The 56,635-nt window shown below is 41.1% G+C and carries 54 protein-coding genes and 13 pseudogenes (1 of these 67 cut by a window edge); 38 read left to right on the forward strand and 29 right to left on the reverse strand.

The genetic code is table 11. The annotated features are described in order from the left end of the window. The first annotated feature begins 356 nt into the window (after positions 1-356). The gene (locus tag ABLB98_RS14865; protein ID WP_000059658.1) at positions 357-1,556 is read left to right on the forward strand and encodes an integrase arm-type DNA-binding domain-containing protein; all 1,200 of its coding nucleotides are present in this window, start codon (positions 357-359) and stop codon (positions 1,554-1,556) included. A gap of 33 nt (positions 1,557-1,589) precedes the next feature. Beyond that, positions 1,590-1,811, forward strand: a complete 222-nt coding sequence (locus ABLB98_RS14870; RefSeq protein WP_001986288.1) for a hypothetical protein — start codon at positions 1,590-1,592, stop codon at positions 1,809-1,811. 253 nt (positions 1,812-2,064) lie between these two features. Here the strand turns inward: ABLB98_RS14870 and ABLB98_RS14875 are convergent, their stop codons facing one another. Further along, complete coding sequence (locus ABLB98_RS14875) at positions 2,065-2,316, reverse strand: hypothetical protein (protein ID WP_004758991.1); 252 nt, start codon at positions 2,314-2,316, stop codon at positions 2,065-2,067. Between the two features lie 194 nt (positions 2,317-2,510). Here ABLB98_RS14875 and ABLB98_RS14880 point away from each other — a divergent pair, with 194 nt between their 5' ends. The 4 genes and pseudogenes from ABLB98_RS14880 (at position 2,511) to ABLB98_RS14895 (ending at position 5,707) form a co-directional block, all read left to right on the forward strand. Further along, positions 2,511-2,732 carry a helix-turn-helix transcriptional regulator gene (locus tag ABLB98_RS14880; RefSeq protein ID WP_004658364.1) on the forward strand — a complete coding sequence of 74 codons (222 nt, stop codon included), beginning with the start codon at positions 2,511-2,513 and terminating at the stop codon, positions 2,730-2,732. Between the two features lie 283 nt (positions 2,733-3,015). Next, positions 3,016-4,159: pseudogene (locus tag ABLB98_RS14885) on the forward strand (IS3-like element ISAba14 family transposase). Positions 4,160-4,291: 132 nt separating this feature from the next. Then, entirely contained in the window at positions 4,292-5,152 is an 861-nt protein-coding gene (gene aac(3)-IId, locus ABLB98_RS14890; protein ID WP_000557454.1) for an aminoglycoside N-acetyltransferase AAC(3)-IId, read from the forward strand. Positions 5,153-5,164: 12 nt separating this feature from the next. Further along, positions 5,165-5,707, forward strand: a complete 543-nt coding sequence (locus ABLB98_RS14895; protein ID WP_000587837.1) for an AAA family ATPase — start codon at positions 5,165-5,167, stop codon at positions 5,705-5,707. Positions 5,708-6,188: 481 nt separating this feature from the next. Here the strand turns inward: ABLB98_RS14895 and ABLB98_RS14900 are convergent, their stop codons facing one another. Then, positions 6,189-6,380: a hypothetical protein gene (locus ABLB98_RS14900; RefSeq protein ID WP_000951934.1), complete on the reverse strand. Its 192-nt coding sequence runs from the start codon at positions 6,378-6,380 to the stop codon at positions 6,189-6,191. A gap of 23 nt (positions 6,381-6,403) precedes the next feature. Here ABLB98_RS14900 and ABLB98_RS14905 point away from each other — a divergent pair, with 23 nt between their 5' ends. From ABLB98_RS14905 to ABLB98_RS14920, 4 genes and pseudogenes are all read left to right on the forward strand, one after another. Then, the gene (locus ABLB98_RS14905) at positions 6,404-6,631 is read left to right on the forward strand and encodes a hypothetical protein (protein ID WP_000248278.1); all 228 of its coding nucleotides are present in this window, start codon (positions 6,404-6,406) and stop codon (positions 6,629-6,631) included. A gap of 50 nt (positions 6,632-6,681) precedes the next feature. Then, positions 6,682-7,818: a DUF3883 domain-containing protein gene (locus ABLB98_RS14910; RefSeq protein WP_000080860.1), complete on the forward strand. Its 1,137-nt coding sequence runs from the start codon at positions 6,682-6,684 to the stop codon at positions 7,816-7,818. A 114-nt stretch (positions 7,819-7,932) separates the two neighbouring features. Next, positions 7,933-9,304 (forward strand): annotated as a pseudogene (locus ABLB98_RS14915) (IS1182-like element ISCfr1 family transposase). Between the two features lie 1,113 nt (positions 9,305-10,417). Continuing rightward, a pseudogene (locus tag ABLB98_RS14920) lies at positions 10,418-11,404 on the forward strand (site-specific integrase); the annotation flags it as partial. On the opposite strand, the gene ABLB98_RS14925 reads toward ABLB98_RS14920, so the two are convergent. From ABLB98_RS14925 to ABLB98_RS14935, 3 genes and pseudogenes are all read right to left on the reverse strand, one after another. Beyond that, on the reverse strand, positions 11,367-11,843 hold the full coding sequence (locus tag ABLB98_RS14925; protein WP_074163966.1) for an AraC family ligand binding domain-containing protein: 477 nt from the start codon (positions 11,841-11,843) through the stop codon (positions 11,367-11,369). The pseudogene ABLB98_RS14920 and the gene ABLB98_RS14925 overlap by 38 nt on opposite strands. 173 nt (positions 11,844-12,016) lie before the next feature. Continuing rightward, positions 12,017-12,723: pseudogene (locus ABLB98_RS14930) on the reverse strand (IS1 family transposase). A 90-nt stretch (positions 12,724-12,813) separates the two neighbouring features. After that, entirely contained in the window at positions 12,814-13,656 is an 843-nt protein-coding gene (locus tag ABLB98_RS14935) for a carbapenem-hydrolyzing class D beta-lactamase OXA-58 (RefSeq protein WP_002002480.1), read from the reverse strand. An 80-nt stretch (positions 13,657-13,736) separates the two neighbouring features. Between ABLB98_RS14935 and ABLB98_RS14940 the strand changes: the two are divergent. The 3 genes and pseudogenes from ABLB98_RS14940 to adeS form a co-directional block, all read left to right on the forward strand. Continuing rightward, positions 13,737-14,105 (forward strand): annotated as a pseudogene (locus tag ABLB98_RS14940) (IS1-like element ISAba3 family transposase); the annotation flags it as partial. Between the two features lie 270 nt (positions 14,106-14,375). Further along, positions 14,376-15,104, forward strand: coding sequence for an efflux system response regulator transcription factor AdeR (adeR, locus tag ABLB98_RS14945; protein WP_032073130.1), 729 nt, complete (start codon positions 14,376-14,378; stop codon positions 15,102-15,104). Then, positions 15,094-16,200 (forward strand): two-component sensor histidine kinase AdeS, encoded by a 1,107-nt coding sequence (adeS, locus tag ABLB98_RS14950; RefSeq protein ID WP_032073131.1) that lies wholly within the window; start codon positions 15,094-15,096, stop codon positions 16,198-16,200. Before adeR ends, adeS begins: the two co-directional genes overlap by 11 nt. Positions 16,201-16,303: 103 nt before the next feature. On the opposite strand, the gene ABLB98_RS14955 is transcribed toward adeS, so the two are convergent. The 3 genes from ABLB98_RS14955 to ABLB98_RS14965 form a co-directional block, all read right to left on the reverse strand. Further along, a complete protein-coding gene (locus tag ABLB98_RS14955; protein WP_032073148.1) occupies positions 16,304-17,818 on the reverse strand; it encodes an MFS transporter in 1,515 nt (504 codons plus the stop codon). Positions 17,819-17,931: 113 nt separating this feature from the next. Further along, on the reverse strand, positions 17,932-21,033 hold the full coding sequence (locus ABLB98_RS14960) for a multidrug efflux RND transporter permease subunit (protein WP_032073149.1): 3,102 nt from the start codon (positions 21,031-21,033) through the stop codon (positions 17,932-17,934). Further along, on the reverse strand, positions 21,033-22,196 hold the full coding sequence (locus ABLB98_RS14965; RefSeq protein ID WP_032073150.1) for an efflux RND transporter periplasmic adaptor subunit: 1,164 nt from the start codon (positions 22,194-22,196) through the stop codon (positions 21,033-21,035). Before ABLB98_RS14965 ends, ABLB98_RS14960 begins: the two co-directional genes overlap by 1 nt. Before the next feature lie 438 nt (positions 22,197-22,634). On the opposite strand from ABLB98_RS14965, the gene ABLB98_RS14970 reads away from it, so the two are divergent. Beyond that, complete coding sequence (locus tag ABLB98_RS14970) at positions 22,635-23,231, forward strand: LysE family translocator (protein ID WP_074163998.1); 597 nt, start codon at positions 22,635-22,637, stop codon at positions 23,229-23,231. A 27-nt stretch (positions 23,232-23,258) separates the two neighbouring features. On the opposite strand, the gene ABLB98_RS14975 is transcribed toward ABLB98_RS14970, so the two are convergent. Continuing rightward, positions 23,259-24,077 carry an AraC family transcriptional regulator gene (locus ABLB98_RS14975; protein WP_032073151.1) on the reverse strand — a complete coding sequence of 273 codons (819 nt, stop codon included), beginning with the start codon at positions 24,075-24,077 and terminating at the stop codon, positions 23,259-23,261. A gap of 251 nt (positions 24,078-24,328) precedes the next feature. Further along, positions 24,329-24,892 (reverse strand): recombinase family protein, encoded by a 564-nt coding sequence (locus ABLB98_RS14980; protein ID WP_032073152.1) that lies wholly within the window; start codon positions 24,890-24,892, stop codon positions 24,329-24,331. 58 nt (positions 24,893-24,950) lie between these two features. Between ABLB98_RS14980 and ABLB98_RS14985 the strand changes: the two genes are divergently transcribed. The 3 genes from ABLB98_RS14985 to ABLB98_RS14995 all read left to right on the forward strand — a co-directional run bounded on the left by ABLB98_RS14985 (position 24,951) and on the right by ABLB98_RS14995 (position 27,369). Beyond that, positions 24,951-25,655: an IS6-like element IS1008 family transposase gene (locus ABLB98_RS14985; RefSeq protein ID WP_001067790.1), complete on the forward strand. Its 705-nt coding sequence runs from the start codon at positions 24,951-24,953 to the stop codon at positions 25,653-25,655. A 74-nt stretch (positions 25,656-25,729) separates the two neighbouring features. Beyond that, the gene (gene aph(3'')-Ib / locus ABLB98_RS14990; RefSeq protein ID WP_001082319.1) at positions 25,730-26,533 is read left to right on the forward strand and encodes an aminoglycoside O-phosphotransferase APH(3'')-Ib; all 804 of its coding nucleotides are present in this window, start codon (positions 25,730-25,732) and stop codon (positions 26,531-26,533) included. Beyond that, the gene (locus tag ABLB98_RS14995) at positions 26,533-27,369 is read left to right on the forward strand and encodes an aminoglycoside O-phosphotransferase APH(6)-Id (protein WP_000480968.1); all 837 of its coding nucleotides are present in this window, start codon (positions 26,533-26,535) and stop codon (positions 27,367-27,369) included. Before aph(3'')-Ib ends, ABLB98_RS14995 begins: the two co-directional genes overlap by 1 nt. Before the next feature lie 199 nt (positions 27,370-27,568). Here the strand turns inward: ABLB98_RS14995 and ABLB98_RS15000 are convergent, their stop codons facing one another. Both ABLB98_RS15000 and ABLB98_RS15005 read right to left on the reverse strand, forming a co-directional pair. After that, positions 27,569-28,033 (reverse strand): KfrB domain-containing protein, encoded by a 465-nt coding sequence (locus ABLB98_RS15000; protein WP_042088840.1) that lies wholly within the window; start codon positions 28,031-28,033, stop codon positions 27,569-27,571. Positions 28,034-28,085: 52 nt separating this feature from the next. Then, positions 28,086-28,484, reverse strand: coding sequence for a TrbI/VirB10 family protein (locus tag ABLB98_RS15005; protein WP_200462922.1), 399 nt, complete (start codon positions 28,482-28,484; stop codon positions 28,086-28,088). Between the two features lie 38 nt (positions 28,485-28,522). On the opposite strand from ABLB98_RS15005, the gene ABLB98_RS15010 reads away from it, so the two are divergent. Next, entirely contained in the window at positions 28,523-29,227 is a 705-nt protein-coding gene (locus ABLB98_RS15010) for an IS6-like element IS1008 family transposase (RefSeq protein WP_001067790.1), read from the forward strand. A 78-nt stretch (positions 29,228-29,305) separates the two neighbouring features. Here the strand turns inward: ABLB98_RS15010 and ABLB98_RS15015 are convergent. Continuing rightward, a pseudogene (locus ABLB98_RS15015) lies at positions 29,306-29,653 on the reverse strand (IS4 family transposase); the annotation flags it as partial. Between the two features lie 89 nt (positions 29,654-29,742). Between ABLB98_RS15015 and sul2 the strand changes: the two are divergent. Both sul2 and glmM read left to right on the forward strand, forming a co-directional pair. Then, complete coding sequence (gene sul2 / locus ABLB98_RS15020) at positions 29,743-30,558, forward strand: sulfonamide-resistant dihydropteroate synthase Sul2 (protein ID WP_001043260.1); 816 nt, start codon at positions 29,743-29,745, stop codon at positions 30,556-30,558. 86 nt (positions 30,559-30,644) lie between these two features. Continuing rightward, positions 30,645-30,887, forward strand: a pseudogene (gene glmM, locus ABLB98_RS15025) (phosphoglucosamine mutase); the annotation flags it as partial. Positions 30,888-31,122: 235 nt separating this feature from the next. On the opposite strand, the pseudogene ABLB98_RS15030 reads toward glmM, so the two are convergent. After that, positions 31,123-31,953: pseudogene (locus tag ABLB98_RS15030) on the reverse strand (IS91-like element ISVsa3 family transposase); the annotation flags it as partial. 63 nt (positions 31,954-32,016) lie between these two features. On the opposite strand from ABLB98_RS15030, the gene ABLB98_RS15035 reads away from it, so the two are divergent. Next, positions 32,017-32,721 (forward strand): IS6-like element IS1006 family transposase, encoded by a 705-nt coding sequence (locus ABLB98_RS15035; RefSeq protein ID WP_001067784.1) that lies wholly within the window; start codon positions 32,017-32,019, stop codon positions 32,719-32,721. Between the two features lie 127 nt (positions 32,722-32,848). Here ABLB98_RS15035 and ABLB98_RS15040 read toward each other — a convergent pair whose 3' ends face one another. Next, complete coding sequence (locus tag ABLB98_RS15040; protein WP_032073153.1) at positions 32,849-33,187, reverse strand: hypothetical protein; 339 nt, start codon at positions 33,185-33,187, stop codon at positions 32,849-32,851. Positions 33,188-33,245: 58 nt separating this feature from the next. Between ABLB98_RS15040 and ABLB98_RS15045 the strand changes: the two genes are divergently transcribed. From ABLB98_RS15045 to ABLB98_RS15055, 3 genes are all read left to right on the forward strand, one after another. After that, on the forward strand, positions 33,246-34,016 hold the full coding sequence (locus tag ABLB98_RS15045) for a hypothetical protein (protein WP_032073134.1): 771 nt from the start codon (positions 33,246-33,248) through the stop codon (positions 34,014-34,016). Positions 34,017-34,256: 240 nt separating this feature from the next. Beyond that, positions 34,257-34,544 carry a BrnT family toxin gene (locus ABLB98_RS15050; protein ID WP_000438825.1) on the forward strand — a complete coding sequence of 96 codons (288 nt, stop codon included), beginning with the start codon at positions 34,257-34,259 and terminating at the stop codon, positions 34,542-34,544. Next, positions 34,531-34,845, forward strand: a complete 315-nt coding sequence (locus ABLB98_RS15055) for a BrnA antitoxin family protein (RefSeq protein WP_004728120.1) — start codon at positions 34,531-34,533, stop codon at positions 34,843-34,845. The genes ABLB98_RS15050 and ABLB98_RS15055 overlap by 14 nt, the downstream gene beginning before the upstream one ends. A gap of 88 nt (positions 34,846-34,933) precedes the next feature. On the opposite strand, the gene ABLB98_RS15060 is transcribed toward ABLB98_RS15055, so the two are convergent. Next, positions 34,934-35,464 carry a hypothetical protein gene (locus ABLB98_RS15060; RefSeq protein WP_000172759.1) on the reverse strand — a complete coding sequence of 177 codons (531 nt, stop codon included), beginning with the start codon at positions 35,462-35,464 and terminating at the stop codon, positions 34,934-34,936. Positions 35,465-35,612: 148 nt separating this feature from the next. On the opposite strand from ABLB98_RS15060, the gene ABLB98_RS15065 reads away from it, so the two are divergent. Beyond that, entirely contained in the window at positions 35,613-35,915 is a 303-nt protein-coding gene (locus ABLB98_RS15065; RefSeq protein ID WP_000286964.1) for a type II toxin-antitoxin system RelE/ParE family toxin, read from the forward strand. Beyond that, positions 35,916-36,197, forward strand: a complete 282-nt coding sequence (locus ABLB98_RS15070) for an addiction module antidote protein (RefSeq protein ID WP_000985609.1) — start codon at positions 35,916-35,918, stop codon at positions 36,195-36,197. A gap of 79 nt (positions 36,198-36,276) precedes the next feature. On the opposite strand, the gene ABLB98_RS15075 is transcribed toward ABLB98_RS15070, so the two are convergent. After that, the gene (locus tag ABLB98_RS15075) at positions 36,277-36,696 is read right to left on the reverse strand and encodes an SMI1/KNR4 family protein (protein WP_001180106.1); all 420 of its coding nucleotides are present in this window, start codon (positions 36,694-36,696) and stop codon (positions 36,277-36,279) included. Between the two features lie 177 nt (positions 36,697-36,873). On the opposite strand from ABLB98_RS15075, the pseudogene ABLB98_RS15080 reads away from it, so the two are divergent. From ABLB98_RS15080 to ABLB98_RS15095, 4 genes and pseudogenes are all read left to right on the forward strand, one after another. Beyond that, a pseudogene (locus tag ABLB98_RS15080) lies at positions 36,874-37,419 on the forward strand (helix-turn-helix domain-containing protein); the annotation flags it as partial. 78 nt (positions 37,420-37,497) lie between these two features. Next, positions 37,498-38,135: pseudogene (locus ABLB98_RS15085) on the forward strand (IS3 family transposase); the annotation flags it as partial. Positions 38,136-38,491: 356 nt separating this feature from the next. Then, entirely contained in the window at positions 38,492-39,496 is a 1,005-nt protein-coding gene (locus ABLB98_RS15090; protein ID WP_023187986.1) for a cation diffusion facilitator family transporter, read from the forward strand. Positions 39,497-39,536: 40 nt separating this feature from the next. After that, positions 39,537-41,225: a hypothetical protein gene (locus tag ABLB98_RS15095; protein WP_023187987.1), complete on the forward strand. Its 1,689-nt coding sequence runs from the start codon at positions 39,537-39,539 to the stop codon at positions 41,223-41,225. Positions 41,226-41,449: 224 nt separating this feature from the next. Here the strand turns inward: ABLB98_RS15095 and ABLB98_RS15100 are convergent, their stop codons facing one another. Further along, on the reverse strand, positions 41,450-41,719 hold the full coding sequence (locus ABLB98_RS15100) for a helix-turn-helix transcriptional regulator (RefSeq protein WP_086222489.1): 270 nt from the start codon (positions 41,717-41,719) through the stop codon (positions 41,450-41,452). A gap of 165 nt (positions 41,720-41,884) precedes the next feature. On the opposite strand from ABLB98_RS15100, the gene ABLB98_RS15105 reads away from it, so the two are divergent. Then, positions 41,885-44,371: a heavy metal translocating P-type ATPase gene (locus tag ABLB98_RS15105; protein ID WP_023187989.1), complete on the forward strand. Its 2,487-nt coding sequence runs from the start codon at positions 41,885-41,887 to the stop codon at positions 44,369-44,371. A 10-nt stretch (positions 44,372-44,381) separates the two neighbouring features. Then, positions 44,382-44,840, forward strand: a complete 459-nt coding sequence (gene cueR, locus ABLB98_RS15110; RefSeq protein WP_061403561.1) for a Cu(I)-responsive transcriptional regulator — start codon at positions 44,382-44,384, stop codon at positions 44,838-44,840. Between the two features lie 212 nt (positions 44,841-45,052). On the opposite strand, the gene ABLB98_RS15115 is transcribed toward cueR, so the two are convergent. The 3 genes from ABLB98_RS15115 to ABLB98_RS15125 form a co-directional block, all read right to left on the reverse strand. Then, positions 45,053-45,241, reverse strand: a complete 189-nt coding sequence (locus ABLB98_RS15115; RefSeq protein ID WP_000394310.1) for a heavy-metal-associated domain-containing protein — start codon at positions 45,239-45,241, stop codon at positions 45,053-45,055. 80 nt (positions 45,242-45,321) lie between these two features. Continuing rightward, positions 45,322-45,660: an ISC system 2Fe-2S type ferredoxin gene (fdx, locus tag ABLB98_RS15120; protein WP_001124186.1), complete on the reverse strand. Its 339-nt coding sequence runs from the start codon at positions 45,658-45,660 to the stop codon at positions 45,322-45,324. Positions 45,661-45,750: 90 nt separating this feature from the next. Further along, the gene (locus tag ABLB98_RS15125; protein WP_000680279.1) at positions 45,751-46,431 is read right to left on the reverse strand and encodes a DUF305 domain-containing protein; all 681 of its coding nucleotides are present in this window, start codon (positions 46,429-46,431) and stop codon (positions 45,751-45,753) included. A gap of 344 nt (positions 46,432-46,775) precedes the next feature. Between ABLB98_RS15125 and ABLB98_RS15130 the strand changes: the two are divergent. Continuing rightward, positions 46,776-47,555 (forward strand): annotated as a pseudogene (locus ABLB98_RS15130) (ISNCY family transposase); the annotation flags it as partial. An 86-nt stretch (positions 47,556-47,641) separates the two neighbouring features. On the opposite strand, the gene ABLB98_RS15135 reads toward ABLB98_RS15130, so the two are convergent. Further along, positions 47,642-48,346, reverse strand: coding sequence for an IS6 family transposase (locus ABLB98_RS15135; RefSeq protein WP_005028420.1), 705 nt, complete (start codon positions 48,344-48,346; stop codon positions 47,642-47,644). Between the two features lie 52 nt (positions 48,347-48,398). On the opposite strand from ABLB98_RS15135, the pseudogene ABLB98_RS15140 reads away from it, so the two are divergent. Then, positions 48,399-48,614: pseudogene (locus ABLB98_RS15140) on the forward strand (helix-turn-helix domain-containing protein); the annotation flags it as partial. Between the two features lie 190 nt (positions 48,615-48,804). Here ABLB98_RS15140 and ABLB98_RS15145 read toward each other — a convergent pair. The 5 genes from ABLB98_RS15145 to ABLB98_RS15165 form a co-directional block, all read right to left on the reverse strand. Further along, positions 48,805-49,689, reverse strand: a complete 885-nt coding sequence (locus ABLB98_RS15145; protein ID WP_000155092.1) for an Mph(E) family macrolide 2'-phosphotransferase — start codon at positions 49,687-49,689, stop codon at positions 48,805-48,807. A gap of 55 nt (positions 49,690-49,744) precedes the next feature. Beyond that, complete coding sequence (gene msr(E), locus ABLB98_RS15150; RefSeq protein ID WP_000052512.1) at positions 49,745-51,220, reverse strand: ABC-F type ribosomal protection protein Msr(E); 1,476 nt, start codon at positions 51,218-51,220, stop codon at positions 49,745-49,747. A gap of 492 nt (positions 51,221-51,712) precedes the next feature. Beyond that, positions 51,713-51,985, reverse strand: a complete 273-nt coding sequence (nadS, locus tag ABLB98_RS15155) for a NadS family protein (protein WP_000369781.1) — start codon at positions 51,983-51,985, stop codon at positions 51,713-51,715. Then, on the reverse strand, positions 51,978-52,298 hold the full coding sequence (locus ABLB98_RS15160; RefSeq protein ID WP_000897307.1) for a type II toxin-antitoxin system RelE/ParE family toxin: 321 nt from the start codon (positions 52,296-52,298) through the stop codon (positions 51,978-51,980). Before ABLB98_RS15160 ends, nadS begins: the two co-directional genes overlap by 8 nt. A 123-nt stretch (positions 52,299-52,421) precedes the next feature. Then, entirely contained in the window at positions 52,422-53,747 is a 1,326-nt protein-coding gene (locus ABLB98_RS15165) for an ISNCY family transposase (RefSeq protein WP_369028943.1), read from the reverse strand. 318 nt (positions 53,748-54,065) lie between these two features. Between ABLB98_RS15165 and ABLB98_RS15170 the strand changes: the two genes are divergently transcribed. From ABLB98_RS15170 to ABLB98_RS15185, 4 genes are all read left to right on the forward strand, one after another. Further along, positions 54,066-55,022, forward strand: a complete 957-nt coding sequence (locus ABLB98_RS15170; RefSeq protein ID WP_087537486.1) for an Abi family protein — start codon at positions 54,066-54,068, stop codon at positions 55,020-55,022. Between the two features lie 62 nt (positions 55,023-55,084). After that, positions 55,085-55,489 (forward strand): GIY-YIG nuclease family protein, encoded by a 405-nt coding sequence (locus ABLB98_RS15175; protein ID WP_087537485.1) that lies wholly within the window; start codon positions 55,085-55,087, stop codon positions 55,487-55,489. A 16-nt stretch (positions 55,490-55,505) separates the two neighbouring features. After that, positions 55,506-55,814: a hypothetical protein gene (locus ABLB98_RS15180; RefSeq protein WP_087537484.1), complete on the forward strand. Its 309-nt coding sequence runs from the start codon at positions 55,506-55,508 to the stop codon at positions 55,812-55,814. A gap of 12 nt (positions 55,815-55,826) precedes the next feature. After that, a complete protein-coding gene (locus tag ABLB98_RS15185) occupies positions 55,827-56,054 on the forward strand; it encodes a hypothetical protein (protein WP_162620819.1) in 228 nt (75 codons plus the stop codon). On the opposite strand, the pseudogene ABLB98_RS15190 reads toward ABLB98_RS15185, so the two are convergent. Both ABLB98_RS15190 and ltrA read right to left on the reverse strand, forming a co-directional pair. Next, a pseudogene (locus ABLB98_RS15190) lies at positions 56,051-56,278 on the reverse strand (transposase domain-containing protein); the annotation flags it as partial. The gene ABLB98_RS15185 and the pseudogene ABLB98_RS15190 sit on opposite strands and share 4 nt — an antisense overlap. Before the next feature lie 104 nt (positions 56,279-56,382). Further along, positions 56,383-56,635 carry the 3' portion of a group II intron reverse transcriptase/maturase gene (gene ltrA, locus ABLB98_RS15195; protein WP_087537482.1) on the reverse strand. Its footprint extends 1,409 nt past the window's final position, so 253 of the gene's 1,662 nt are visible here — the last part of the coding sequence; the start codon falls outside the window, past its right edge; its stop codon occupies positions 56,383-56,385.

Here is a 56,635-nt window from a genome sequence, read left to right on the forward strand (position 1 = left end):
TTTAATTAAGTTAAAAGACTGCTATATAGCGGTCTTTTTTGTTTTTGAGCTCTACAAATTTTAATGAGTACATATAGTTACTTTTATAAAAATGATAATAAAGGGTAGAGGAGGTCATCTAAGAATTTAAAGCACAAGACTTATTTAACATTGATGACAGAAAAAGTGAGTTGTTGGGAACTTAAAGAAGAGGTGGTACTTATAATGGTTACTAAAATACAAATACTTAAAATATTAAATATATAAAACAATATATTACAAATATATATGATGCGTAACATACGCATCATATATATTTTCTTCTATTTTGATATAATGGATCTCGTCAATCCGCTGATAGGTTTCATTTAAATTTCATGAGTCTTACTGAAATTAAAGTTCGCCAAGCTCATTGCAAGGAAAAAACTTGTTTTTTATCCGATGAAGATGGACTTAGCCTGAAGATTGAGCCGACTGGAAGAAAATCTTGGTGCTATCGCTATACAGATCCACAAACAAAAAAACGTCGCCGCATTCAGTTGGGGCTTTATCCTGATTTATCGCTGAAAAAGGCACGACAAGTCAAAGATGACTTTAAAGACAATAATTATTGTTTTGAGCATGATACTGTCTCTAATGTCATCACCTTTCGTAAGGTAGGGGAGGAGTGGCTGCAGTTCAAACTGAAAAATGCATTTAATGATTCACCCCGCTGCGGTGTACTACAGTTAGCAGAAAGATGTTTACAGCAAGATATTTATCCAGACCTTCAGGATTTACCTTTTCAAAACATCAAGCGTTATGACCTGGTTTCAGTAATCAAAAAAATAGAGGGACGCCAAGTAAAAGAACCTGTCAAGAAAGCTTGTAGTTATTTGAACCAAATTTATGACTACGCTGTAGCGATGGGTTATTGTGAATTCAACATCGCGCATGGTTTAAATAAAATCGCCATTAACAGTAAAATCAAGAAGAATTATCCGTATTTGAAAGCGGAGGATATATCAGATTTTAAGAAAAATTTATTAAAATTGGATGCCCATCCGATTATTAAAAAAGCACTGCTGTTCAAATTACATACTGGCGTGCGAGGGGCTGAATTGTTATTGGCTGAGCCTCATCATTTTGATTTAAATGAAAAAATCTGGAAAATACCTGCCTTGCATATTAAACAGTTTCGACGAAAAGTCATATTAGGCCATGAGATTCCCGACTTCTTAGTTCCACTTTCAGATCAGGCTTTAGATATTTTAAAAGACGTCATGCAATGGTCATACGGTGAAAAGTACATTTTTGCTAGCCCACGGAAACATAATCAACCGATTCATTTTAATACATTAAATATGGCTATACGTAAGATGGGCTATGGAAAACATCAATTATCCTCTCATGGACTACGTTCCACTTTTAGTACCATTTTGAATGACTCAGGTTTGTTCCAGGATAACTGGATTGAGGCACAACTTTCACATATTGATAAGAACCGTACCCGTGCCAGCTATAATCACGCTGACTATTTAGCCCAGCGGACTGAAATGATGCAGTGGTGGGGTGATTATTTAAGTACTGCTAAGTGAAAATCGTACTTTTATACATAGACTTAAAACATTATGGGGTTTCAAATGGATAGTAAACAATATACTTGCCGTGTTACATGGTCAGCAGAATATAATGAGTATGTTGGGTTGTGTGCTGAGTTTCCATCATTGTCTTGGCTTGATGCGGATCAGTCTAAAGCATTCTCAGGAATAGAGGAGCTCGTTGCTGATGTTGTCGCTGATATGATTAGCAATAATGAAAAAGTTCCTACACCACTCTCCGGGAAAATATAGTAGGCAGTTTGTTGTCCTTGTTCTCAGTGGTTCAACAAAAACTAGCCCTCGAAGCCGCAGAACGTGGCGTGGACATAAATTGTTTAGTATCAGTAAAAAGAGCGATGTAATTTTAGTACGAGTGAGTGATAGAGCAGGAACCTATGCTTCATATATTCAGTAAATGGTATGTTTTTGAATTAATAGGTATTTTTAAATAAAGCTTTCTTTGATTTAGTGCTTTTTATTTAAAAAATTAATTTTTAAATACAACTTAGGCTAATTGATAAACACTATCTGGAAAGATTAAAAGAAAATATTTTTTAATTTCTGCTAATTCATTTAAGGCAGGTTCCCTTTCAAGCAGTTGAAATGTCCAAATAAGTACAGCCTGATGATTATCATAGCAAGTATTTACTCCAAGAAAATTAGCCATTCCATAACTTCTATTGATGTTCATTTCTTTAATTAATTGATTTCCTAAGTCACGAGCTTGCTGGCTGATCAATAACTCATTTGTTAACACGGCGGTCATCTCCACAAAATAATCTAATGCAGGTTCAATCCTTATACTTAAAAAGTTATAATTTAGTTGAAATGGATAAAATATACTTTCTATAAGTTTTAATAACCTGCTGTAGGTTAATTTTAGCAAAGTATTACTCAGTCAACAACTTCAAATAACCCACAGCAAGTTATTTTTTGTAAATTAATTTAAATATGATTACTTGTAAGTTATCTAGCCTCATGGGCGATAGAAAAATTTTAAAATTAAGTGAAGTGGTGCATGCAACAGGTATCAATCGCAACACGCTCACAAGTATGTATTATGACCGTGCTGTACGTATTGAATTACCAGTCGCCGATAAGTTGTGTAAGTACTTTAACTGTACGATGAATGATTTGTTTGAGTTTAAGGAAGAAGTTGAAGAAAAAGATTAACTTAATACTTCGTTTGATAAGTTTTTCGAAGAAAAAGACTAGCCAATACTTAGTTTGATAAGTTTTCCCTACAGGTCTAATACTGAATTTTATAAAGCTTCATCGAAAACATATATTTACTTTATTATTTATATAAAGGAATCAATCGAATGATAGAGGTATTTTTCTTATACCTTAATTAATCTGAATCGCGGATAAGAAATTAACAGAGATGGATCCGGAAATTTGAACAACTGCTATAAGTGATATTCTGCTCCTCAAATGATGTTATAAACATCAATATATGGAGTATTTTATGGCACGTAGACCAAGAAGAAATCATTCAAATGATTTTAAAGCTAAGGTAGCACTTGCTGCGATTAAAGCAGAAAAAACACTTGCTGAATTGAGTTCTGAGTTTGATGTTCATCAAAACCAAATTATTGACTGGAAAAATCAATTAATCTCAGCTTCCTCGCAAGCTTTCGATCAATCAAAAGCTCCATCAGAACCCCCATTGATCTTAAAAAGTTACATGCAAAAATCGGTGAGCAGGCATTAGAAATTGATTTTTTAGAAGGTGTGTTGAAGAAACTGGGCCGCTTCAACCACAAAAGTTAATCGACGACTCACTTCAGATTTCAGTATCTAAGCAAGCTAAGCTGCTGAAAGTCTCCCGTGGTTGTTATTATTATCGCCCAAAACCTGTTAGCTCATCAGATCTGAAACTGATGCGGTGTATTGATGAATTACATATGCAATATCCTTTTGCAGGCAGCCGTATGATGCGTGATTTGTTGAATCGTCAAGGGCATCATATAGGACGACGTCATACACGTACTTTAATGAAGAAAATGGGTATTCAGGCGTTATATTGCAAACCAAATTTAAGCCAGGCGAATCAAGCTCACCGTAAATATCCATATCTGCTCTAAGGGTTGGCTATTCAGCGCAGTAATCAAGTGTGGTCTACGGATATAACGTATATCCCTATGGCAAAAGGCTTTGTTTATTTATGTGCTGTGATTGATTGGCATAGCCGCAAGGTACTTGCGCATAGGGTATCGATTAGTATGGAGGTGGATTTTTGTATTTCGGCTTTAAATGAAGCGATTGAAAAATATGGTCGACCTGAAATATTTAATACAGACCAAGGCAGCCAGTTTACCAGTGATGCATTTATTGATGTATTGAAATCAAATGGCATTCAAATCAGTATGGATGGTAAAGGTCGATGGGTAGATAATGTGATGGTTGAACGATTATGGCGGAGCGTTAAATATGAAGAGGTGTATCTCAAAGCTTATAGCAGTGTCACAGATGCGAAAAAGCAATTAAGTGCATATTTTGAGTTTTATAATTTGAAACGACCTCATTCGAGTCTAGACAAAATGACACCAAATGAGTTTTACTATGATCAGCTACCCCAACAAAACAAGGTGGCTTAACTAGAGCGGAATATCACTTATAAATACGCTTTTAGTTGTTCAAACAAGTGGGACCACCTCTATATCTCGATAGGTATAGTAGAGTGATATCTCGATAGGTATAGTGTTTTGCAGTTTAGAGGAGATATCGCGATGCATACGCGGAAGGCAATAACGGAGGCGCTTCAAAAACTCGGAGTCCAAACCGGTGACCTCTTGATGGTGCATGCCTCACTTAAAGCGATTGGTCCGGTCGAAGGAGGAGCGGAGACGGTCGTTGCCGCGTTACGCTCCGCGGTTGGGCCGACTGGCACTGTGATGGGATACGCGTCGTGGGACCGATCACCCTACGAGGAGACTCTGAATGGCGCTCGGCTGGATGACGAAGCCCGCCGTACCTGGCTGCCGTTCGATCCCGCAACAGCCGGGACTTACCGTGGGTTCGGCCTGCTGAATCAATTTCTGGTTCAAGCCCCCGGCGCGCGGCGCAGCGCGCACCCCGATGCATCGATGGTCGCGGTTGGTCCGCTGGCTGAAACGCTGACGGAGCCTCACGAACTCGGTCACGCCTTGGGGGAAGGATCGCCCGTCGAGCGGTTCGTTCGCCTTGGCGGGAAGGCCCTGCTGTTGGGTGCGCCGCTAAACTCCGTTACCGCATTGCACTACGCCGAGGCGGTTGCCGATATCCCCAACAAACGGTGGGTGACGTATGAGATGCCGATGCTTGGAAGAGACGGTGAAGTCGCCTGGAAAACGGCATCGGATTACGATTCAAACGGCATTCTCGATTGCTTTGCTATCGAAGGAAAGCCGGATGCGGTTGAAACTATAGCAAATGCTTACGTGAAGCTCGGTCGCCATCGAGAAGGTGTCGTGGGCTTTGCTCAGTGCTACCTGTTCGACGCGCAGGACATCGTGACGTTCGGCGTCACCTATCTTGAGAAGCATTTCGGAACCACTCCGATCGTGCCTCCGCACGAGGCCGTCGAGCGCTCTTGCGAGCCTTCAGGTTAGAGGCCGTCGACAATGATAATCTGGATCAACGGACCTTTCGGCGCCGGAAAGACGACGCTCGCTAAGCGGCTGCGCGATCGGCGTTCCAAATCGCTGATCTTTGACCCCGAGGAAATCGGGTTCGTGGTGAAAGAAACGGTCCCCATGCCAGCGAGCGGAGACTATCAGGATCTCCCCTTGTGGAGGGGACTTACGATCGCGGCGGTCAGGGAGATTCGAAGGAATTACTCGCAGGACATCATCATCCCAATGACGCTCGTGCACCCGGACTATCTGACTGAGATACTCGACGGGGTAAGGCGGATCGACGATCAGCTGCTGCACATCTTTCTGACGCTCAACGAGGACCTATTGCGTCACCGGATCGCGAACCAGACCATGCATCCTGACCCGAATCGAAATGCGGAGATTCGAGAGTGGCGATTAGCGAATGTCGCCCGATGCTTGGCCGCAAGGGAACGGCTTCCATGCACAACCCGTGTTCTCGATAGTGGTGCACACACCAGCGATGAACTCGCAGCGATGGTGCTCGACGGAATCGATGGGCGCACCTGATCGCCTTCGACGCCTGCGCAAAGCGTAGCGCGAGGGTGGCGGGCTCACGACCAAACGCCCAGAGGTCGATCATCGCAGGGATGTTTGGCTTTGTGGTGCGGACGACGGGACTCGAACCCGTACTCTCACAGAGAAGCAGATTTTCGTACCACCTCGACTTTCGCCGCCGTCTGATGACGTTCGTGGTCTGGACTGTCCCTTCGCCATTGCCCGAAGGCTTTAGGCGCCGCCCGTCCAGTCTCTACACCTTCCCCCGAAGGGGCTTGGCTCGGGATTGGCTTAGGGTATTGCCCGTTAGCGTTCCCCGACTTTGAGCGGTTCTACTCCGCGGATTTCCCCGCGGGCACTCCAATTTTAAAGTCTGCTGCGTCTACCGATTTCGCCACGTCCGCCTTTTTTCGCCGTTCCTAGCGCTCGTGCGATGCACCTATGTTGCACCTAGCGCCGAATCGTTCTTCGTCATCCTGAAAAACCACGTCTCCTAAAGCCTTGCATAGCTTATCTTTTCTCCACCACGAACTTTTTTGTGGGATGGTAGAAAAAAAGACTTTTTAAGTCCGCTGGCTTGCCAGGCCTTGTTAGCTTGTACGGTCATGGTTATCGGGTAAAGAATATTGACGGCATCGCTGGTGTCGGTGGCTGAAAAGCCGGCTCCCATCAGGGCAATAGCCATTTCAGATGCAGGCGTACAGGGCAATGGTCAACAGCTACAGCCTGTCTGACGATTCCGGCGTCATGGCTGCGGCGGCTATCACGCATTTTTTGTTCGGTCAGGCGGTGTTTTCGTACCTCAATGGTTGGAGCGTGTTGATCGGACCTGGTACAGGTTTGGACAGCACGGGCTGCAAATACGCAAGGGATTTAATGGGCCTGGTGGCGTTCACGGCTTTTATCGTGACGTTTCTGTTCAGGGGCTACTCATAATCTCGTGGCTCGGCGGTTCCCGGCACACCATGACAGTAAGGAAGGACCCTGTGTCTCAACTCTCCCAGCTTCGAAGCCCCGCCGCCGTGCAGGCTGCCATCGATGAGTTCGTGCAACTGGGCCGCACGAAATTCCTGGCGCGCCACGGCTACGGCAAGTCCCGCGACTTCCTGGTACGTGATCCGAAGACCGGCACCGATTGCGATTCCAAGGCCATCGCCGGTGTGGCCTTCGGCAAGCAATTTCCCGAGCAGGGCCCGCTCACTGCTGACAGCTTCTCCGGTGGCGAGGCGACCGTCGTTCCGGCGCTGACGCGGCTCGGGTTTCGCATCATTCGCATCGGCGAAGACTGGTCCGAAGAAGAGGTCCTGGCCACGGTCGAAGACTATTTCGACATGCTGCGTGCCGAGGCGGCTGGGGAGCCGTACAACAAGTCCGAGCACAACCAGGCACTGCGCCAACTGCTGAACGGTCGCAGCAAGTCTTCAGTCGAGCTCAAGCACCAGAACATTAGCGCCGTACTCGATGCCCTGGGCCTGCCCTATATCAACGGCTACAAGCCACGCGGCAACAGCCAACTGCTGCTGCGTAAATCCGTACACGCCTACGTTCTGGAACATCAGCAGACGGTCGGCGCTCTTGTCGATGCCCTGGAGGAGGTAAAACTTCCGGGTGACAAAACCTACCGAGCGGCTTTGGTAGAACCACCCGCCCGTGAAGTGCTTGTGCGTACCCCGGCATCTCTACGGCAACGCCTACCGCGAAAGTTCGATTATGCCGCTCGCGATGAAGCCAACCGCAAGCTGGGCCGGGCAGGGGAGCAGTGGGTGATTGGCTACGAACAGCAACGCCTGACCGAGCTCGGCCACCCAGAGCTTTTTCAGCGGCTGGATTGGGTGTCCGACACCCAGGGAGACGGTGCGGGGTTCGACATCCTGTCGTTCGAAGAGGACGCCCATGAGCGCTTCATCGAGGTGAAAACCACCAATGGCGGGGTAGGCTCGTCTTTCTTGGTCAGCCACAACGAACTCGAATTCTCCAAGGAGGCGGGCGATCAATTCCATCTGTATCGCGTGTTCCAGTTTCGGGACGGTCCGCGCCTGTTCACGCTACCCGGCGACCTCAGCCAACATGTGCATCTCAAGCCGACGGACTACCGGGCGAGTTTCCGGAGTTTGGTGGGGTAAAGGCAGGGTTCTGTTGAGCCGAATGGCTGTGTGCGGCCGATTCTGTTGAAAAAGTAGCGGCCTCCCCATGCCGTTGGCAAAATTGCTTTGTCAGCGAGCGTGGGGGCGAACAGCATGATGGGACAGTTACCGGGAGGACAGCAGCGCCTGTTCTACTCGTTCAATCTGGAAGATCACGTCCCGGCCCAACATCTCCTGCGCAGCATCGACCAGTGCTTGGATCTCAGTGATCTACGTGCCTACCTGGCAGATTTCTATAGCCCCATCGGGCGTCCCTCGATTGACCCGGAGTTGATGGTGCGCATGCTGGTCGTCGGCTACTTGCTATGGCATTCGTTCCGAGCGGCGATTGTGCGAAGAGGTGCACCTGAACCTGGCCTATCGCTGGTTCTGCCGGTTGGGTCTGGAAGACGAAGTCCCCAATCACTCGACCTTCTCGAAGAATCGCCATGGGCGTTTTCGTGACAGCGATCTATTCCGCTGGTTATTCAATGAGGTGCTGCGGCGCTGCATGGCAGCCGGCCTAGTCAAGGGTGAAGGTTTCGCCGTCGACGCCAGCATCATTAAGGCGGATGCCAGCCGGCAACGTGGGGTGGCGGGAGATGAGGTCGATTGGAACGATCCAAAGCTCAGCAGCCGCGCAGTGCGCGAGTACCTCGAAGCCCTTGATGAAGAGGCGCTGGCTGAGGCTCTTCCCAAGAAAATTTCGCTCACTGATCCTCAGTCCCGTTGGACAGCAGCGCCAGGTGGCCCGGCCTTTTTTGCCTACTCCACGAATTACCTGATCGACACTGAGCACGGTGTGATCATGGACGTGGAAGCTACCCCGGCGCACCGTACCGCCGAAGTCGATTCGACTAGGACGATGGTCGAGCGTGTCGAGGCGCAGTTCGATCTCACACCGGAACGCCTTATCGGCGATACCGCTTATGGCACCGCCCCGATGCTGGCCTGGATGGTCGAAGAAAAGGACATCGAACCGCATGTGCCGGTGTGGGACAAGACCGAGCGCAAGGACGACAGCCTCTCCAGTAACGACTTTCACTGGAGTCAGGACGCCAATGAATATCGCTGCCCAGCCGGCAAACCGCTACGCAGTGAATGGCGCGCCTTCACCCAGCAAAGGTCGCGGGTAACTAAGGCCAAAACCGTCATTTACCGCTCCAGCCAAACCGACTGCGCCACCTGCCCGTTGAAAGCGAAATGCTGCCCCAACACGCCGAATCGGAAGATCGTCCGCAGCATCCATGAGGCTGCCCGCGACGTGGCTCGACGCATCGCCAAGACACCGGAGTACCTCGTCTCTCGCTGCGAACGAAAGAAGGTGGAGATGCTTTTCGCCCACCTCAAACGGATCATGAAACTCGACCGTTTACGACTGCGTGGCCTAACGGGTGCCACTGACGAATTCACCTTGGCTGCGATGGTGCAGAACCTGCGCCGCATGGCCAAGCTTTTGCCTCAAGGGCCACCGCTGACGGGATAGGTATGCCTGCTACGAGCAGAAACCCTCAAATTAACCCTTAAACCTGAGCAAGGACGCTCAGTGAAACGCCGGAAGGCAACTTGAAGTGGCTTGCAGCCACTTCGACAGCAGGCACACCTGATCGGCAGGCTGCCGCTAAAGCTACTTTTTCAACAGAATCGGCCGATTTGTGCCGGTCGTCAAGGACCGCTTCGGATCACTCTCAACCGGATCGCGGGCCAGCTGATTTGCTAAAACCCGCGCCAAACTCAACGAAGGATTTCGCATGATCCGTTTTTTTTGGCGATCACGCTCGGCCTGATGGTTGGCTGCTCGTCGAGTTCAAGTTCGATCTGATCAGTGAGCGGTAGCGCAAGTGGATCGCCTCAGCCAAGCAGCGTTGTTGCCGGCGGCCGGAAGAAAGCCTTGAACTAGTAGCGGAAAGGATGAAACTTTATTTTTACGATTCTCAGCATTTTCCAAGGTTGAGCGAAAATTAGGATGATACTTTAATGATTCCGGCCTCCATCCCCACAAAACGCTTGCAGATGGCAGAATTGAAATAAGTCATTGTTTTAAATGGATTTTTGCAGGAATTGCTACGTTGCAGGGTCCTGTAGTTAGGATGACACTTTATTTTCCTCCCACAATCAAAGCATCCATCCATGCATTTGTGAAATCAGAACCCATTGAACGCATTGAGTTTGAAAAAAACTTGCTGAACTTAGGTATCGTGAACAATTATGAAAAATATATAGACTACAATAATTTGCTGTTTCACGTTTTGTTTAGCAAATGGATTAACAGTCCAGTTGACTTTGGATATTTTGTCGATCAAAACTTTTACGGTGCCAGCTAAGCTCACTCAAAACATCTACGGTGTAATACACCGTAAAAAGAATTGCACCTGGTACTTGCCACTAAAAAATGACAGTGAATGACATTTTGAGAGAAAAAAATTGTGGGGTAGTGCCTTTTCTACTCCTTTGAGAATTTTAATTATGACAATTCCGATACACCTAACAATAACTTCATATTTTTCTTTCTTGAACTAAGATTCAATAACTTAACTAATTTCTATTTCAATCATAAAATATGATATGTTGACCTTAAGAATAATTCATAAACTTTACTATGTTTGCTTTAAAAACAATTCATTTAGAAAAGAAAGTCTCAAACGAAAATCAAATTATTCTTTTATTTGATTTAGATTCATTCTGTCCATGTATGTACCCTATGCTGTACACCATGAAATTTCTTAGATTTCAAAGTATCTCTACGCAGCATGCAGATTTAATCGCAATAAAATTTTGGTATGAATTTTGGTTTGAAAAGTTTGCCACGTCCTTTTGTGAGTCGTTCTATTCGACATCCTATAATTTTGAGATCATTCAATGTGAAATTGATAATTTCATTGTTTACTTAGAAAATAATAAAAAACTTGAAAGTAATCTTATACGGCTAAGCAATTCAGAACATATTAATTACACAACAATTGGTCATAGAGTTAGATCCTTCTTAAAGTTTTACAACTTCTTGATTAATGAATACTTAAGCATGCAATCACAGCCACAACTTACGTTGAAGGAAATTCAAAAAATTAAAGAAAACTTGAATAAATATATGACAATAAAGAAAAAAATTATAAATAATTTTTCAAAAGCCAATAAGACAATTAAAAGTGAGATAAATCATAATTTTAAGAGCATGAATCAGGAAATGATTAAAGGATTGTATTCAGTCATTTCACCAAGTAACTCTAATAAATACAATGAATTAAATCCTTTTAGATCTAAAAATGTACAACTCAGAAACTTTCTGATCATACATCTCATGCTCAACTATGGTCTTAGAATTGGTGAGCTTATGCTACTAACAACCAACTCTATTAAAAAATCAATTCAGAATCATAGTTTTAGTTTAATTATTACAAATACAGATGATGAGTTCGATGATCGATCAAAAAAGCCAAAAATCAAAAATGAATATTCGTACCGAGTAATTAAACTGCAGGAACGAGACTACAGAATTCTTCAAATCTATATAAATGAAATCCGAAAAGAAATTCCTTCACATATCTTATTTACATCCTTAAAGCCTCCCTATTCTGCTTTAAGTTTTCTAATAAAAGATCTAAATACGTATCTTTCATCAATTGAGATTCATTGTTATTCAATATATTGTAGGTTGAAAGTATCAAATGTGAAAGTTGAGGATCAGAACGTAGGGTTGATTCGATAGCAAGTTCGATAGGCTCATTAAATATTCCTTCATAGCTTTTTTTTAACCATGCTGGATCTAAATGCATCATTTTATAAGTGAAGCCGAGAGGATCTGGTGCATTACCATCATGAACTTCTTCAGGTTCAAGCATGAAAGTTTGACCTTGATAGCTATCAATAATTTTTTTTCTACAATTGAATTGTTGATGTCCTAACTCTGTTACCCCTATAAGATAACTTGAGTGTAGATGAGGATCGTATGCAAAGCCTTTGAAGTGGGCATGAATTAGTTCTATACCTGTAGACTTATCCTGTGTGACATTGACCCAATTGCTCATATTTACTTAATTAGTCCTAATGGATTTAGCTTATCAAAAATTATCTAATGAAGAAATTCTAAAATTAACATAATACACCTTATACAAAATGCCCTTGTAAGCCCTTAATCAAGGGCATTTTTAGTCTCTACTTAACATAAAATTTTGGTGGTGCTTCAAAAAGTATGCTGCCTTTAAATGAAGCCATTATTGATGTAAAAGAAAAGAAGGCTAAATCAAAAGCTTTAAAATGGTTTTCAAGCTTTTTTGAAAAATTACAGCTTCTTCTGAAGCTACGCCTAATTCTATGCCTTATTTTGCAATTATTGCCTTCAATACCTACAGTAAAAAATTTACCAATACTTTGCTTACCATTTTTAAAAGCAGTGATGAAACTGTCCCAATGATCACTTGCAATTCGGGTGTAGTGAATATCTAATTGTTTAAGCTTTGTCTTCAATTGTTAGACTGTAGCTAAATCTCGTTTACCCCAAACATAAGCAACAATTTCACCTGTTTCTCGATGATAGGCGTAAATAAGCCATTGTTTATTCTTTTTATTTCCAACAAAATTCCAGAACTCATCTACTTCGAGAGATTCATAATGACTTTGCTGAGGCTGAATTTCATAGGTTGATTCAGTTAAAGTACGTAAAACTTTACCGATACTGATGCGCTCAACTTCAGCAATATCTCGTATACCGCTGCCTCTGACCATCAACTGTAATATTTTACGAGTAATACCTGACTTACATCCTAGATAGCTCAGTGCATGATCACCAATAAACTGACGTTTACAGTCTTTGCACTGATAGTTTTGTTTCCCATCTACTTTGATACCATTTTTCTTTATACTATCACTGAGGCAGGTTGGACATTTGATTGCTAGAGTTATTTGCATTTCTCTATTTTATCAAAATCCAATCGGCTTTTTCTTCAGCATACTTTTTGAAACACTACCAAAAATAGATTAACCTCAAACTTCTAATTCTTATAAATAATGAAAAACACCCAACTTATCTAGCACATCTAAAGACAATTGTTTACGTAGAGCAATATCATCACCAGCTTTCATTTGCATATTTAAAGCAAATGCCACCACTTGCCCATCTGCCTTTTCAACAAAACCCACATACCAACCCACTTGCGGGTCTACAGCCATTCCCCAGCCACTTTTAGCATATAGACGATTCTCCCCTCTGCGCTCTACATACAACATCTCTTTCACTTGTTGCTGAACTTCAGGTTTAAAAGGCAATTGCCCTTGGGCTAAATCATACACAAACTTTACTTCTTGTATAGGTGTAATTGTCAAAGGCCCTTTCAACCAAAATTGATCAACTTCCGTGCCTATTTGCATATTGCCATAACCAATACGTTGCAATTCACTTTGCATTAAGCTTGGACCAATACGACGTGCCAATTCTTGATATACAGGCACTGTAGATGCTTGCATGGCTTCGCCCAAAGTAAAATCTTTGTCCCATGCTTTAAAAAAACGTGGCTTTCCATCCCACTTAAATATTTCTGTAGATGTTGCTTTATGATTTTCTAAACCAATTAGTGCATTGGCAATTTTAAATGTAGATGCAGGAATATAAGCTGTTTTTGCTCGGTCTAAATGCGTGCCATATTTTTTAATATTTTGACCATCATATGTGACAAACACAGCATCAGCTGAGATTTCATTAAAAAGCGCTTGAACATTCTGATCGATGATTGAGTTATTCACTTGTGGAATTGTACTTGTTTTTGCTCGACTCATACTATGCTCAGCACAAGCCCCAATACTTATGCTTAAGCAAACTAAACTCAATATTTTTAATAATTTCATGATATACAACTTTAAAATTTGGTAGTGTTTCAAAAAGTATGCTGAAGAAAAAGCCGATTGGATTTTGATAAAATAGAGAAATGCAAATAACTCTAGCAATCAAATGTCCAACCTGCCTCAGTGATAGTATAAAGAAAAATGGTATCAAAGTAGATGGGAAACAAAACTATCAGTGCAAAGACTGTAAACGTCAGTTTATTGGTGATCATGCACTGAGCTATCTAGGATGTAAGTCAGGTATTACTCGTAAAATATTACAGTTGATGGTCAGAGGCAGCGGTATACGAGATATTGCTGAAGTTGAGCGCATCAGTATCGGTAAAGTTTTACGTACTTTAACTGAATCAACCTATGAAATTCAGCCTCAGCAAAGTCATTATGAATCTCTCGAAGTAGATGAGTTCTGGAATTTTGTTGGAAATAAAAAGAATAAACAATGGCTTATTTTTGTTCAAAAGTCATATTTTACCTCGGAGAAACCGGACATTTTTATTGGTGAGAATATAGACACTTTAAATGGGTTCTAACACTCTCTGTTTCGTATAACAGCCATTATGTTAAATGAATGATAATTGACATTTTGTTCATTAATACTGATATGCAACGAATTTTATTATATGTCACCCCTCAATTACAAATATAAATGACTGCTCGTCTAATCATCTCCATTACACAATTAAATGTTAAAATGCATAGCTACTTCATCTAAGATAAAATATATGTATCCAAATCTACAGCACAGCTTCGAAAACAGCGTCATTCTCGTTGTAGAAGATGATTATGATATTGGTGACATTCTTGAAAAATACATAAAAAATGAAAACATGCAGGTCATCCGTGCATTGGATGGACAACAAGCTTTAGAGTGCCTAAAAGCCAACTCTATCGACCTGATTCTCCTTGATATTAAATTACCCAAACTAAATGGCTGGGAAATTCTACAAATCATCCGTCAAACAAGTCATTTACCTGTCATTATGCTGACTGCCTTAGATGATCAAGTGAATAAGATCATGGGGCTAAAAATGGGTGCTGATGACTTTATTATTAAGCCATTTAACCCAAACGAAGTGATTGCACGAATACAAGCCGTACTTAGACGAAGTACAAGCCAAAATATGGAAATAACTAATATTATTCGTTATAGAAATATTGAAATTAATCCAGATCATCATCAAGTTTACATTTCAAATGGTCAAAGAAATCAGTTGCTCAACCTTACGTTAACTGAGTATAAGATACTGTTTTTGATGGCAAAAACACCGAATAAAGTCTTTACACGTAATGAATTGATCCAAAACTGTATGCCTGAAAGTGATGCTTTAGATCGCACTGTAGATAGCCATATCAGCAAATTACGCAAAAAACTTGAAGAAAATGATGTAAATGGCTTATTAATCAATGTCCGTGGCGTGGGGTATCGCTTAGATCAAAATCATGAAATTTAACTTTTTTAAAAATTCTGTTGGAATTAACTTCCAGTTTATTATCATGATGAGCCTATTCAATTTAGGCATTACGCTGTTATCTTTCATGATTGGCTATTTTGTTTATAGCTGGGCGATAAAAATAGGTTTTCTAAATACACAAGTTATTAATTCAAATGAATTTTCAGTTACCTCCGTTGACTTTATCTGGCTGTTTTTAGTGCTATTAACAGGCTTTTTTCTTTCTACTATCCTCGCCTTTAAATATGGAAAACGCTATACACAGCCAATTAGTGATTTAGCAGATGTTATTCAACAAATTCAACAAGGCAATTTAGCACTCAGAATTAAACAGCCACATCATGATATTCCACATGAAATCAAGTCTCTTATTGAGAACTTCAATGAAATGGCAAACCAACTTGAAGTATCAGTTAAGAATTCAACTGTTTGGAATGCTGCAATTGCACATGAATTACGAACACCTGTGACAATATTACAAGGTCGCTTGCAAGGTATTGTCGATGGTATATTTATTGCCGATAAAGCTTTACACCTAAGCTTATTGAACCAAGTCGAAGGCTTATCTTACCTTGTGGAAGATTTACGGACACTGACACTTATTGAAAATAAACAATTACGATTAGAACTAGAAAAGACCAATTTAAAAAATAGTATTGAAAAATGTCTGCAGATGTTTAATGAACGGTTTCATGTTAAAGGTTTAACTATTGTTTTAAATTTGACGGATAAATTGGTTTGCGTTGATATAAGAAGGATGGAACAGGTCTTTATTGCATTGTTCTCTAACTTTCTAAGATATTCGAATGCTGGAAAAATAAATATTACATCTGTAACCACAGCAGAACATTGGGTATTGACGTTTGAAGATGAAGGTCCTGGTATTGATGAATCGCATCTTAAACACCTGTTCAAACCCTTCTATCGACTGGAAGACTCTAGATCATGTCTAGATGGCGGTACTGGATTAGGCTTGGCAGTGATTGATGCAATTATTGAAGCACACCAAGGTCATATTTATTATTCTAAATCCAAAAACTTAGGTGGCAGCTGTTTTACTATTCAACTAAATCGTAAGACATCAACTCATTTATAATGTGTTAAGTTCAGATTAATACGGCTTAATTTAAACCATAAATTTAAGATAAATTGATGTCTGAACTTAACCATTCTGTTTGATGATCCTCAAATAAATTTCATCACAATGAATTCTCATCTCGATATTTAGCTAGCATAAAAAATACCACAATGGAGAGTATCCCGATGATAATCCCTGCTGTTAATAATAAATTAACATGAGCTGAACTGAAGGCAATTTTACCTGCGTTAATCAATGCTGTACCTTGTTCAACGGGTAACTGGCTCGCCACTAAATAGGTATCACCAATCGAAAGTCTGGCTTTTTCTGCTAAAACAGCAGTTAAATCTGACGGCACTTGAAGATGACTGCCAAATATATAGGCCATGAAAACACCAAATAAAGTAATACCTAGTCCTGTACCCAGTTCATAACCTGTACTTTCAAGTGAACCTGCCGCACCGCCCTTTTCTGCAGGTACTGAGCCCATGATCGCAATGGATGAAGCTGTTAAACCAATACTCAGTGTTAATCCAATCGAAGCTAAAATAAAGGGAACGATGATTCCCGGATGATGAAAATCTGAATAACTCAAACTGACCAACGCAATTGCTGCCAATATTAATGACATGGTCGCAACCAGACGGAGTCCAAATTTATTGGATAAAAAACCAGCAATAGGCCCGCCAATAGCGGCCGCAACCATAATCGGAACCATAAAAAGACCGGCTTGCAGCGGTGTTAAACGAATGACATATTGCAGCTCCATTGCCAAAGTTAACTCAACCCCTGCCAAAGCGCCTGCAGCAACCATTGCCATAATAATGCCGGCTAAAATAGCAGGACGTGAAAATAGCGAAAGATCTAGCATCGGCTGAGGAGAATTCAGCTGTTTGCGTACAAATATGGTTAATAAGCCGATAGATAAAACGACCAAAGGCAAGACAATCAACAACGACTGTTTACCGCCTAAGCCTGCTTTTAGTGCATATACAAACGAAATCAAACCGACAATCAGCAATAGCGCTTGACCAAATGCCCAATGTCCAGGGGTTATAGCTTCTTTTCGGGACAATAAGAAATAGCACATTGGTGCGACAACCAGCATGATTGGGACGTTAATCAGGAAAACTGAACCCCACCAGAAATATTCTAACAATCCCCCACCAATGAGCGGTCCAATGGCGGCACCGGCTGATCCGATTGTGCCCCAAATACCCAGCGCAATGGCACGTTCGCGACTGTCTTCGAAGGTTCTGCGAATAATACCCAATACACAGGGCATAATCATGGCACCGCCTAATGCTAATAAAGCACGTGCGGCAATCAGCATAGAAGCCGTTTGGGAAAATGCCGCAAGGACTGAGGCAATTCCAAATATAACCAAGCCAATCAGCAGAATCTTACGATTGCCGACACGATCAGCCAAAGTTCCCATCGGAACTAAAAGTCCAGCCATAAGTAATGGATAAATATCAATAATCCATAAGACTTGGTTACTTGTGGCACTCAGCGATTGGGTTAATGAGGGAACCGCAACATGCAGTACAGTCATATCAATCACAATCGGCAGAAATGCAAGCACGACAGCGAGCAATATCCACCAGCGTTTCGGATCAAGATTGGTAGCTTTCATGATTAAACCTATATTGATGGTTTATTAAATCAATTCTGAAATAAAGATGTAAATGAAAGATTTGTTGTGGGCTAAACTCGTTAACCCACAGCTTTTATTCTCAGTTTTGATGCTTAATGTGCCGCTTTACGTTTCGAGAATTTCTCAACCATGCTCATGACGACAATAAAGAAAATCGGTACAAAAATAACAGCTAGAATTGTTGCGCTGATCATGCCGCCAAAGACGCCTGTACCAATCGCTTTTTGAGTTTCAGAACTAGCGCCACTGGCAATGACTAAAGGAATAACGCCACAGGTAAATGCCAAAGATGTCATTAGGATTGGACGTAAGCGCAATTTAGCGGCTGCAACGGTTGCCTCCACTAAACCCATTCCTTCTTCTCTTAGTGCTTTTGCAAACTCAACAATCAAAATAGCATTCTTTGCAGATAGACCAATAATCGTGATCATGCCGACCTTAAAGAAAATATCATTTGGCATACCACGTAACATTACTGCTAAAAAGGCGCCAATCAACCCTAGAGGGACAACTAGCATCACAGAGAATGGAATTGACCAGCTTTCATAAAGCGCTGCCAAGACAAGGAAAACGACTAACATCGACAACAGTAATAAAAACAAGGTTTGTGATTCCGACTGTTTTTCTTCTAGAGAAATCCCAGTCCACTCATAACCCACACCTTTCGGAAGTTGTTCAATCAAATTTTCCATCTCAGTCATGGCTTGTCCTGAAGATATACCTGCTGCTGGACTGCCAGAAATACTCAATGATGGACGACCGTTGTAACGATTGTATTGTTGTGGGGAATGTTGCCAAATTGGAGTAATTATTTCAGACATTGAAACCAATTTACCGCTTTGACTGTTCACCTTAATCTGAAGAATATCTTCAATACTCATGCGTGATTTGGCATCAAGTTGCACAATGACTTGCTGCATACGGTCATGATTTGGAAAATCATTGATATACATCGAACCCATTGAGGTTGAAATAATATCGGTCACATCACTGAAATTAACACCTAATGCCTGCAATTTATCTCTATCAATTTTAAGCTGTACAGAACTGCCATCTGGCAAACCTTCAGGATAGACCTCCGCCACGATTTTACTTTGTGCTGCTAATGCTAAAAGCTGATCTTGTGCTTCTCTTAAAGCAGGCATGCCAATATTGCCACGATCTAATAATCTCAGTGAAAAACCAGATGAGTTACCCAATTCATCAATTGCTGGTGGTAACACAGACATGGTTTGACCTTCTGAACTTTCAGCCATCGCTATATTGGCATTATTCACGACTTCTTGTGCCGTAATAGTACGCTCTTCGAATGGCAATAGATTGGTAAAATACATCGCTGTATTCTGACCAGATCCACTAAAACCAAAACCTAAGACCGCCATATTGTCTTTAATCCCCGTTTCTTGGTCTAAATAATTTTGAAACTCAGCAACGACTTTACGGGTACGTTCTTGAGTTGCATCCGCAGGAAGTTGAATCGAAGTCATAAACCACCCCTGATCTTCTTCTGGCATAAACGCAGTCGGAACGTGTTTAAAACTAAAAATCAGCACAATGACAATGCCTAAGAAACATAACATTGCGAGGGTTTTATGTTTAATTACTTTAAATAAACTGCGTTCATAGCGATTGTTCAGCTTCTCAAAACTGCGATCAAACGATGCAAAAACACCCTTTTTCTGATGGTCTTGATCAATCGGTTTTAACATCGTTGCACATAACGCAGGGGTTAATGTCAGTGCAAGGAAAGCTGAGAATAAAATTGAAACCGACATGGTAATGGTGAACTGACGATAGATAATCCCCACTGAGCCTGACGCCAATGCCATCGGCAAGAATACAGCGGCTAACACTAAGGTGATGCCAATAATCGGATTGGTAATTTCCTTCATGGCTTTAGATGTGGCTTCAACTGGAGATAAGCCTTCTGTCGCCATAATGCGTTCAACATTCTCAATGACCACAATCGCATCATCGACAATAATCCCGATCGCAAGCACCATACCGAACATGGTCAGCACATTAATCGAAAAACCAGCAAGCAGCATGACTGAGAATGTGCCAAGCAATGCAATCGGTGCAACAATCGCCGGAATTAAGGTGTATCGAACATTGTGTAAAAAGATAAACATGACAATAAAAACTAATGCCATAGCTTCAAGCAATGTCATGATTACTTTTTCAATCGAGATTTTTACAAAAGGTGCAGTGTCGTAAGGTATAGAGAATTTCATACCATCAGGCAGTGCTGAACCTAACTGTTCAATTTTCGCTTTAACACCTTCTGCAGTCTTGACAGCGTTGGCACCAGGACTCATTTGTATCGCCACAGCTGTAGAGGCTTTGCCATTTTCTAAAATCGCAAAGTTATACATCTGTGCCCCGATTTCGACACGAGCGACATCCGACAGTCGAACATTGGCGCCATTTTGTTGAGCACGTAAACTAATTTTCTTGAATTGCTCTACAGTTTCTAATTGACCTTGAGCAGTTAAAGGAATAGTAATTTGTTGCCCCGTCAAAGCAGGAACATCACCAATACGACCTGGTGATATCGGCAAGTTTTGGTTTTGGATGGCTGTATTCACATCTTGAATACTCAATCCATAAGAAACCAAACGATCTGGATCGACCCAAATCCGCATGGCTTTTTCAGCACCAAAATTTTGGACTTTACCAACACCGTCAACCCGCTTTAATTCTTCAATCACATAGCGAGTCATATAGTCACTGACATCAATTTCACTATATTTGCCATTCGGTGAACTTAAGCCCACCATCATTAAAAAACCAGACGACGCAGCATCGACCATCAGCCCTTGTTGTCGCACTGTTTGAGGTAAGCGTGACTCAATGGCTTTAATTTTGTTTTGCACATCAATTTGTGCAAGTTCTACATCTGTACCTGGTTTAAATGTTGCGGTGATTGTTGCTGTTCCAGAACTATCTGAACTTGAACTGTAATAAAGTAAGTTTTTGACACCTGACATTTCCCGCTCAATCAAGGTCACAACACTATCATTCAATGTTTTTGGCGTAGCACCTGGATAGATTGCCGTAATACTAATCTGTGGTGGCGCAACACTTGGGAATCGTGCAATAGGTAACTTGGGGATGCTTAGTACACCCAACAGAATAATAAATAAAGCAATCACCCATGCAAAAATAGGACGCCTAATGAAAAATTGGGACATTATTGCTGTCCTCCATTTTCCTTAATATTTGTAGGTTGCCACTGCTTAATTTTTAATTTTTGCTCAGGCTGTATACGATCAGCCCCTTCAACAATGACTTTCTCACCTGCTTGTAACCCTTGTTTGATCACATAGTTATTTTGATAACGTTGACCAAGCTGAACAGGCTTGCTTTGCGCTAAACCTTTTTGATTAACAATCGTAACATTGGCTTTACCACTAATATCATGTTGAATCGCTTGTTCTGGAACTAGGAGCGCATTTTCAACTTGAGCTCGGCTCATATTGACTCGAACATACATGCCTGGCAAAAGTTTTTGATTTTCATTATTGGCTAAAATACGGATTGTGACATCACCCGTATCAGGATCAACTTTAGTATCCGAAAATAGGATTTCACCTGTAACGTTATAAGGTTTACCCTGACTATTTAGGATTTCAACCGTATGTTTGGTATTTGACACGTCACCTTGCTGTAAAGCTTCCTGTAGTTTTTCATAATCACTAATTGATTGCTTTACATCAACATAGACTTTATTAATCTGTTGTATTACGGCCATTGCATTAGTATCACCTTGACCAACTAATGCACCCTCAGTCACTAAGATTTCACCAATCGTTCCCGAGATAGGGGCTGTAACAGTCGCATATTTAAGATTAAGTTGTTGTCTGCTTAACATGGCTTGCATTTGCGCCACATCGGCTTTTGCTTTTTGATAATCTGCTTCGGTATTGTTGTATTCCTGCTGACTAACCGCATTTACTTTTACTAATTCAGTGTAGCGTTTTAACAGCACCTGCAAACGTGTCACCTCAGCTTGTGCACGGTTTAAAGTGGCTTGATTGCTTTTTACATCTGCCTGAAATATTTCAGAATTCAATTTAAAAAGCGGTTGACCTGCTTGCACATAAGAGCCTTGCTTAAAAAGTACTTTATCAACAATTCCACCTACTTGCGGGCGAATTTCAGCAATACGGTAAGCGACAACACGGCCTGGAAGATTTTCAATTAAATTCATGGAATGCGGTAATACCGTGATGGTACTGACAACCGCTGGTGGCATTTCTGTTGGGGACTGTTCAGCATCTTTGGCTTGTGTACAGCCGATTAAAAGTACAGTTGTAATAAGTATTGAACCTATTAAATGATAATGTGTTGACATGCTTTTTCAGAGGGGGGGGTTTTAGATACTACTATTTTGAAATAGCAGTGTTTATGAATTGCTGATGTTGTGTGGAGATTGTGTGGAGATTGTGTGGAGATTGTGTGGAGAGATTAAAAGATTTATTTTTTAATGACACGCTTAAACAGCGTGGCTTGTAAATTAGTATAAATAATTTTGTTGTTCTACAATTTTGATCGTATCTTAGTTTTTTCTCATAGTTCATGAACTTTAAAATTCTAAACCAAGACTAATATTTATATAAGCAATTGAAAATACAATACATAGTTTCTTTATACACTTATGAAGTGAACTTTAGGTGAACATAAGTTAAATAGAAATTTTTAATTAGTTCAGCACAAACGTACAATCTTTAAGGCCTATAACTCGATACCGTTCTCTCTTTGATGTTTATTGCTATCTAATTGAGTGAACTCTGTGGAAATATTTCTTTATACATTAAGCGTTATGTATAGCCCAGGCCCTGTAAATTTTATGGGGCTAAATTCTGGCCTTACAGGTCAATTAAAAAAGACTATAGGATTTTACCTAGGCATTGGTTTCGCCATGTTGATCTTATTCGTATTGTTTGGCTATATAGGTGAAGCTGTTATTCCACATGGATTGATTCATTATATTGCTTTAGCGGGTGCAATTTATACATTCTACTTGGCTATAAAAATGATTAGGGCGAATGTAGAAACAACTCAACAGCAAGAAAGCCATCTAACATTCTTAAATGGCTTATTTATTCAGTTATTAAATCCAAAAGCCATTCTCGTCATTCTACCTGTTACGACAATTATGTACCCTGCAGCCAAAATCACAGGAATCATGATCTTGATAGTTTCTTTACTGATTTCACTTGGTGCTGTTGGCGCACCATTCACCTATGCTCTGGTTGGAAAAGTATTAGGCAACAAAATTGCTAATCCTATCTGGTTTAATCGGCTAAATAAGCTGATGGGTATACTCTTGATTTTATCAGGGCTTTTTATGTTCAAAGATTTTCTTAATGGAATAAATCTGCTGTAGGACAAATTAGCCGTTCAAATCGAACGGCTATCTTTTAATATTTATCATTTTCCATTGAGTGGGAGTTAAACCAAATGTTTTTATAAAATGTCTGGTCATATGACTCTGATCAAAAAAGCCTGCATTTAAAGCAGCATTAACAATAGACTCCCCTTGAGCAAGGTAGAACTTAACTGTTTCTAAGCGACGCATGATCATATAACGGTGTGGGCTAGTTCCAAATAATAATCGGAAATCACGAGAAAGGCTCCAGCGGTCACGATCAGCATGTTTCTCTAAATCTGACAAACTTAAGTTTTCATGTGGATACGCCAAAATACACTCACGCGCTCTCTCTGCTGCCTTGTAGTCAAATTTTTTGTTTTGGTTAGATGAAGTATCTGAAATTTCACACAGTGTAGTTGCCAAATCAAATAGAGCATCTTCCTCTTCTAGGGTATCCATATAATTATTTATATTATTTAGAAAGCTATCCATTGCCCTAAACAGGCGAATATCATTACTTAAGCCATGTCTGATAAAAGGCAAAGGTTTACCCTTTAAAATGGTTTGGATCATCGCTGGTTCGATGTAAATCATTCTATAGCGATAGCCATCTAATGTTCCTGATTCACCATCATGCTTTTCATCCGGGTGTAGAACCATAGTCATGCCTGGCAAGCTATGTTGCAATGTACCTTTGTAATGAAAGTTTTGAACTCCGGAAAGAGTCCTGCCAATAGCATAAGTATCATGTCGGTGAGGTTTATAAGCATAATTGGAAAGAAATGCTTCAATTCTTTCTAATTTATGATTTTGAGTGGGGGATCTCACAATCCAATTATTTCCACTGGAGAAATCAGGCATAATTGATGGCCAATTTTTCGTAGATTCTATTGTAGATTATTTTTCACTTTTCCTAAAATTAACATAATACACGTTATACGTAATGCTTGATATTTCTCTTTAAATATCATTATATTAAAGCAAGCCGTTCTGAAATATAGGGCACCAGCAGAGCGGCTTTTTATTGATTATTCATGTTCCACGCTTAAAATTCGAACAGTGTTTCATGATTTTTATAAGTTAAACTAAATTTAGTTGCTAATCCCAATAAGCTATTCACTAACTTGTAAATATCGGTATACCGCCTGACGACTAATCCCAAAAGCTTTCCCTAATGCCATTTTCGATGGATACTTCCCCTCCTTCCATGCTTGTCGTAAAGCTTCAGCTTGGTCAGGCTTTAGTTTATGCACCCGACCTTTGTACTTCCCCTGAGCAGAGGCGAGTTTTATTCCTTCCTTTTGCCGCTCTAAAATGATCTCACGTTCGAACTGTGCAAAAGCACCCATCATTTGAAGCATCAAATTATCCATCGGGGTGGATTCGGCTGTAAAAGTAATATTTTCTTTTACAAACTGGATGGCGATCCCTCGTTTGACCAGTTTATCTACTTCAGTGACCAAATCTTTTAGGCTTCGCGCAAAACGATCCATTGAATGTACAATCACCCTGTCCCCTTCCCGGACATAGTTCAACATTTCCTGAAATTTAGGTCGGTCAGTATTTTTACCTGAAGCACGGTCAACAAAAATCCGGTCGACCTCAATTCCTTCAAGTTGACGTCCAGTGTTTTGCTCGACAGAACTTACCCGGACATACCCTACTTTTTGGGGCACTGTTGCAAATAGGCTGACATGATAAGCTAAATATCTTATTTATTTCGAGATACAGCAGATGAATCCCTTCCATGGTCGGCACTTTCAAGGTGAAATCATTCTTTGGGCTGTTCGTTGGTATTGTAAATATGGCATCAGCTATCGTGAACTTCAAGAAATGCTCGCTGAACGGGGTGTGAATGTTGACCACACCACAATTTATCGTTGGGTTCAGCGTTATGCTCCAGAAATGGAAAAACGCTTACGCTGGTATTGGCGTAATCCTACAGATTTACATTCATGGCATATGGATGAGACTTATATCAAAGTGAAGGGGCGATGGACTTACCTGTATCGTGCAGTTGATCAACGTGGTCATACGATTGACTTTTACCTTTCCGCTAGACGGAACAGTAAATCAGCCTATTGTTTTTTAGGAAAAATCTTCAATACGGTGAAAAAATGGCAAATTCCACGGGTCATCAATACAGATAAAGCAGCGACCTATGGCCATGCTTTATCACGGTTAAAGCGAGAAGGAAAATGTCCAGTAGATATTGAGCACAGGCAGATTAAGTATAAAAATAATGTCATTGAATGTGATCATGGTAAGTTAAAGCGGATCATCAGGGCCACATTAGGATTCAAATCTATGAAGACGGCTTATGCCACAATTAAAGGTATTGAAGTCATGCGTGCACTACGTAAAGGACAAGCATCGTCATTTTATTATGGTCAGCCTCAAGGTGAAGTGTGTCTAATCAACAGGGTTTTCGGTCTCTAAGCACTTTTAAAAAGGAACTTCATCGACTCAAATCTCTATTTGCAACAGTGCCCAGAAAACTGAAGGAACCTCCATTGAATCGAACTAATATTTTTTTTGGTGAATCGCATTCTGACTGGTTGCCTGTCAGAGGCGGAGAATCTGGTGATTTTGTTTTTCGACGTGGTGACGGGCATGCCTTCGCGAAAATCGCACCTGCTTCCCGCCGCGGTGAGCTCGCTGGAGAGCGTGACCGCCTCATTTGGCTCAAAGGTCGAGGTGTGGCTTGCCCCGAGGTCATCAACTGGCAGGAGGAACAGGAGGGTGCATGCTTGGTGATAACGGCAATTCCGGGAGTACCGGCGGCTGATCTGTCTGGAGCGGATTTGCTCAAAGCGTGGCCGTCAATGGGGCAGCAACTTGGCGCTGTTCACAGCCTATCGGTTGATCAATGTCCGTTTGAGCGCAGGCTGTCGCGAATGTTCGGACGCGCCGTTGATGTGGTGTCCCGCAATGCCGTCAATCCCGACTTCTTACCGGACGAGGACAAGAGTACGCCGCAGCTCGATCTTTTGGCTCGTGTCGAACGAGAGCTACCGGTGCGGCTCGACCAAGAGCGCACCGATATGGTTGTTTGCCATGGTGATCCCTGCATGCCGAACTTCATGGTGGACCCTAAAACTCTTCAATGCACGGGTCTGATCGACCTTGGGCGGCTCGGAACAGCAGATCGCTATGCCGATTTGGCACTCATGATTGCTAACGCCGAAGAGAACTGGGCAGCGCCAGATGAAGCAGAGCGCGCCTTCGCTGTCCTATTCAATGTATTGGGGATCGAAGCCCCCGACCGCGAACGCCTTGCCTTCTATCTGCGATTGGACCCTCTGACTTGGGGTTGATGTTCATGCCGCCTGTTTTTCCTGCTCATTGGCACGTTTCGCAACCTGTTCTCATTGCGGACACCTTTTCCAGCCTCGTTTGGAAAGTTTCATTGCCAGACGGGACTCCTGCAATCGTCAAGGGATTGAAACCTATAGAAGACATTGCTGATGAACTGCGCGGGGCCGACTATCTGGTATGGCGCAATGGGAGGGGAGCAGTCCGGTTGCTCGGTCGTGAGAACAATCTGATGTTGCTCGAATATGCCGGGGAGCGAATGCTCTCTCACATCGTTGCCGAGCACGGCGACTACCAGGCGACCGAAATTGCAGCGGAACTAATGGCGAAGCTGTATGCCGCATCTGAGGAACCCCTGCCTTCTGCCCTTCTCCCGATCCGGGATCGCTTTGCAGCTTTGTTTCAGCGGGCGCGCGATGATCAAAACGCAGGTTGTCAAACTGACTACGTCCACGCGGCGATTATAGCCGATCAAATGATGAGCAATGCCTCGGAACTGCGTGGGCTACATGGCGATCTGCATCATGAAAACATCATGTTCTCCAGTCGCGGCTGGCTGGTGATAGATCCCGTCGGTCTGGTCGGTGAAGTGGGCTTTGGCGCCGCCAATATGTTCTACGATCCGGCTGACAGAGACGACCTTTGTCTCGATCCTAGACGCATTGCACAGATGGCGGACGCATTCTCTCGTGCGCTGGACGTCGATCCGCGTCGCCTGCTCGACCAGGCGTACGCTTATGGGTGCCTTTCCGCAGCTTGGAACGCGGATGGAGAAGAGGAGCAACGCGATCTAGCTATCGCGGCCGCGATCAAGCAGGTGCGACAGACGTCATACTAGATATCAAGCGACTTCTCCTATCCCCTGGGAACACATCAATCTCACCGGAGAATATCGCTGGCCAAAGCCTTAGCGTAGGATTCCGCCCCTTCCCGCAAACGACCCCCACCATACCAACAGCCCAAAACGCGATTTTTCTTTCCATGGTCATGCACTCCCACTTCATCGGAAAAAGGGCGGCCAGTTGGCCGCCCGTTGATCACATCGAGGCACCGTGCCCTTTCGACGCGGTGCGCGCCGGGGCGACGTTCGCCGCCTGCGCGTTGGTGGCCACGCCCCTGCCGTTGGCGTAAGCCACCGTGTAGGTGCGCCCGTCTACGATTTTCTCGCCCTTGGCTTCCAGCTCGGCGAAGGCCGAGCGCGGGTGTTCGACCACGCCCTTGCCGGAAAGCTGGTAGACCGCCTTGCTGTCACTGAACAGCACCTGCCCGGTGAAAGACGCATCTTTGCCGCTGCTGGCCTTGGTGGCCTCGCCGAGCTGGTAGATGCCCTTGGACAGACCGCTTTCCGGCAGCACTTTGAGCGTCGTCCACTCGCCTTTGATGACCTGATCTATCTGGCGGCTGCCGTTGAGCACGCACACCTTGCGCGAACCCTCGGGCATCATCTTGACCCCCGGCGCAGGGGTCGGGTTTTTCCAGCTCGGGGCTTGGTTATTCGCCATTACGTTGTTCTCCTTACGTCAGAAAAGAATACGGCCGCGAACGGCCGCGCCCTCAGTTGCAGCCTTTGCCGGACTGACCGGCCATCGGGTGCCCTTCCCACGTCGGCAGGATGATGTCCTTGGTCACCATGATGTTGAACTCGTAACCCGGACGGATTTCGAGCGTCGGCTGAATATTCATGTTGCGCTGTGCCATCTGCATACCGATCTGGCCCATCTGCTGGCCCAGCGAACCGGCGATGATTTGCGAACTGCTGTAGTTCTCGCCGTTGCTGGCTTGCGGCTGCGAGAGCTGGATACCGGCCGAGAAGACCGACAACAGCAAACCACTGCCGAAGATGCGGGCATAGTGGTTGTTCACCTTGTCGTTGAAACCAGCATAGCCACCCATGTCGGTGCCCGGCATGTTGTCAATCGAGATTGACGGGCACTGTTGCAAATAGGCTGACATGATAAGCTAAATATCTTATTTATTTCGAGATACAGCAGATGAATCCCTTCCATGGTCGGCACTTTCAAGGTGAAATCATTCTTTGGGCTGTTCGTTGGTATTGTAAATATGGCATCAGCTATCGTGAACTTCAAGAAATGCTCGCTGAACGGGGTGTGAATGTTGACCACACCACAATTTATCGTTGGGTTCAGCGTTATGCTCCAGAAATGGAAAAACGCTTACGCTGGTATTGGCGTAATCCTACAGATTTACATTCATGGCATATGGATGAGACTTATATCAAAGTGAAGGGGCGATGGACTTACCTGTATCGTGCAGTTGATCAACGTGGTCATACGATTGACTTTTACCTTTCCGCTAGACGGAACAGTAAATCAGCCTATTGTTTTTTAGGAAAAATCTTCAATACGGTGAAAAAATGGCAAATTCCACGGGTCATCAATACAGATAAAGCAGCGACCTATGGCCATGCTTTATCACGGTTAAAGCGAGAAGGAAAATGTCCAGTAGATATTGAGCACAGGCAGATTAAGTATAAAAATAATGTCATTGAATGTGATCATGGTAAGTTAAAGCGGATCATCAGGGCCACATTAGGATTCAAATCTATGAAGACGGCTTATGCCACAATTAAAGGTATTGAAGTCATGCGTGCACTACGTAAAGGACAAGCATCGTCATTTTATTATGGTCAGCCTCAAGGTGAAGTGTGTCTAATCAACAGGGTTTTCGGTCTCTAAGCACTTTTAAAAAGGAACTTCATCGACTCAAATCTCTATTTGCAACAGTGCCCTCAAATCTCTATTTGCAACAGTGCCCGCTATTCCACGATAAACGATTGCGAGCATCAGGATATTAATATTTCGTTTTCCCCATTTCCAATTGGTTCTATCTAAAGTCAGTTGCACTTGGTCGAATGAAAACATATTGAAAATCAACTGAGAAATTTGACGATAATCAAAATACTGACCTGCAAAGAAGCGCTGCATACGTCGATAAAATGATTGTGGTAAACACTTGATGGGCAAGGCTTTAGATGCAGAAGAAAGATTACATGTTTGCTTTAAAATAATCACAAGCATGATGAGCGCAAAGCACTTTAAATGTGACTTGTTCCATTTTAGAGATTTGTTTAAGATAAGATATAACTCATTGAGATGTGTCATAGTATTCGTCGTTAGAAAACAATTATTGTGACATTATTTCAATGAGTTATCTATTTTTGTCGTGTACAGAGATTATTATAGAAGCCCCCATGAATAAATCGCTCATCATTTTCGGCATCGTCAACATAACCTCGGACAGTTTCTCCGATGGAGGCCGGTATCTGGCGCCAGACGCAGCCATTGCGCAGGCGCGTAAGCTGATGGCCGAGGGGGCAGATGTGATCGACCTCGGTCCGGCATCCAGCAATCCCGACGCCGCGCCTGTTTCGTCCGACACAGAAATCGCGCGTATCGCGCCGGTGCTGGACGCGCTCAAGGCAGATGGCATTCCCGTCTCGCTCGACAGTTATCAACCCGCGACGCAAGCCTATGCCTTGTCGCGTGGTGTGGCCTATCTCAATGATATTCGCGGTTTTCCAGACGCTGCGTTCTATCCGCAATTGGCGAAATCATCTGCCAAACTCGTCGTTATGCATTCGGTGCAAGACGGGCAGGCAGATCGGCGCGAGGCACCCGCTGGCGACATCATGGATCACATTGCGGCGTTCTTTGACGCGCGCATCGCGGCGCTGACGGGTGCCGGTATCAAACGCAACCGCCTTGTCCTTGATCCCGGCATGGGGTTTTTTCTGGGGGCTGCTCCCGAAACCTCGCTCTCGGTGCTGGCGCGGTTCGATGAATTGCGGCTGCGCTTCGATTTGCCGGTGCTTCTGTCTGTTTCGCGCAAATCCTTTCTGCGCGCGCTCACAGGCCGTGGTCCGGGGGATGTCGGGGCCGCGACACTCGCTGCAGAGCTTGCCGCCGCCGCAGGTGGAGCTGACTTCATCCGCACACACGAGCCGCGCCCCTTGCGCGACGGGCTGGCGGTATTGGCGGCGCTGAAAGAAACCGCAAGAATTCGTTAACTGCACATTCGGGATATTTCTCTATATTCGCGGTTCAGCAGGCATGTCCCCTTTGAGGGCGACCCGACGACAGGATAATCGACCTTATGGTGCGCAAATATTTCGGCACAGACGGTATTCGTGGCAAAGCCAACGAAGGCGCGATGACGGCGGAAACCGCCTTGCGCGTCGGCATGGCGGCTGGCCGTGTCTTTCGTCGCGGTGACCACCGCCATCGTGTCGTGATCGGCAAGGATACGCGCCTGTCGGGCTATATGCTTGAACCCGCGCTCACAGCCGGTTTCACCTCGATGGGCATGGACGTATTCCTTTTTGGCCCGCTGCCGACAACGTATAGGAAGAATAAACGCCCTTTTCACCCAAGTCCAACAGCTTTGGACCGCAGTTGACTCTTTCGACACCCCTGCGATGCAACCCAATCCGGCTGACGGGGAGCCAGCAACGCTGAAAATTTACCCTCCTCTTTCCCACTAGCGGCTCCTTTTCCGACAACCAGCACGGCGGATCCCTGCCGCGGCGCTGTGAACGCAGCATTTTGATTGGTATCGTTGGCCTTCTGGCTCGTCAGTCAAACAGACCCAGGAGCAGCTCAGCCGGTGGCGCCCGGCTTTCGGGTAACGCCCTGGTCCCGCTGGTTTCGGCTTTGTGCTTCAGGTGATCAAGGATCTGCTTGATCACTATAGGGTCTTCAATGCAGGCGATGACTTTCATGGCGCCGCCGCAGCCGCTGCAGGTCTCGATGTCGATATTGAAAACACGCTTGAGCCGTTGCGCCCATGTCATCGACGCTCGCCGTTGTGCTGGTGTTGCCGGTTCATCAGCCACCCTGACCTTGTTGCCCCTGCCCCGTTTTGCCGGCGTGACCAACGCCCGGTGCCGACTGTTGGGTGCGAACACCCCGTGGAAGCGGGTTAGGTTGACTCTGGGCTTCGGTACCAGGGCGGCCAGCCTTGCAATGAAATCCAATGGTTCGAAAATGACGTGCGTGGTGCCGTCCCGGTACGGCGTCTTGAGCTGGTAGCGCACGTTGCCGCCTCGTGTTAACGACAGCCGCTTCTCGGATACCGCCGGGCGGCTGATGTACCGGCACAGCCGTTCGAGCTTCTTGCGTTCATCGGCCCTGGCCGCCACGCCGGCGTGCAGGCTGGACCCGGCTACCTTGCCAATCCCGTCACCGAACGGATCACCACTGGTCGGCAGAGTTTGCAAAGTGAACACCTTTCGCCCCGCCTGTGAACCGACAGCGATACGGTAAGTGATCGAGTGCCCCAGCAGGGGTGTCATCGGGTCGTCATCCACCGCATCCGAGGCCAGATAGCTGTTTTCGACATCCCGTTCCAGCAGGCCTTGCCGTTCCAGATAGCGACCCACCCGGTGGGCGATGGTGTGCGTCAGCGGCACTGTTGCAAATAACCACGAATGGTAAGCTGAAGACTGTTTTAGCTAAAGGTGCAGCATATGAATCCTTTCCATGGTCGGCATTTTCAGGGCGAAATCATTCTTTGGGCTGTGCGCTGGTATTGTAAATATGGCATTAGCTATCGTGAACTGCAGGAAATGCTGGCCGAACGGGGTGTGAATGTTGATCACACGACTATTTACCGTTGGGTTCAACGTTATGCTCCTGAAATAGAAAAACGTTTACGCTGGTATTGGCGTAATCCTACAGATCTGAGCTCGTGGCATATTGATGAAACCTATGTAAAAGTGAATGGACGATGGTCTTATCTGTATCGTGCAGTCGATCAACGTGGCGATACCATTGATTTTTATCTTTCTTCTAGACGTAATACCAAATCAGCATATTGTTTTCTTGGAAAAATTTTAAATAATGTGAAGAAGTGGCAAATTCCACAAGTGATCAACACGGATAAAGCACCCACATATGGACGTGCTTTATCACGGTTAAAACGGGAAGGTAAATGTCCACCAGACCTTGAGCACAGGCAGATTAAGTATAAAAATAACGTGATTGAATGTGATCATGGCAAGCTAAAGCGGATCATCAGGGCCACATTAGGATTCAAATCTATGAAGACGGCTTATGCCACAATTAAAGGTATTGAAGTCATGCGTGCACTACGTAAAGGACAAGCATCGTCATTTTATTATGGTCAGCCTCAGGGTGAAGTGTGTCTAATCAACAGGGTTTTCGGTCTCTAAGTACTTTTTAAAGGGAACATCATCGACTCAAATCTCTATTTGCAACAGTGCCAATTATAACGCATTACGTATAAGGTGTATTATGTTAATTTTAGAAAATCTTTCTAATCAGAAATTTAGTTTTCTATTAAGTTCTATAGTGCGGATCTAAGCGTAATACTGTATTCACATCATATTCAGCATCAAAAAAATCACAAATTTTTGATACCTTACCTTTAATTAATAATTTCTTATCTAGATAGATGATCAATTTATTTTTATTTTTATCGAATATTACTCTTCCCCGAGGTACATCGTCATATTCAATTTCCCTTAGCTCAGAAAATTTATTTCGTAATTCATCCCAATAAGATACATGGTTGTAGGCACTATCAATCATACCTAAAGAATCTGAGCTATTAATATCAAACTCATGAGAAATACCAAGAACTTGATTTTTATAAAACCAAAATATACCTATTTTCAATGTTATTCTCCTAAGTTTTCATATATAACTTAAAAAAAATTAAGCAAGTAAACATACTATGATTGAATACTCAGAAAATTTAAATAAATTAAAAAATAACCTTATTACACATAAGGATTATCACCCTCTTTTACAAAAAATCAGCTTACCTTTCATTCCAGATTTTTTAGATAGTTCTTTTGACCAATCCAAAAATAAAGTAGTAATTGTTGGCCAAGAAACTTCTGGATGGGGGAAATTGAAATTAGATAGCTTTATATTAGGAAATTTAAGTACAAATGAATTAATTTCTGAAAGTAAAATTAGATACCGTAATCTTTATGAAAAGCCACCTGTGAGATCACAATTCTTAAAATTCTTAGGTAAAGTCAAAGAAAAAAATAATAACGAGTATATACAATGGTTAAACTTCTACTTCTTTGATTATAATAAAAAATCTTTTAACTTATTGAATTCAAAAAATAAAAGTATAGATTTGTATGAGCATCTTAAAGATATATCAATAGAAAACTTAGTAAATCAACTTGATAGATTAGAACCTAAAAATATTTTTTTCTTAGGTGCATATCATGGAAATTGGGAACAGTTGAAACTCAATTATGTTAATGACGAAGATATTCTTAACTTCAAAGAATCTATAGAAGGATTTAGCGTAAGATTCTGGAATAAAAAGACTTTAGTAATTCGACTCCCTCATCCTGCTTCTCGTGTTCCAAATAAAGGAAAAATTCAACAACAAGCTTTAACTTACTTTGATATTTTTAATAATCAAGCGGAGCAAAATCCTGAAAAATTTAAAGAATTGATAAGAGATAAATTACTTAACTAAAATATATTTAACATAATGGGCGTTATACGAAATGCACAAATTGAAAAATATAAAAATCAAAAACTTATGATATAAATTATTTGCTCGATGATGTTCAAAAGCCGACTTGGAAACAAGTCGGCTTTTTTATGAGCAGTTTTGATAGTTCTTGCCAATAAATTTGACTAAAAATTACGCTTCTCAACTTGAGTTATACAATTTTGTGATACATTATTGTATATACAAATTTGAATGTTTTTTATGGAACAGTATTTTGAATGGGATGAGGCTAAGAATCGAAAGAATCAGAAAAAGCATGATATCTCTTTCGAAACTGCAAGCCTTGTTTTTGAAGATCCATTACGGATCTCAATCCAAGACAGACATACCGATGGTGAAGAACGTTGGCAAACCATTGGACGAGTTAAAGGCGTACTAATGTTATTGGTGGCTCACACCATTTTTGATGAAGATGACTGTGAAATCATACGAATCATTAGTGCAAGGCAAGTGACTAAAGCGGAGCGAAACAAATATGAGCATGGTTAGATACTCACGCAAAGAGCTGAATGAGAAATTTGGTGAGAAGCAAGATGCTGAAATTCAACGCTTGCTTGCTAAAGGCACGGTTCCTGATGATCAGCTAGATCTATCAGATATTCCTGAAATTACCGATTGGAGCAGTGCTGTACGCCAAAATCAATTTTACCGCCCAGTGAAGCAACAAACTTCAATTCGGTTAGATGCTGATGTACTTGCTTGGTTCAAAGCACAAGGCAAAGGTTATCAAACACGAATGAATGAAATTTTACGGGATGCTATGCTGAAAGAATTAAAAAATCATCAATAAAAATGGGAGCTTAAGCTCCCATTTTTGACTTCGCATAACGCCCATTATGTTAATTTTAGTTTTCCTTAATACGACAAAAATATCTACTTCATTTCACGAGAATTTCTTTTGCTAAAAGTTCTTCTTTCGTTACACCGAAATATCTTATTTCTAATTTAGGCCTGCCTAACATCTTTAAAAGATTGTTTTCATCATTTATATTTTTTATAGCTTTGCTTACACAATCAATTACGTCATTAGTTTTAGAAATAGCTTCTTTTTCAGATACTTGATCGCTTACTTTTCGAGATATTAAGTCATCAAAATATATCCTATATTCTTCACAAACTAGATAAAAATAAGGGTCTAATCTATCTAAATCATATTCAGATTCAAAGGGTTTACGATCTAATAAATCTTTTTCAGGATAAATAATCAATTGTCCTGCATCGAACCAAAACTCCACAGAAAAATTATCAAACTCAATTCCATTTAAATCATTACTAAAATTTTGAAAATACTGTAATAAAAGATTTTCTATATCCTCTAAAAACTCTTTATTCTTAATATCAAATATTAAAGATTCATTAGAAATAGCTTTGATACAATCTTCTTGAATATCTAACCCCTTTAAAGTCATTTTTACTCCATTTAAATTTTTAGGTTTTGGTGCATTAAGAATTTTGATTAACTTAACATAATGGCGGTTATACGAAATTCACCGTTTCGAGCCCCAAATATCAAGTTTATTTCTTGCATAAATGTATCCTATAGGATACATTCTACTTATGTACTCAATATATACCACTGAAGTCTTTGATGACTGGTTCACCAAGTTAAAAGACCAGCAGGCAAAAAGACGCATACAAGTCCGAATTGATCGGGTTGAAGATGGAAACTTTGGAGATACTGAGCCGGTCGGTGAAGGTGTTTCTGAATTACGTTTCTTCTTTGGGCCAGGCTATAGGATTTATTACTGCAAGCAAGGGCAAAGGGTTGTTATTCTTTTAGCAGGCGGAGATAAGTCTACGCAAAGTAAAGATATAAAACTTGCCCTGCAATTGGCACAAGATTTAGAGGAGGAGCTATAAATGGCTATTAAACTTCGCAAATGGGACAGTGCTGAGCATCTTAAAACAGAGGATGATATGCAGGCTTACTTACAAGCATGTATTGAAGAATCTAATGGCGATGCCGCATTCATTGCAAAGGCTTTAGGTAACATTGCAAAAGCTAAAGGAATGGCTCAATTATCACGAGATACAGGCTTAGGCCGAGAAAGTCTTTATAAAGCACTTTCTGGTGATGTTAACCCTAGTTTTGATACTGTGATTAAAGTTGTAAAAGCACTGAATTTACGCTTAGCAATTTAAAAAAAGTTATTAAAAAATGGAGCTTTAGGCTCCATTTTTTAATTTCGTATAAGGTGTATTATGTTAATTTTAGAAATTCTTAATTTCCATCTATCCAAACTTGCTTGATCCAATCTGCTAAATCTTCCCACTGCTCATCGCTATATCCATCTGCTGTCCAATATCTAATTTTATGATTAGGAGATAGGCAATAATAACTACCATTATCTTCACAAATAGGTAGCCAATCTTCTGGCAGACCTTGCTCCCTAGCATCATTTAATATCTGAGATAGCCCTCGATAGCATTCTTTCTCATCTGTAAGAGACGCTAATTCAATTGTTCCATAAAAGATATTGCTAATCTCTTTCAAAACTTTTTTATAATCTTTTGGAAAAATAAAACCTATTTTTCGTTCATAAGCAGATATGAAAATATCATCAGGTAGTTCTATGTTTAGACGACTATTCCCAGATAGTTCTTTTAATTCTTGAATAATGTTATCAAGCTTATTTTGCATATACATTCTGCTCTATCGCATTAAAGTTCTTACTACAATTTAACATAATGGCTGTTATGCGAAACGAGATTGTAACTCCAAAATAGAAATGTCCGGTTTCTCCAAAGTAAAAATGTCCGCTTTTAGAATATGCACTTTTGCAATTTCGTTAGCGGACGGTTTGATATGTTGGTGTCTATGTCGGATAAAGAACTTAAACGATTGTCGGTCTTGCAAGAAATCTGTGATCAACGCATAACTCAATCCCAGGCTGCTCAGCTACTTCATATTTCAGAACGTCAGATCAGACGCTTACTGCAGAAATACAAAGCTCAAGGTCCCGCTGCATTAGCCCATGCCGGTCGTGGCCAAATCAGCAATTCCAAACTTCCTGAAGAACTCAGACTCAAGTGCCTCAATATTGTTTCTGACCAACTCCATGGTTTCGGACCCACTTTAGCGCATGAAAAGCTCACCACCGTACATGGATTCGATCTTTCAGTAGAAACCCTGCGTTCCTGGATGATTGCAGCTGACTTATGGATTCCTCGATCCAAGCGCCTGAAACGCCCGTATCAGCCTCGTTACAACCGGGATTGCTTTGGTGAACTGATCCAAATTGATGGCTCATATCATGACTGGTTTGAAGGACGCGCTGCTAAATGCTGTCTGCTGGTGTTTATCGATGATGCTACAGGAAAATTGCAGCATTTACGCTTCTGTGAATCAGAATCAGCCTTTGATTAAGAGATGGATCCGGAAATTTGAACAACTCCTATAAGTGATACTCTGCTCCTCAAATGATGTTATAAACATCAATATATGGAGTATTTTATGGCACGTAGACCAAGAAGAAATCATTCAAACGACTTTAAGGCTAAGGTAGCACTTGCTGCGATCAAAGCAGAAAAAACACTTGCTGAATTGAGTTCTGAGTTTGATGTTCATCAAAACCAAATTATTGACTGGAAAAATCAATTGATCTCAGCTTCCTCACAAGCTTTCGATCAATCAAAAGCTCCATCAGAACCTCCCATTGATCTTAAAAAGTTACATGCAAAAATCGGTGAGCAGGCATTAGAAATTGATTTTTTAGAAGGTGTGTTGAAGAAACTGGGCCGCTTCAACCACAAAAGTTAATCGATCACTCACTTCAGATTTCAGTATCTAAACAAGCTAAGTTACTGAAAGTCTCTCGTGGTTGTTATTATTATCGCCCAAAACCTGTTAGCTCATCAGATCTGAAGCTGATGCGATGTATTGATGAATTACATATGCAATATCCTTTTGCAGGCAGTCGTATGATGCGTGATTTGTTGAATCGTCAAGGGCATCATATAGGACGACGTCATACACGTACTTTAATGAAGAAAATGGGTATTCAGGCGTTATATTGCAAACCAAATTTAAGCCAGGCTAATCAAGCTCACCGTAAATATCCATATCTGCTCAAAGGATTGGGGTGATCTGAATAGATTATACAAATGAACATATATTTATATGAATTATTAAAAAGTGAATTTCTATAAGTTTAATAGTCCGTTTTTTCAGCTTTATAAAACATACCTCCGTCTATGGAAATTAAATTCATGCAATATCCCTCCAGTATTAGACTGTCAAATTATTCATTTTATCCTAAGTAGAAATTTCTCTTAGAATAAGTAAAAACAGTATTACTTTAGAAAATTTGATTCCCTATTAGCTCAAAAATGGCACATGCCATTGATTATATTAAAATTAATAAATTAAATTTGACAATTTTTACATATGAACATATATTCATATGTAAAAATATATACATGTTAGGTTTTTATACATGAGTAATCAACGCGATCACAATCATAAATGTCATGATCATTCGCATGAAGGTCATGATCATTCGCATGAAGGTCATGATCATTCACATGTTCCTGATGTGAGTAACGGAAACGAAAGAAAAATTCTGATTTCGTTTTTTATCATTTTCGGGTTCATGCTTGTAGAAGCCACTGGAGGAATCATCTCTGGTTCACTCGCACTTCTGGCTGATGCAGGGCATATGCTTACAGATGCCGTTGCCTTAGGTTTAGCTTATGCTGCCTTTCGTTTCGGTCGCCGCATTGCAGATAATTCAAAAACATTTGGATACATGCGATTCGAAGTTATTGCTGGCTTAATGAATTCTCTTACATTATTCGCAATCGTTGGATGGATTATTTATGAGGCTATTGAACGCTTTCAATCACCTCAACCTGTCATGGCAGGACCGATGTTTATCGTTGCTATTATAGGTATGCTCGTTAACTTATTTGTTTTATGGTACTTAACAAGAGGCGATACAGAACATGTCAATGTTAAAGGAGCTATTCTCCATGTAATGGGCGATTTACTCGGCTCTGTTGGAGCAATTATTGCTGCCATAGTGATTTGGTACACAGGCTGGACTCCTATCGATCCAATTTTATCTGTTCTAGTTTCTTTACTTGTACTACGCAGCGCATGGTCTTTATTTAAACGTACTCTTCATATTTTACTTGAGGGTGCTCCTGAGAATGCTAATGCCCAAGAGATCACTGAATATCTTTTGAAAAATGTAAGTGGTATTGAAAAAATTACCCATATACATATTTGGATGATTACATCAGGTAGATCTATGGCAACGTTGCATGTCAAACCCAAAGATGGAGTTGACCTCGCGACATTAACTCTCAACATTGAGAATGAGCTAAAATCCAAATTTTCTATTGAACATCCAACTATAGCCATTGATTGGCAAGGCAATAGTACTTGTAGCTTAGAAAACCCAACTCAAATTGATCCACACGCTGGACATAATCACTAACCTTAAATCTTTATTGTTATTCACTGATGAGGAGACTTTAATGTCTGATAAATACTACAATTTAGGAGATTACCAGCGTCAAATAACTACGTCATCTCCTGATACTCAACTTTGGTTTGATCGTGGCTTATTATGGACATATTGTTTCAATCCGAGTGAAGCCATAAATTGTTTTAAGAAAGCTCTAGAACATGATGCAAAATGCGCAATGGCTTATTGGGGCATCGCCTTTGCATCTGGTCCAAATTACAATAAAGCTTGGCATTTATTTGATCCTTCAGACTTACAGAATACCATTCCATATATTAATGAAATTATGGAACAAGCAAAGTTAGCAGCGACTCATAATGCGACACAATTTGAGAAAGATTTAATTGATGCCCTTGCTCCACGCTTTCCAAAACACGTGACTATAGATGAACAAGACTTTCATGAGCTGAATTTTGCATATGCTCAAGCTATGAGATCATTTTATGAAAAATATTCTAATGATCTTGATGCAGCTGCAATGTTTGCAGATGCACTCATGTGCTTGAGCCCTCGTAAATTGTGGGATTTAGATACCGGTGAAGCCATAGGTTTAGGTACAGTTGAAGCTAGAAACGTGCTTGAAGTTGCTTTCACTAAACCTGGGGCAAATCGTCATCCTGTAATTAATCATCTCTATATACATTTAATGGAAATGTCACCTTATCCTGAAGTTGCATTGCCAGCTGCTGATAACCTTCGTAATTTATCACCTGATGGGTCACATTTAGCCCATATGTCCACACATATTGATAATGCATGCGGAGATTGGCGTCGAGTGGTTTATTCTAATCTTGATGCAATCGCAGCCGATGAAAGATATTTTTCTAGAGAAAAGAATCCAGGTGGTTGGAATATCTTGTATCGCGTTCATAATTTAATGGTAGGTGCTTATGGTGCAATGATGGCAGGTAAATCACAGGAAGCGTTATTTATGGCTCATCGTATCAATGACATTTTAACACCCGAAGTACTACATATCACTACACCGCCAATGGCTAATTTAACTGAAAGCCATTGCACAACACTACCACATGTTATGATTAGATTTGGCATGTGGGAAGATATTCTGAAACTTGAGCTACCTAAAGATAAAGGTCTATATAGTTCCACAACCGCAATGATTCACTACGCAAAAGGCATAGCATTTGCTTCATTAAGAAGAGTTAAAGAGGCCGAAAAAGAAAGAGAGTCTTTTATAAAAGCAGTAGCTAATGTATCAGAAGAGCGCTTTAACTCTATACCTGTTAAAGAGGTCGAAGCTTTAAAAATTGCTGCCAAAATGATTCATGGCGAAATTGAGTATCGTAAAGGTAATACGAAAGAAGCATTCGCAATCTTGCGAGAAGGCATTAAATTAGAAGATGCTCTTCCTTATTGTGATCCTCCAGCTTGGTTACAACCAGTTCGGCATGCATTCTGCGCACTTAATATGGAACAAGGAAACTTTGAAGTAGCAGCCCAAGAATATCGGATTGAACTGGGGCTAGAAGGTGACCTTGGACGTCGCCGAATTCGCCCTAACAATGTATGGAGTCTTCATGGACTTTATGAGTGTTTAGCAAAACTAGGTCTAGAGAAAGAAGCTCGAGATATTTCGCTGCAACGTGATATAGCACTTGCCTCGGCTGATATTAATATTGAAGCATCCTGTTTCTGCCGATTAAGTGCATTTGAAGATAACACTACAAGTTGCTGTTAAAAACAGATAGCACTTTCCTCAAATAGATATCAAGGCATATAGCTAGACATTTCTTAATTATATGCCCTTGATCTTAACTTTTTGTAGATGATACTGATAACTTAAATAAATGCATGATATATTTCTTGTTTAGAGTAATAAAAATAAAGAATTCCTATAACCCTCTTTCCCCTTAAAGTTATTTAATTTAGATATTTTTGCAATACATTACGTACTACTATAAATTAGTGCTCCTCACTAATATGACTTGCCATATCTAATAAAACCTGACTAACATGTAAATCATCAATCTCATAAAATACTTGTTTAGATTGTCTTTCGCCTTTGACTAAACGAGCTGAACGCAATAAACGAAGATTATGACTGACTAAAGATTGGGATAAATCAAGAGCATCACTGATTTCACCTACTGAACTAGGCCCCCGCATACAAAAAAGTAGAATTTTAAGTCGTGAAGCATCACCTAATAGCCGAAATGTTTCAGCTAAAGACATAATCTCATCTTGAGATAATGGTATCGGGTGATTATTAAAATTCATACTAATACTTAAATTCCTATTATTTAGAAAATATATATGTTTACATATTCTACCCTTGACCTTCCCATAATGGCAAGGTTTATGCTCTTAATAATTGGGTAAGCACTATAGGTATATCTTATGGGAAAGGCAACAGATAAGCTTTCTAATAATATGAAAGTTACATTAAAAATTGAAGGGATGACATGTGCCAGCTGTGTTGGGCGTGTTGAAACAGCACTCAAAAAAGTTGATGGTGTACAGTCTGCCTCGGTCAATCTAGCGACAGAACGTGCAGATATTGTACTTGATCAGCCTGTGGATCGTCAGGTACTGGTTCATGCCATTGAACAATCAGGTTATGACGTGCCCGCAAATAATATTGAATTATCAATTAAAGGCATGACCTGTGCTAGTTGTGTAGGTCGTGTCGAAAAAGCCCTTAAAGCCGTTGCAGGTGTAAAAGAGGCCAATGTCAATCTTGCGACTGAGCGTGCAACGGTCAGTGGTTCAGCAAATGTCGATGACTTGATTACCGCAATTGATAAAGCTGGTTACGATGCCACAGAAATTCAAGCTTCTATTCCTGACCAGACAGAGCTGCTTGAGAAAAAAGATCAAGAACGTGCTGAACTTAAGCGTGATTTGATTCTTGCAACCCTATTGGCTTTGCCTGTATTTATTTTGGAAATGGGATCTCACCTTATCCCTGGTGTTCATCAACTGATTGATCAAACTATTGGGATGCAGAATAGCTGGTATTTACAATTCATCCTGACCACGTTGGTTTTAGTTATTCCAGGACGAAGATTCTATCTAAAAGGTTTGCCTGCATTACTCCGTTTAGCACCTGATATGAACTCGCTGGTTGCGGTTGGTACATTAGCAGCTTACCTATTTTCTATTGTTGCCACATTCATACCCAACATCCTTCCCACAGGAACGGTAAATGTATATTACGAAGCTGCTGCGGTGATTGTGGCATTAATCTTACTGGGTCGTTTTCTTGAAGCAAAAGCCAAAGGGCGAACATCTGAAGCAATCCAGCGTTTAGTCAGCTTACAGGCCAAAACTGCCCATGTTTTACGCGATGGCCAAATGGTAGATATTGCACTAGACCAAGTGGTTGCAGATGACATTATCATTGTGAAACCAGGTGAAAGAATCCCTGTCGATGGTCAAGTCACTGATGGAAAAAGTTTTGTTGATGAATCCATGATTACGGGTGAACCAATCCCTGTTGAGAAAGGCATCGGCAGTGATGTGGTAGGCGGCACCATTAACCAGAATGGCACGTTGACCTTTACCGCTGTGGCGGTGGGTGGCGAAACTATGCTGGCTCAAATCATTCGTTTGGTTGAGCAAGCACAGGGTTCTAAAATGCCGATTCAAGCTGTGGTGGATAAAGTTACCTTATGGTTTGTCCCTGCGGTGATGATTGCCGCAGTACTTACATTCCTAGTCTGGCTTATTTTTGGTCCATCACCAGCCTTAACCTTTGCGTTGGTTAATGCTGTGGCAGTGCTGATCATTGCCTGCCCGTGTGCAATGGGATTAGCGACACCAACCTCAATTATGGTGGGTACAGGTCGTGGTGCAGAGTTAGGAGTGTTGTTCCGTAAAGGTGAAGCCTTACAACTATTAAAAGATGCTAAAGTTGTTGCAGTTGATAAAACAGGGACGTTGACAGAGGGTCATCCTGTGCTGACTGACTTTGAAGTAACCCAATTGTTTGAGCGTGATTATGTTCTAGGCATGGTTGCGGCTGTCGAATCCCGTTCTGAACATCCGATTGCTAAAGCAATTGTTGATGCGGCAAAAAGTGAAAACCTAGCTCTACCTAAAGTCGATACCTTTGATTCAGTCACTGGTATGGGTGTCTATGCAACCATCAATGGTAATGAAAAAATCAATATTGGTGCAGACCGTTATATGGTTCAACTTGGTATTGATGTTGCTCCATTTGCTGTTACAGCTCAGCGTCTTGGTGATGAGGGTAAATCCCCTCTTTATGTTGCTGTCGATGGCGAACTAGCAGGAATTATTGCAGTTGCCGACCCAATCAAATCCACAACGCCAGCAGCGATTAAGGCTCTACACCAATTAGGGCTTAAGGTGGCAATGGTTACTGGTGACAATGTTCGTACTGCTCAAGCGATTGCCAAACAATTGGGTATTGATGAAGTGATTGCTGAAGTTTTACCAGAGGGTAAAGTTAGTGCGGTTAAAGAGCTGAAAGCAAAATATGGCCATATCGCTTTTGTGGGTGATGGTATTAACGATGCGCCAGCTTTGGCTGAAGCTGATGTGGGACTTGCGATTGGTACAGGTACAGATGTTGCAATTGAATCTGCCGATGTCGTGTTAATGTCAGGGAACTTACAAGGTGTTGCCAATGCGATTGCCTTGTCCAAAGCAACGATTGGTAATATTCATCAGAACTTATTCTGGGCATTTGCCTATAACACCATGTTGATTCCTGTTGCTGCTGGTATATTGTACCCAGCCTATGGAATACTGATGTCCCCAATCTTTGCAGCAGGTGCAATGGCTTTGTCCAGTGTATTTGTACTCGGTAATGCATTACGTTTACGTCGATTCCAGTCACCATCCGTCAGTCAAGGCTAAGGAGGATATGATGAACATTGGTAAAGTCTCTAAAGCTTCAGGAGTTACCGCCAAGATGATTCGTTATTACGAGCAGATTGGCCTGATTCCCGCTGCTGGACGTAATAATGCAGGATATCGCTCTTACTCAGTAAATGATGTTGAACGTTTAAAGTTTATCAAACGAAGTCGTGAACTCGGTTTTTCAGTAGCGGAAATATCAGACCTACTCGATTTATGGAATAACCGCAGTAGACAGAGTGCTGATGTCAAACGCCTGGCTCAGGGTCATATTGAAAAGCTGGAAGAACGTATCAATGACCTACAGCAAATGGCGAATACTCTCAAGGACTTAATCGACTGTTGTGCTGGTGATAATAGACCCGACTGTCCGATTCTTGAAGGCTTGCAAGAACCTCACAATGAAATAAAGGACGTTCACCATCATAACGACCTGCTTTCCGTTTCACCTTTAACCCGAAAGAAATAGCAATAGGATATAGGGAGAAGTAAAATTAATTTTACTTCTCCCTATTTTTTATATTTATAACTATGAACTAAAATATGTCATTTCTTTTAGATACTTACATTGTCAAATAACTGCTAATTTAACATCACAAACATTCCTAAATATTGAGCTTATAATTCATTGCCCACAAAAAAGCGACTCAATAGAGAGTCGCTTTATCATTTCGTCCGTTTTTAACGAGGAGGAAAACCAGCCTCGGTTAAAGCCTCAACGATTTGCTGCTGTGTTGCAGTTGTTTCAACTTTTACACTACGATTGGGTGGTTCGGTGATGACCTTTGCATTGGCATCTATTGCTTGAATTGCTCTGGTTACACCACGGGCACAGCCACCACAAGTCATATCTTCAACATGAAATTCCATATTTAACTCCACTATTACTATTCAGGATGTGTTTAATATAAACCTTGCCATAATTGTAAGGTCAAGCATTAAAAGTAAAATTAATGTCCCTCAGATATATAATTGACTGTGTACTTAGGTATTTCTACCTCCAAGTTTTCATCTTGGACCTTAACCTGGCAAGATAGTCTTGATTGGGCCGTAAGCCCCCAGGCACGATCCAGTAAGTCCGCCTCTACATCATCCATTTCTTCTAAACTGTCGAACCCTTTTTTCAGAACAACATGGCATGTTGTACATGCACCTGATAAATCGCAGGCATGTTCTATGGGAATGCCATGATCCAATAAACTTCGACATAAATTACTTCCGCTTTCAATTTCAAGTTCCGCACCCTCTGGACAAATCTTTTCATGCGGAATAACTATAATTTTTGGCATATAACATAATCCTCAATTCATCAAATTTATAGATAAAACAAGGGGCTTTAAAAAGCCCCTCATTTAAAAGAATATCGAATAGAGAAGTATCTACTTATGTTTACTTAACCATTCATTCATCATCTTGATTTCTGATTCCTGGGCAGAGATAACATCTTCAGCAAGCTGGCGTACTTCTGGATCAGAACCATATTGAAGAACTACTTTTGCCATATCAATTGCACCTTGATGATGGGGGATCATGCCTCTCATGAAATCAACATCAGCATTTCCTGTAAATGGAACCATCATATCTGCGTGCATTTCATCATTGATCTTAATATATGCTTGAGTTGATGGGCTATCTTCATTTTTGCTGCCAGAATGATTTTTGTTTTTTGCCAACCATTCATTCATCATCTTGATTTCTGACTCTTGGGCAGAGATAACGTTCTCGGCAAGCTGACGCACTTCTGGATCAGAACCGTATTGAAGAACTACTTTTGCCATATCAACCGCACCCTGATGGTGAGGAATCATACCCAACATAAAGTCAGTATCTGCATTTCCCGTGAAATCAATACCCATTCCGCTGTGCATACGAGTATTTACTTCCATATAGGCATTTGTAGATGGATTATCTGTTTTAGCTGAACCATTCATATCATGGTGCATTGAATGGCTTTCATGTTTATTCTCACTCATTGAATTTTCCTTTGGAGCGTCAGAAGAGGAACACCCCGCACTAAATACAATCGCACCGATCATTAACATTGGAACAAAGTGTTTCATGGAGTTATCCTCTTACTACAATTATGAAAAAATAATGGGTAATAAGCTCGGAAGTTATTCTTTCATATCAGGTACATCATTACCCTTGATGTAGCAACTCTATTCTTTCCAATTATGGTAAGGTCAACACCTAATCAAATAAAAATAATTAAAAGAATAAAACAATTAAAAACAAATACTTAAAGACAATTAACTCCGTAGTGAGTCACAATAATCAATAGAATTAAAAAAATCACCTCCAATCACAAATAATATTTTTATATAAATATCAATGTGATATGTGTCTTCATGGTTTCACAATTATTTATTTGACTATTGGATGCACTACAAAAGACTACAAACATTATATGATTTCAACACGCTTGTATGTTGAGCAGCATGGTAAGCCGTTGGCATTTTACAGCGACAAACATTCAGTCTTCAGGGTGAATCAAAGCAGCAAGAAAGACACCAAGATTACCCAGTTTGGACGCGTACTCAGTACCCTGAATATCGATATCATCTTCGCCAATTCACCACAGGCCAAAGGCCGTGTGGAACGTGCCAACAGAACCCTTCAGGACCGTCTGATCAAGGAGATGCGTCTGGAAGGTATCAGCTCGATTGAGCAAGCTAATGCCTGGCTACCCTGCTTCATTGAGCAGTTCAATCAGAAGTTCGCCAAGATGGCTTTTAATCCTAAGGATCTACATCGGCCTATCACTGAAACAGCCGAAGAATTAGATGATATTTTTACTTGGCGTGAACCCCGCAGAGTCACGAATAGCCTGACGATTACTTATGATAAATGCGTATATCTCCTGGAAAACACCGAAGAAAATCAAAGGTTGATCGGTAAGTATCTTGAGTTCCTGGAATACCCGGATGGTACTGTAGCCCTCATGCATGATGGCCGAAAGATCAATTACAGCCTCTTCGATAAATTAAGTCAGCTGAATCAGCGAGAGATTGTTGAGAATAAACGGTTGGGTGCTGTTCTGAATCATATCCAACAACAGCATGAAGAACTGGAACAACAAAACAAACGCAATCGTTCTCAAAAGATGCCAAGCAGACGTGCACAGAAAATAGCAATCAAAGAACGAAATCTAAATCCTGTGCTTGACTTGGAATTGTCCATATAGGACATTTCTATTTGGTTATTAGGTAGGACATTTCGGCACTGTTGCAAATAGAGATTTGAGTCGATGATGTTCCCTTTAAAAAGTACTTAGAGACCGAAAACCCTGTTGATTAGACACACTTCACCCTGAGGCTGACCATAATAAAATGACGATGCTTGTCCTTTACGTAGTGCACGCATGACTTCAATACCTTTAATTGTGGCATAAGCCGTCTTCATAGATTTGAATCCTAATGTGGCCCTGATGATCCGCTTTAGCTTGCCATGATCACATTCAATCACGTTATTTTTATACTTAATCTGCCTGTGCTCAAGGTCTGGTGGACATTTACCTTCCCGTTTTAACCGTGATAAAGCACGTCCATATGTGGGTGCTTTATCCGTGTTGATCACTTGTGGAATTTGCCACTTCTTCACATTATTTAAAATTTTTCCAAGAAAACAATAAGCTGAATGGGTATTTCGTCTAGCAGAAAGATAGAAATCAAGAGTATGGCCACGTTGGTCAACTGCACGGTATAGATATGCCCATTTGCCATTCACTTTTACGTAAGTTTCATCCAGATGCCATAAATGTCGATCTGTAGGATTACGCCAATACCAACGTAAACGTTTTTCCATTTCTGGAGCATAACGCTGAACCCAGCGATAAATTGTGGTGTGATCAACATTCACTCCACGTTCGGCCAGCATTTCCTGAAGTTCACGATAGCTGATGCCATATTTACAATACCAACGAACAGCCCAAAGAATGATTTCACCTTGAAAGTGCCGACCGTGGAAGGGATTCATCTGCTGTATCTCGAAATAAATAAGATATTTAGCTTATCATGTCAGCCTATTTGCAACAGTGCCCCGCCTAGACAATGAGAAACGTATAGAACGTATTAAGCAGGGCCTGGCACGTTCGGGTTACAAACCAACAGGCAAGAAGGCAAATGAGGCTAAACATAAACGAATAAAAGAATTGCTAGTAGTTGGCAATATGACTAAGGAAGAAATTGCCAAAGCAGTGAATTGTGGAGTTGCAACTGTCTATCGAGTTGCTAAAGTTATCTAAAAGAGGCTTATCTCAACGCGCCCCCAATGGGGCACCGCTGCATTCAGGTTTACTTCACATAAGAAATTTTATGTTAAATGATTGTTAGAAATGCCCCTTGATCGAGGCATTTTCTATAAAGAATACTAAAAACTAATTAAAGCCAACCAAGTTTCAAAACAAGGCAGTTCTCAGCAATCATATTTTTAAATTATATAACTCCCAACTGAGCTTTTGCTCCAACGATAAGGCTTTCATTTTGAGTTTCTAAGGCAAATAAACCATACATCAAAGGAGAGGCCGCTGCTCTTTCTAAAGTCTGTTCATATAGTTTATTCCAAACTTTACCCCCTAGTTTTTCATACTCGATGATTAGAGTTTTGAGGCTTTCTTCTCCAAACAAAGTTACATGCCCAGCAAAATCAATCGCTGGGTCATCTATATGGGCTGTTGACCAATCAATAACGCCTGAAACAGCTCCATCCTTTGAAGCTAGTACATGCCCAGCATATAAATCGCCATGTATAAATTGGGTGAAATCTGCCCATAGAACATCATTATCCAACCATTTTCTGTAGCGGGTTTCCAATTGCTCACTTATACCAATTTCAGATTTTACTAACTGCAAATTGTTTGCTATTTCAGGTCTTAAATCTGAAGGTTTCATAATTTTCAAATCATTTTCCCGAACTTCTTTTTCAGGAATACTATGGATTTCAAATAAGGTTTTTGCCAAAGATGTTATGTATTTCGGGCTATCTTTGTCCATATTCCAAATTATTTCATAGGTTTCAGCATCCAAATTTAAAACAGGATTATCTTTAAGTATGGGATAAGCCACTAATTCTGTAGATGAAATTCTCCAATCAGGAACCTCTACAGAAAGATGTTTTTTTACCAATTCTAAAATGCGTTTTTCTTTCTTGATTTGTTCCCTCATGCCATCACGACGAGGAATACGCAGCAACCATTGTTGCCCCTTTGTATCAAGAGCAAAAACGACCTTAAAATCAATGCCCATTTCATTGAAATTCATTTTGTCCGTAAGCAACAAGCCGTGTGCTTCAGCAAGTGATTGAATATCTTGAATTGTCATTTTTAATTTCCTTTAAAGAGTTCAATAATTAATGTTCGGATTAGATTGGCTATCATTAACAATCTCTCTCAAAAGTCTTGATGATTTTGTGGTCTTTGATCTCGTAGATAATGTCAGCAATATTATCGACCAATTGCTTGTCATGAGATACGAAGATAATAGTTCCTGCATAGGACTTCATCATTGTTTCTAATGCGGCAATACTTTTTAGGTCAAGATAGTTTCCTGGTTCATCCATAAGCAAAATATTATATTTTCCTAAAAGCATTTTGGATAAAAGCAGTTTGATGATTTCACCTCCCGATAAGTCGGATAAGTTTTTTTGAATATCATTCGCTCCGATCCCCATTGAAGCCAATACTGCACGAATTTCCGCAACTGTGTACTCGCACTCTTCCTGCATAAAGGAGAGCACAGATTTATGCGTGTTAAATTTATATCCTGTTTGTGTAAAGTAGCCAATTTCAGCTTTTGGAGATATGGTTAATCCATCAGCACGTTCTGATATCATTTTTAACAAGGACGTTTTCCCTGTTCCATTCGATCCAGTTATAGCGACTTTAGCGCCAAGCGGTATTATAAAGTTAGCGTCATCAAAGATAGTACGGCTACCAAATTTTAAGCTCAGACCATCTGCCGTAATCGGGAACTTATTGTGCAGTTCTAGGGCTGAACTTTGACGAAAACGAATAGAACGCAAATGCTCTGGTGCTTGAATATCTTCTAATGCAGCCAAACGCTTTTCCATACTCTTAGCTGCCTGATACAGTTTTCTTTGCTTGGTGCCAGTCATTTTTGCATGCCCAAGTCGTCCAGCACTTTCGGTAGAGTTTTTGGATTTTTCTCCTTTTTTCTTATTGTCTAATCGATTAGCTTGCTGGCGTTTTTCTTGCACAGCAGATTCTAATCGCTCCCGTTCCTTCATCATCAGCTCATATTCTACGGCTTGGTGTTGTCGCTCTTCTTCTTTTTGACGCAAGTAATCCGAGTAACCACCCCAATATTCCGTAATTTTACCGTCTTTTAACTCCCATATCTTGTCTACAACCATATCAAGAAAATATCGGTCATGACTGATAACAAGTAATGCTCCATCAAATGCTTTAAGTTGACCAATAAGTAGATCTATTCCATTGAGATCAAGGTGGCTGGTTGGTTCATCCGCTAGAATGCCATGTACTTGTTGGGAAAATGCGGCAGCAATTTTTGCACGAGTTTCCTCTCCGCCACTCATTGTGTCGTTTTGTACATTGGAAACACCAAGGCGAGATAACATTGCCCGGTCTTCGACCGTTTCTATTTCGATTCCGCCCAGTTGGCTGATATGTGCAAAATCACCAAAACGCTGTAATGTCGCTTCGGCTAAAACAATTTCGCCATTAAGTACTTTGAGTAAACTACTCTTTCCTGCTCCGTTATCACCCACAAGACCAATACGGTCATAAGAGTGAATTTCCAATTCATCAATATCCAAAACATCACGCCCAGCATAATCCAAGCGTATGTTTCTCGCTTTAATAATTAAACTCATTTTTATTTACTCCTGTTTAGCTCTTGAAATTTTTTATGCAGCAAACAGGATTTAGGTGAAAACAAAAGCTAGCATCACAGTGTCCTCCCAAAAAAAAAGCTATTCATCCACAGGGTGGACAAATAGCTAGTCAATTAAGTTATAACTGGAAACTATGCACTAAAAGCATACTTATAAATTAAGCATACTTTTACTTTATATATCCGCATATATTCTTAAAGACACAACAAAAGCCCACCATTATAAAATAGTGTCACTATGCAAATAGTTGTGTCTTAACGAATGCGGATAGAATGCATAAACTTACCTAAAAAATAAAATTCAGTTTTATGATAACTTTACTGTTAAAAGAAGTCTAGACAACCTTGTTTTATGCTTGGATATAAGGCTTATTTTAAAATAATAGTAGTGAAGATTTTCTAAAATTAACATAATACACCTTATACGAAATAAAAATGGGAGCCTTAAGCTCCCATTTTTTAAGTAATTTTTTCAAATAAGGCTTGGGTGAGCATCTAAAATTCGAATCAATGTAGCTGCTGGTCCAGTTGGATAGCGTCGTCCCTGTTCCCAATTTTGCAGGGTACGGGGGCTAATATGTAGACGTGCAGCAAATTCATTTTGGCTCAAGCCAGTTTTTTCACGTACTTCTTTAATATCAGGCAATTCGAGTTCTGTAACTCGGCTTGCTTTAACTTCTTTACGTTTGATAGCTCCAGCTTCTTTGATTGAAGCAACCAAGTCATCAAATAAGTTGTTATCCATGAAATTGCTCCTTCACGAGTTGGTGCAGAATGGCGGTTTCCTTATCTGTTAAATTATCTTTTACTGATTTTGGATAAGCCACTAAGAAAAAGATCTGATCATCCTCGGTGACCCAATAATAAATCACCCGTATCCCACCACTTTTCCCTTTGTTACCTTGAGCACAACGTACTTTGCGAATACCACCGCCATTCTTGATTAGGTCACCTCTATCAGGCTGTACCAAAAGATCTTGCTGAAGTTGACGATATTCCTCATCAGATACAAGGTCTTTAATTTGCTTGGTAAAGATGCTGGTTTCAATAAATAACATGGACTCTTTATACGTCAATGGCGTATTTGAATTTTAGCAGTTTCCATAACAAAAAACGAGAGCTGGTAGATCTCTGTTATTCCTAAGTAGAAATGTCCTACCTAATAACCAAATAGAAATGTCCTATATGGACAATTCCAAGTCAAGCACAGGATTTAGATTTCGTTCTTTGATTGCTATTTTCTGTGCACGTCTGCTTGGCATCTTTTGAGAACGATTGCGTTTGTTTTGTTGTTCCAGTTCTTCATGCTGTTGTTGGATATGATTCAGAACAGCACCCAACCGTTTATTCTCAACAATCTCTCGCTGATTCAGCTGACTTAATTTATCGAAGAGGCTGTAATTGATCTTTCGGCCATCATGCATGAGGGCTACAGTACCATCCGGGTATTCCAGGAACTCAAGATACTTACCGATCAACCTTTGATTTTCTTCGGTGTTTTCCAGGAGATATACGCATTTATCATAAGTAATCGTCAGGCTATTCGTGACTCTGCGGGGTTCACGCCAAGTAAAAATATCATCTAATTCTTCGGCTGTTTCAGTGATAGGCCGATGTAGATCCTTAGGATTAAAAGCCATCTTGGCGAACTTCTGATTGAACTGCTCAATGAAGCAGGGTAGCCAGGCATTAGCTTGCTCAATCGAGCTGATACCTTCCAGACGCATCTCCTTGATCAGACGGTCCTGAAGGGTTCTGTTGGCACGTTCCACACGGCCTTTGGCCTGTGGTGAATTGGCGAAGATGATATCGATATTCAGGGTACTGAGTACGCGTCCAAACTGGGTAATCTTGGTGTCTTTCTTGCTGCTTTGATTCACCCTGAAGACTGAATGTTTGTCGCTGTAAAATGCCAACGGCTTACCATGCTGCTCAACATACAAGCGTGTTGAAATCATATAATCAAAGGCTGATTCTGATTCACAGAAGCGTAAATGCTGCAATTTTCCTGTAGCATCATCGATAAACACCAGCAGACAGCATTTAGCAGCGCATCCTTCAAACCAGTCATGATATGAGCCATCAATTTGGATCAGTTCACCAAAGCAATCCCGGTTGTAACGAGGCTGATACGGGCGTTTCAGGCGCTTGGATCGAGGAATCCATAAGTCAGCTGCAATCATCCAGGAACGCAGGGTTTCTACTGAAAGATCGAATCCATGTACGGTGGTGAGCTTTTCATGCGCTAAAGTGGGTCCGAAACCATGGAGTTGGTCAGAAACAATATTGAGGCACTTGAGTCTGAGTTCTTCAGGAAGTTTGGAATTGCTGATTTGGCCACGACCGGCATGGGCTAATGCAGCGGGACCTTGAGCTTTGTATTTCTGCAGTAAGCGTCTGATCTGACGTTCTGAAATATGAAGTAGCTGAGCAGCCTGGGATTGAGTTATGCGTTGATCACAGATTTCTTGCAAGACCGACAATCGTTTAAGTTCTTTATCCGACATAGACACCAACATATCAAACCGTCCGCTAACGAAATTGCAAAAGTGCATATTCTAAAAGCGGACATTTTTACTTTGGAGAAACCGGACATTTCTATTTTGGAGTTACATGTGGATTTCGTATAAGAGATTTTATGTTAAATAGATTTATTTAGTTTTAAATAAAGAAAAGCCCACCAAAGGTGGGCTTTTCAAATTTTTTGTCTATAACGAAGGATCACTAGAACTTAATAAATTACTGATTTATTAAGGGAAGACGATCACAACAGACTCTCTATCTATTAGTATATACCAATATTTAATGAATGCAAAATTAGTTTAATGAAAGAATTAGCATCAACTTTAACGTCATTCACACCATTTTTAACAAGTGTGAGATTAGCTCCTTACCAATTAACTTTTGATATAACTAATGATCATGAGCTAATGGGGGCATATTTATGGAGTCAACAGGGAGCAAGTGCCCTATACCCACTTTTTCATTTTGTAGAAATCTTCATAAGAAATGCGATTGATAAAGAGGCTAAACGAAGATTCGGAGAATTTTGGTGGGATAAAATTAGCTATAATAACACTCAACATGCTTGTAAATGTTTCATTGAAAATATTGATAATGCTAAAGAAAAACTAGAAAGAGATTGGCGAAAAGCTGAGAAAAAGCGGCAAGGATTGAAGAGAGGAGAACGTTTGATTGATCCATGCCCTGAATTTTCTCATGATCAAATTATTGCTGCTACAGAGTTTTCAACATGGACATTTATATTAACTAATGGGTTCATGAAACCTAAGTATTTGACCGATACTAATAAAGAGTACTTATGGCCACAATCTCTAGGTAAAGTATTCAAACATTTTAATACTTTAGATTCCTCTCCGCATAAAGCTCTAAAGATTTTGCATGATAATTTAACGGATATTCGTAACTATAGAAATAGGGTTTTTCATCATGAGCCTATTTGGATTAAAGGTGATACTCAAAAACTAAATTCAATAAGAGCAATTGAAACTATTCGTCATAAAATCAATAAGATGGAAGAATTTATTAAAGTAATAAATTCAAATATTTATCAGAATTTATATGAAACTAATATTTTTAATAATGCTCGAAGGGTATGTTCAAAACAAGAATTAGAAATTTATCAAGGAAAGGCTAAGACCAATGTTCTGAAAGATGGGGAGGATGTGATTCTACAAAGATCTATAATTACCACAGCTCAATTGGAAACAATATGTATTGATATTGGAAATCAGCTATTTAGTTTTTCAAGAATGTTTTGACCAAAATTCCCAGAAAAATTATCTAAAATTAATATCTTTTTATAAAATAGAAGGAAAAGTTTATGCCTAATACTGAAAGAGGTTATGTTTATATCCTTAGAGATAGACTGAACAATAATGAAATTAAGGTAGGGCTATCGAAGGACCCAATTAGTCGTATAAAACAACTGCACAATACCTCTACGGCTCTTCCAATGTACTTATATTACGTATGGGAAGTACAAGATATGAGATATGCAGAAAAAATTGCTCATGACTCTCTAAGTGATCATAGAATCAATAATCGTAGAGAATTCTTTGAAATCCTAACAATACCTGACTGTATATCACTAAATATTAGTGAATATGAGCGGTATAACTACGATGCTAGTTGTATGTATTTAGATGCTTTAATTAATGCGATAGAAGATAATTTTTCAATGATGCAAATAGCTTTTAGACCATGCTATGAGCTACTCCAAGACTAATTTTTGGGAACATCTAATGCATTTACCAAGCAAATCTTTCCAGAATATTCGTTTACTTCAAACACTGATTAAGTACTCAGACTCTAATGGTAATATCGATACTAAAAACAATGAAATGTGGAAAGATTTAAACAAAATTTTTCCTAATACGAATTTACTTGATCGGAGGTTATATGAGTTAGATAGGGAAGGAATTATTTATTATGAGGAGATAGGAGAAGATGGCTTTGCACCAATTGTTTTAGCTGGGATAAAAGACGAAACGCATTTATTTTTAACACAACTTATTGAAAAAACTGAAATTGAAGTAATCAACATAGAATAAATGATCAAAGACTTGTTAACTTTTGATCCAGAATTATTAACACAGAATATTGAAAAAGCCCAAAAAGATTTAAATCATGCGAAAAATCAAGCATTAAGTAATGAAATTTTAAAGCCAATCCTCAAGCCAATTGAGCAAATTGAAAATCAATTCAAAAGTGTAGCTGCTGTCAGTAAAATTTATGATGACGTTTATAAGAATATTAGTAAGCGTCCGCTGAATCCCATACCTATTTTTTAATTCGATTTAGGTTTCCAGCAGTGCGGCAGCAATTCTTCAATTTGGGTCACTTTGTGTGTCGGTAACCTTTTCAGCACATCACTTAAATAGGCATACGGATCCAAGCCATTCAGCTTTGCTGACTGGATTAAAGTCATGATGTTTGCCGCTCGCTGACCACTGCGCAGCGAACCTGCAAACAGCCAGTTCTTGCGTCCCAACGCCCAGGGACGCATCTGATTGTCGGGTAGTCAGACGCAGTTACCTACGTCCAACCCCCTAAGAACCGTGCATGCGAGTTTCCCAGCACACGGCTCAAGCCTCTGCTAAGGCGCCATTCGGCACCCGGTTATACATCGTTGACATTGGCAAACTGAACACTCCTCGGACAATACAGATGGTAAATCTCAAGATTAGCAACAGCATCCGTTCCACCATGACTTAGCTTCACAATATGACGGCTGTGCCATGGTGTATCTTTGGTGACTGGTTTAAGACAGGCGCAGCAGCGACCACCTTGTTTTAGCCACACCCGATACAGCTTGGCTCGCCCCTTTGCGGAGACCAGCATTCTTTTACCCCATCGGGATTCGAAGTACTCA

The sequence above is a fragment of the Acinetobacter yuyunsongii genome (assembly GCF_041021915.1).
GTDB lineage: Bacteria > Pseudomonadota > Gammaproteobacteria > Pseudomonadales > Moraxellaceae > Acinetobacter.

What these genes read in the sequence shown, in the direction of transcription:
- ABLB98_RS14865 (WP_000059658.1), top strand. Translation starts at nt 357, where the DNA reads ATGAGTCTTACTGAAATTAAAGTTCGCCAAGCTCATTGCAAGGAAAAA.
- ABLB98_RS14870 (WP_001986288.1), top strand. Translation starts at nt 1,590, where the DNA reads ATGGGGTTTCAAATGGATAGTAAACAATATACTTGCCGTGTTACATGG.
- ABLB98_RS14880 (WP_004658364.1), top strand. Translation starts at nt 2,511, where the DNA reads ATGATTACTTGTAAGTTATCTAGCCTCATGGGCGATAGAAAAATTTTA.
- ABLB98_RS14895 (WP_000587837.1), top strand. Translation starts at nt 5,165, where the DNA reads ATGATAATCTGGATCAACGGACCTTTCGGCGCCGGAAAGACGACGCTC.
- ABLB98_RS14900 (WP_000951934.1), bottom strand. Translation starts at nt 6,380, where the DNA reads ATGGCTATTGCCCTGATGGGAGCCGGCTTTTCAGCCACCGACACCAGC.
- ABLB98_RS14905 (WP_000248278.1), top strand. Translation starts at nt 6,404, where the DNA reads ATGGTCAACAGCTACAGCCTGTCTGACGATTCCGGCGTCATGGCTGCG.
- ABLB98_RS14925 (WP_074163966.1), bottom strand. Translation starts at nt 11,843, where the DNA reads ATGAGCAATTGGGTCAATGTCACACAGGATAAGTCTACAGGTATAGAA.
- ABLB98_RS14935 (WP_002002480.1), bottom strand. Translation starts at nt 13,656, where the DNA reads ATGAAATTATTAAAAATATTGAGTTTAGTTTGCTTAAGCATAAGTATT.
- adeR (WP_032073130.1), top strand. Translation starts at nt 14,376, where the DNA reads ATGTATCCAAATCTACAGCACAGCTTCGAAAACAGCGTCATTCTCGTT.
- adeS (WP_032073131.1), top strand. Translation starts at nt 15,094, where the DNA reads ATGAAATTTAACTTTTTTAAAAATTCTGTTGGAATTAACTTCCAGTTT.
- ABLB98_RS14955 (WP_032073148.1), bottom strand. Translation starts at nt 17,818, where the DNA reads ATGAAAGCTACCAATCTTGATCCGAAACGCTGGTGGATATTGCTCGCT.
- ABLB98_RS14960 (WP_032073149.1), bottom strand. Translation starts at nt 21,033, where the DNA reads ATGTCCCAATTTTTCATTAGGCGTCCTATTTTTGCATGGGTGATTGCT.
- ABLB98_RS14965 (WP_032073150.1), bottom strand. Translation starts at nt 22,196, where the DNA reads ATGTCAACACATTATCATTTAATAGGTTCAATACTTATTACAACTGTA.
- ABLB98_RS14975 (WP_032073151.1), bottom strand. Translation starts at nt 24,077, where the DNA reads ATGCCTGATTTCTCCAGTGGAAATAATTGGATTGTGAGATCCCCCACT.
- ABLB98_RS14985 (WP_001067790.1), top strand. Translation starts at nt 24,951, where the DNA reads ATGAATCCCTTCCATGGTCGGCACTTTCAAGGTGAAATCATTCTTTGG.
- ABLB98_RS14995 (WP_000480968.1), top strand. Translation starts at nt 26,533, where the DNA reads ATGTTCATGCCGCCTGTTTTTCCTGCTCATTGGCACGTTTCGCAACCT.
- ABLB98_RS15000 (WP_042088840.1), bottom strand. Translation starts at nt 28,033, where the DNA reads ATGGCGAATAACCAAGCCCCGAGCTGGAAAAACCCGACCCCTGCGCCG.
- ABLB98_RS15005 (WP_200462922.1), bottom strand. Translation starts at nt 28,484, where the DNA reads ATGTCAGCCTATTTGCAACAGTGCCCGTCAATCTCGATTGACAACATG.
- ABLB98_RS15010 (WP_001067790.1), top strand. Translation starts at nt 28,523, where the DNA reads ATGAATCCCTTCCATGGTCGGCACTTTCAAGGTGAAATCATTCTTTGG.
- sul2 (WP_001043260.1), top strand. Translation starts at nt 29,743, where the DNA reads ATGAATAAATCGCTCATCATTTTCGGCATCGTCAACATAACCTCGGAC.
- ABLB98_RS15035 (WP_001067784.1), top strand. Translation starts at nt 32,017, where the DNA reads ATGAATCCTTTCCATGGTCGGCATTTTCAGGGCGAAATCATTCTTTGG.
- ABLB98_RS15045 (WP_032073134.1), top strand. Translation starts at nt 33,246, where the DNA reads ATGATTGAATACTCAGAAAATTTAAATAAATTAAAAAATAACCTTATT.
- ABLB98_RS15050 (WP_000438825.1), top strand. Translation starts at nt 34,257, where the DNA reads ATGGAACAGTATTTTGAATGGGATGAGGCTAAGAATCGAAAGAATCAG.
- ABLB98_RS15055 (WP_004728120.1), top strand. Translation starts at nt 34,531, where the DNA reads ATGAGCATGGTTAGATACTCACGCAAAGAGCTGAATGAGAAATTTGGT.
- ABLB98_RS15060 (WP_000172759.1), bottom strand. Translation starts at nt 35,464, where the DNA reads ATGACTTTAAAGGGGTTAGATATTCAAGAAGATTGTATCAAAGCTATT.
- ABLB98_RS15065 (WP_000286964.1), top strand. Translation starts at nt 35,613, where the DNA reads ATGTACTCAATATATACCACTGAAGTCTTTGATGACTGGTTCACCAAG.
- ABLB98_RS15070 (WP_000985609.1), top strand. Translation starts at nt 35,916, where the DNA reads ATGGCTATTAAACTTCGCAAATGGGACAGTGCTGAGCATCTTAAAACA.
- ABLB98_RS15075 (WP_001180106.1), bottom strand. Translation starts at nt 36,696, where the DNA reads ATGCAAAATAAGCTTGATAACATTATTCAAGAATTAAAAGAACTATCT.
- ABLB98_RS15090 (WP_023187986.1), top strand. Translation starts at nt 38,492, where the DNA reads ATGAGTAATCAACGCGATCACAATCATAAATGTCATGATCATTCGCAT.
- ABLB98_RS15095 (WP_023187987.1), top strand. Translation starts at nt 39,537, where the DNA reads ATGTCTGATAAATACTACAATTTAGGAGATTACCAGCGTCAAATAACT.
- ABLB98_RS15100 (WP_086222489.1), bottom strand. Translation starts at nt 41,719, where the DNA reads ATGTCTTTAGCTGAAACATTTCGGCTATTAGGTGATGCTTCACGACTT.
- ABLB98_RS15105 (WP_023187989.1), top strand. Translation starts at nt 41,885, where the DNA reads ATGGGAAAGGCAACAGATAAGCTTTCTAATAATATGAAAGTTACATTA.
- cueR (WP_061403561.1), top strand. Translation starts at nt 44,382, where the DNA reads ATGAACATTGGTAAAGTCTCTAAAGCTTCAGGAGTTACCGCCAAGATG.
- ABLB98_RS15115 (WP_000394310.1), bottom strand. Translation starts at nt 45,241, where the DNA reads ATGGAATTTCATGTTGAAGATATGACTTGTGGTGGCTGTGCCCGTGGT.
- fdx (WP_001124186.1), bottom strand. Translation starts at nt 45,660, where the DNA reads ATGCCAAAAATTATAGTTATTCCGCATGAAAAGATTTGTCCAGAGGGT.
- ABLB98_RS15125 (WP_000680279.1), bottom strand. Translation starts at nt 46,431, where the DNA reads ATGAAACACTTTGTTCCAATGTTAATGATCGGTGCGATTGTATTTAGT.
- ABLB98_RS15135 (WP_005028420.1), bottom strand. Translation starts at nt 48,346, where the DNA reads ATGAATCCCTTCCACGGTCGGCACTTTCAAGGTGAAATCATTCTTTGG.
- ABLB98_RS15145 (WP_000155092.1), bottom strand. Translation starts at nt 49,689, where the DNA reads ATGACAATTCAAGATATTCAATCACTTGCTGAAGCACACGGCTTGTTG.
- nadS (WP_000369781.1), bottom strand. Translation starts at nt 51,985, where the DNA reads ATGGATAACAACTTATTTGATGACTTGGTTGCTTCAATCAAAGAAGCT.
- ABLB98_RS15160 (WP_000897307.1), bottom strand. Translation starts at nt 52,298, where the DNA reads ATGTTATTTATTGAAACCAGCATCTTTACCAAGCAAATTAAAGACCTT.
- ABLB98_RS15165 (WP_369028943.1), bottom strand. Translation starts at nt 53,747, where the DNA reads ATGTCGGATAAAGAACTTAAACGATTGTCGGTCTTGCAAGAAATCTGT.
- ABLB98_RS15170 (WP_087537486.1), top strand. Translation starts at nt 54,066, where the DNA reads ATGAAAGAATTAGCATCAACTTTAACGTCATTCACACCATTTTTAACA.
- ABLB98_RS15175 (WP_087537485.1), top strand. Translation starts at nt 55,085, where the DNA reads ATGCCTAATACTGAAAGAGGTTATGTTTATATCCTTAGAGATAGACTG.
- ABLB98_RS15180 (WP_087537484.1), top strand. Translation starts at nt 55,506, where the DNA reads ATGCATTTACCAAGCAAATCTTTCCAGAATATTCGTTTACTTCAAACA.